The 57,261-nt window shown below is 69.7% G+C and carries 49 protein-coding genes; 36 read left to right on the top strand and 13 right to left on the bottom strand.

The features are described from left to right. The first annotated feature begins 354 nt into the window (after positions 1-354). The 13 genes from tolQ to V5F61_RS16975 all read left to right on the top strand — a co-directional run bounded on the left by tolQ (position 355) and on the right by V5F61_RS16975 (position 14,924). Positions 355-1,038, top strand: a complete 684-nt coding sequence (gene tolQ, locus V5F61_RS17035; RefSeq protein WP_393989098.1) for a protein TolQ — start codon at positions 355-357, stop codon at positions 1,036-1,038. Positions 1,039-1,042: 4 nt separating this feature from the next. Further along, positions 1,043-1,501 carry a protein TolR gene (gene tolR, locus V5F61_RS17030; RefSeq protein ID WP_393988988.1) on the top strand — a complete coding sequence of 153 codons (459 nt, stop codon included), beginning with the start codon at positions 1,043-1,045 and terminating at the stop codon, positions 1,499-1,501. 10 nt (positions 1,502-1,511) lie between these two features. Then, entirely contained in the window at positions 1,512-2,498 is a 987-nt protein-coding gene (locus V5F61_RS17025; RefSeq protein ID WP_393988989.1) for a cell envelope biogenesis protein TolA, read from the top strand. A gap of 117 nt (positions 2,499-2,615) precedes the next feature. Continuing rightward, on the top strand, positions 2,616-3,953 hold the full coding sequence (gene tolB / locus V5F61_RS17020; protein WP_393988990.1) for a Tol-Pal system beta propeller repeat protein TolB: 1,338 nt from the start codon (positions 2,616-2,618) through the stop codon (positions 3,951-3,953). A gap of 419 nt (positions 3,954-4,372) precedes the next feature. After that, positions 4,373-4,864 carry a peptidoglycan-associated lipoprotein Pal gene (pal, locus tag V5F61_RS17015; RefSeq protein ID WP_393988991.1) on the top strand — a complete coding sequence of 164 codons (492 nt, stop codon included), beginning with the start codon at positions 4,373-4,375 and terminating at the stop codon, positions 4,862-4,864. Between the two features lie 293 nt (positions 4,865-5,157). Further along, entirely contained in the window at positions 5,158-6,108 is a 951-nt protein-coding gene (gene ybgF, locus V5F61_RS17010; RefSeq protein WP_393988992.1) for a tol-pal system protein YbgF, read from the top strand. Continuing rightward, positions 6,095-7,108, top strand: coding sequence for a tRNA lysidine(34) synthetase TilS (tilS, locus tag V5F61_RS17005; protein WP_393988993.1), 1,014 nt, complete (start codon positions 6,095-6,097; stop codon positions 7,106-7,108). Before ybgF ends, tilS begins: the two co-directional genes overlap by 14 nt. Before the next feature lie 170 nt (positions 7,109-7,278). Then, positions 7,279-9,201 carry an ATP-dependent zinc metalloprotease FtsH gene (ftsH, locus tag V5F61_RS17000; protein WP_393988994.1) on the top strand — a complete coding sequence of 641 codons (1,923 nt, stop codon included), beginning with the start codon at positions 7,279-7,281 and terminating at the stop codon, positions 9,199-9,201. Between the two features lie 375 nt (positions 9,202-9,576). Beyond that, a complete protein-coding gene (locus V5F61_RS16995; RefSeq protein ID WP_393988995.1) occupies positions 9,577-9,813 on the top strand; it encodes a YtcA family lipoprotein in 237 nt (78 codons plus the stop codon). A gap of 2 nt (positions 9,814-9,815) precedes the next feature. Further along, positions 9,816-10,865 (top strand): multidrug transporter subunit MdtN, encoded by a 1,050-nt coding sequence (gene mdtN, locus V5F61_RS16990; RefSeq protein WP_393988996.1) that lies wholly within the window; start codon positions 9,816-9,818, stop codon positions 10,863-10,865. Next, positions 10,849-12,744 carry an FUSC family protein gene (locus V5F61_RS16985; protein WP_393988997.1) on the top strand — a complete coding sequence of 632 codons (1,896 nt, stop codon included), beginning with the start codon at positions 10,849-10,851 and terminating at the stop codon, positions 12,742-12,744. The genes mdtN and V5F61_RS16985 overlap by 17 nt, the downstream gene beginning before the upstream one ends. Before the next feature lie 5 nt (positions 12,745-12,749). Further along, the gene (locus V5F61_RS16980; RefSeq protein ID WP_393988998.1) at positions 12,750-14,381 is read left to right on the top strand and encodes a TolC family protein; all 1,632 of its coding nucleotides are present in this window, start codon (positions 12,750-12,752) and stop codon (positions 14,379-14,381) included. Positions 14,382-14,384: 3 nt separating this feature from the next. Then, the gene (locus V5F61_RS16975) at positions 14,385-14,924 is read left to right on the top strand and encodes a hypothetical protein (RefSeq protein ID WP_393988999.1); all 540 of its coding nucleotides are present in this window, start codon (positions 14,385-14,387) and stop codon (positions 14,922-14,924) included. A gap of 73 nt (positions 14,925-14,997) precedes the next feature. On the opposite strand, the gene V5F61_RS16970 is transcribed toward V5F61_RS16975, so the two are convergent. Then, positions 14,998-15,759, bottom strand: coding sequence for a DUF1796 family putative cysteine peptidase (locus V5F61_RS16970; protein WP_393989000.1), 762 nt, complete (start codon positions 15,757-15,759; stop codon positions 14,998-15,000). A gap of 426 nt (positions 15,760-16,185) precedes the next feature. On the opposite strand from V5F61_RS16970, the gene V5F61_RS16965 reads away from it, so the two are divergent. From V5F61_RS16965 to V5F61_RS16920, 10 genes are all read left to right on the top strand, one after another. Beyond that, positions 16,186-17,463 (top strand): amidohydrolase/deacetylase family metallohydrolase, encoded by a 1,278-nt coding sequence (locus V5F61_RS16965; protein WP_393989001.1) that lies wholly within the window; start codon positions 16,186-16,188, stop codon positions 17,461-17,463. Next, positions 17,460-18,314: an alpha/beta hydrolase gene (locus V5F61_RS16960; protein WP_393989002.1), complete on the top strand. Its 855-nt coding sequence runs from the start codon at positions 17,460-17,462 to the stop codon at positions 18,312-18,314. The genes V5F61_RS16965 and V5F61_RS16960 overlap by 4 nt, the downstream gene beginning before the upstream one ends. Next, on the top strand, positions 18,314-20,704 hold the full coding sequence (locus V5F61_RS16955) for a xanthine dehydrogenase family protein molybdopterin-binding subunit (RefSeq protein WP_393989003.1): 2,391 nt from the start codon (positions 18,314-18,316) through the stop codon (positions 20,702-20,704). The genes V5F61_RS16960 and V5F61_RS16955 overlap by 1 nt, the downstream gene beginning before the upstream one ends. Next, complete coding sequence (locus V5F61_RS16950; protein ID WP_393989004.1) at positions 20,701-21,567, top strand: FAD binding domain-containing protein; 867 nt, start codon at positions 20,701-20,703, stop codon at positions 21,565-21,567. The genes V5F61_RS16955 and V5F61_RS16950 overlap by 4 nt, the downstream gene beginning before the upstream one ends. Next, complete coding sequence (locus V5F61_RS16945) at positions 21,564-22,757, top strand: xanthine dehydrogenase family Fe-S subunit (protein WP_393989005.1); 1,194 nt, start codon at positions 21,564-21,566, stop codon at positions 22,755-22,757. Before V5F61_RS16950 ends, V5F61_RS16945 begins: the two co-directional genes overlap by 4 nt. 101 nt (positions 22,758-22,858) lie before the next feature. Continuing rightward, positions 22,859-23,968: an ABC transporter substrate-binding protein gene (locus V5F61_RS16940; RefSeq protein ID WP_393989099.1), complete on the top strand. Its 1,110-nt coding sequence runs from the start codon at positions 22,859-22,861 to the stop codon at positions 23,966-23,968. Positions 23,969-24,124: 156 nt separating this feature from the next. Continuing rightward, the gene (locus V5F61_RS16935) at positions 24,125-24,997 is read left to right on the top strand and encodes a branched-chain amino acid ABC transporter permease (RefSeq protein WP_393989006.1); all 873 of its coding nucleotides are present in this window, start codon (positions 24,125-24,127) and stop codon (positions 24,995-24,997) included. After that, positions 24,994-26,025 (top strand): branched-chain amino acid ABC transporter permease, encoded by a 1,032-nt coding sequence (locus tag V5F61_RS16930; RefSeq protein WP_393989007.1) that lies wholly within the window; start codon positions 24,994-24,996, stop codon positions 26,023-26,025. Before V5F61_RS16935 ends, V5F61_RS16930 begins: the two co-directional genes overlap by 4 nt. Continuing rightward, positions 26,022-26,819: an ABC transporter ATP-binding protein gene (locus tag V5F61_RS16925; protein ID WP_393989008.1), complete on the top strand. Its 798-nt coding sequence runs from the start codon at positions 26,022-26,024 to the stop codon at positions 26,817-26,819. The genes V5F61_RS16930 and V5F61_RS16925 overlap by 4 nt, the downstream gene beginning before the upstream one ends. Next, positions 26,812-27,516, top strand: coding sequence for an ABC transporter ATP-binding protein (locus tag V5F61_RS16920; RefSeq protein WP_393989009.1), 705 nt, complete (start codon positions 26,812-26,814; stop codon positions 27,514-27,516). The genes V5F61_RS16925 and V5F61_RS16920 overlap by 8 nt, the downstream gene beginning before the upstream one ends. Positions 27,517-27,661: 145 nt before the next feature. Here V5F61_RS16920 and V5F61_RS16915 read toward each other — a convergent pair whose 3' ends face one another. The 8 genes from V5F61_RS16915 to V5F61_RS16880 form a co-directional block, all read right to left on the bottom strand. Then, the gene (locus V5F61_RS16915; RefSeq protein ID WP_393989010.1) at positions 27,662-28,492 is read right to left on the bottom strand and encodes an ABC transporter ATP-binding protein; all 831 of its coding nucleotides are present in this window, start codon (positions 28,490-28,492) and stop codon (positions 27,662-27,664) included. Next, on the bottom strand, positions 28,489-29,337 hold the full coding sequence (locus V5F61_RS16910) for an ABC transporter permease (protein ID WP_393989011.1): 849 nt from the start codon (positions 29,335-29,337) through the stop codon (positions 28,489-28,491). Before V5F61_RS16910 ends, V5F61_RS16915 begins: the two co-directional genes overlap by 4 nt. A 62-nt stretch (positions 29,338-29,399) precedes the next feature. Beyond that, positions 29,400-30,392 (bottom strand): ABC transporter substrate-binding protein, encoded by a 993-nt coding sequence (locus V5F61_RS16905; RefSeq protein ID WP_393989100.1) that lies wholly within the window; start codon positions 30,390-30,392, stop codon positions 29,400-29,402. Between the two features lie 61 nt (positions 30,393-30,453). Continuing rightward, complete coding sequence (locus tag V5F61_RS16900) at positions 30,454-31,929, bottom strand: aldehyde dehydrogenase family protein (protein ID WP_393989012.1); 1,476 nt, start codon at positions 31,927-31,929, stop codon at positions 30,454-30,456. Beyond that, a complete protein-coding gene (locus tag V5F61_RS16895; protein ID WP_393989013.1) occupies positions 31,926-33,539 on the bottom strand; it encodes a GMC family oxidoreductase in 1,614 nt (537 codons plus the stop codon). The genes V5F61_RS16900 and V5F61_RS16895 overlap by 4 nt, the downstream gene beginning before the upstream one ends. A 306-nt stretch (positions 33,540-33,845) precedes the next feature. Beyond that, positions 33,846-34,451, bottom strand: a complete 606-nt coding sequence (locus V5F61_RS16890; protein ID WP_393989014.1) for a MarR family winged helix-turn-helix transcriptional regulator — start codon at positions 34,449-34,451, stop codon at positions 33,846-33,848. 87 nt (positions 34,452-34,538) lie between these two features. Further along, on the bottom strand, positions 34,539-35,912 hold the full coding sequence (locus V5F61_RS16885) for a GGDEF domain-containing protein (protein ID WP_393989015.1): 1,374 nt from the start codon (positions 35,910-35,912) through the stop codon (positions 34,539-34,541). Positions 35,913-36,448: 536 nt separating this feature from the next. After that, a complete protein-coding gene (locus V5F61_RS16880; RefSeq protein WP_393989016.1) occupies positions 36,449-37,348 on the bottom strand; it encodes a LysR substrate-binding domain-containing protein in 900 nt (299 codons plus the stop codon). Between the two features lie 148 nt (positions 37,349-37,496). Here V5F61_RS16880 and V5F61_RS16875 point away from each other — a divergent pair, with 148 nt between their 5' ends. The 5 genes from V5F61_RS16875 to V5F61_RS16855 all read left to right on the top strand — a co-directional run bounded on the left by V5F61_RS16875 (position 37,497) and on the right by V5F61_RS16855 (position 41,745). Further along, positions 37,497-38,291, top strand: a complete 795-nt coding sequence (locus tag V5F61_RS16875) for a transporter substrate-binding domain-containing protein (protein ID WP_393989017.1) — start codon at positions 37,497-37,499, stop codon at positions 38,289-38,291. Between the two features lie 28 nt (positions 38,292-38,319). Beyond that, entirely contained in the window at positions 38,320-38,982 is a 663-nt protein-coding gene (locus tag V5F61_RS16870; protein WP_393989018.1) for an amino acid ABC transporter permease, read from the top strand. 5 nt (positions 38,983-38,987) lie between these two features. Continuing rightward, positions 38,988-39,638, top strand: coding sequence for an amino acid ABC transporter permease (locus V5F61_RS16865; RefSeq protein ID WP_393989019.1), 651 nt, complete (start codon positions 38,988-38,990; stop codon positions 39,636-39,638). Further along, a complete protein-coding gene (locus V5F61_RS16860) occupies positions 39,625-40,353 on the top strand; it encodes an amino acid ABC transporter ATP-binding protein (protein ID WP_393989020.1) in 729 nt (242 codons plus the stop codon). The genes V5F61_RS16865 and V5F61_RS16860 overlap by 14 nt, the downstream gene beginning before the upstream one ends. 117 nt (positions 40,354-40,470) lie before the next feature. Then, the gene (locus V5F61_RS16855) at positions 40,471-41,745 is read left to right on the top strand and encodes an allantoate amidohydrolase (protein WP_393989021.1); all 1,275 of its coding nucleotides are present in this window, start codon (positions 40,471-40,473) and stop codon (positions 41,743-41,745) included. 144 nt (positions 41,746-41,889) lie between these two features. Here the strand turns inward: V5F61_RS16855 and aptA are convergent, their stop codons facing one another. Continuing rightward, the gene (gene aptA / locus V5F61_RS16850; protein ID WP_393989022.1) at positions 41,890-43,221 is read right to left on the bottom strand and encodes an omega-aminotransferase AptA; all 1,332 of its coding nucleotides are present in this window, start codon (positions 43,219-43,221) and stop codon (positions 41,890-41,892) included. Between the two features lie 154 nt (positions 43,222-43,375). Between aptA and V5F61_RS16845 the strand changes: the two genes are divergently transcribed. The 7 genes from V5F61_RS16845 (at position 43,376) to V5F61_RS16815 (ending at position 52,579) form a co-directional block, all read left to right on the top strand. Next, entirely contained in the window at positions 43,376-43,924 is a 549-nt protein-coding gene (locus tag V5F61_RS16845; RefSeq protein ID WP_393989023.1) for a cupin domain-containing protein, read from the top strand. A gap of 362 nt (positions 43,925-44,286) precedes the next feature. Continuing rightward, positions 44,287-45,849: a cytochrome ubiquinol oxidase subunit I gene (locus V5F61_RS16840; RefSeq protein ID WP_393989024.1), complete on the top strand. Its 1,563-nt coding sequence runs from the start codon at positions 44,287-44,289 to the stop codon at positions 45,847-45,849. Beyond that, a complete protein-coding gene (gene cydB, locus V5F61_RS16835; protein ID WP_393989025.1) occupies positions 45,815-46,999 on the top strand; it encodes a cytochrome d ubiquinol oxidase subunit II in 1,185 nt (394 codons plus the stop codon). The genes V5F61_RS16840 and cydB overlap by 35 nt, the downstream gene beginning before the upstream one ends. Before the next feature lie 11 nt (positions 47,000-47,010). After that, positions 47,011-47,268 carry a hypothetical protein gene (locus tag V5F61_RS16830; protein ID WP_393989026.1) on the top strand — a complete coding sequence of 86 codons (258 nt, stop codon included), beginning with the start codon at positions 47,011-47,013 and terminating at the stop codon, positions 47,266-47,268. Positions 47,269-47,378: 110 nt separating this feature from the next. Then, positions 47,379-49,100 (top strand): thiol reductant ABC exporter subunit CydD, encoded by a 1,722-nt coding sequence (gene cydD, locus V5F61_RS16825; RefSeq protein ID WP_393989027.1) that lies wholly within the window; start codon positions 47,379-47,381, stop codon positions 49,098-49,100. Positions 49,101-49,129: 29 nt separating this feature from the next. Then, positions 49,130-50,785 carry a thiol reductant ABC exporter subunit CydC gene (gene cydC, locus V5F61_RS16820; RefSeq protein ID WP_393989028.1) on the top strand — a complete coding sequence of 552 codons (1,656 nt, stop codon included), beginning with the start codon at positions 49,130-49,132 and terminating at the stop codon, positions 50,783-50,785. 171 nt (positions 50,786-50,956) lie between these two features. Next, positions 50,957-52,579: an ABC-F family ATP-binding cassette domain-containing protein gene (locus tag V5F61_RS16815; protein ID WP_393989029.1), complete on the top strand. Its 1,623-nt coding sequence runs from the start codon at positions 50,957-50,959 to the stop codon at positions 52,577-52,579. A 16-nt stretch (positions 52,580-52,595) separates the two neighbouring features. On the opposite strand, the gene V5F61_RS16810 is transcribed toward V5F61_RS16815, so the two are convergent. After that, on the bottom strand, positions 52,596-53,828 hold the full coding sequence (locus tag V5F61_RS16810) for an alpha/beta hydrolase family protein (RefSeq protein ID WP_393989030.1): 1,233 nt from the start codon (positions 53,826-53,828) through the stop codon (positions 52,596-52,598). A gap of 777 nt (positions 53,829-54,605) precedes the next feature. Here V5F61_RS16810 and V5F61_RS16805 point away from each other — a divergent pair. Next, complete coding sequence (locus V5F61_RS16805; RefSeq protein WP_393989031.1) at positions 54,606-54,728, top strand: hypothetical protein; 123 nt, start codon at positions 54,606-54,608, stop codon at positions 54,726-54,728. A gap of 33 nt (positions 54,729-54,761) precedes the next feature. On the opposite strand, the gene V5F61_RS16800 is transcribed toward V5F61_RS16805, so the two are convergent. Together V5F61_RS16800 and V5F61_RS16795 are read right to left on the bottom strand one after the other, a co-directional pair. Then, entirely contained in the window at positions 54,762-56,876 is a 2,115-nt protein-coding gene (locus tag V5F61_RS16800) for an ATP-binding protein (protein WP_393989032.1), read from the bottom strand. Continuing rightward, on the bottom strand, positions 56,863-57,261 hold a 399-nt coding region (locus tag V5F61_RS16795; protein ID WP_394104058.1), incomplete at its 5' end, for a response regulator. The genes V5F61_RS16800 and V5F61_RS16795, both read right to left, overlap by 14 nt.

Here is a 57,261-nt window from a genome sequence, read left to right as displayed (position 1 = left end):
GCGGCGATTTCTTCGCGCTGCAGCACGAAAGAGCGCTCCCGTCAAAGTTTGGACAGAGTCCCCCGGTCAAACACCGGGACACTTTGGACAGATGGGCGGAGTTGTCCCGCGTGGCGGTCGTCGCCGCGCGCAGCGGAGCCGAGAATGAACGATCAGATGAGCAGGAGCCCCGCCGCACCTGCGATTGCGTCGCCTCTTCCTGCCCGGGGTCCGGCCGCGGCGGGTCGCGCCTTGCGCCCGCTGGCGGTGGTGTTTCTCCTCGCGCTCGGTCTGCTGGCGGCGACCATCGCGCCGGGAGTGGCGCAGGACATGGGCGCCGTGCCCCCGCCGGGCGGGGCCATCGGCGCCGCGCCCATGGCGGCGCCGGCGGGCGATATCTCCTTCCTCGGCCTCTTCCTGCAAGCCCATTTCGTGGTGAAGCTGGTGATGCTGGGCCTCATCGCCGCCTCCATCTGGGTGTGGGCCATCATCATCGACAAGATCATCCTCTACGGCCGCAACAAGCGGGAGATGGATCAGTTCGAGCAGGTGTTCTGGTCAGGCCAGAGCCTCGAGGACCTCTACCGCACCCTTTCCGGGCGCACGAACCACGGCATGGCCGCCATTTTCGTGGCCGCCATGCGGGAGTGGAAGCGCACCTACGAGGGCGGCGCGCGCTCCTTCACCGGCCTCACCCAGCGGCTCGACAAGGTGATGAACGTGACCATCGCCCGCGAGATGGAACGGCTCGAAGGGCGGCTCCTGGTGCTGGCGACGGTGGGTTCTGCGGGCCCCTTCATCGGCCTGTTCGGCACGGTGTGGGGCATCATGACCTCGTTCCAGTCCATCGCCGCCTCGAAGAACACCTCGCTCGCGGTGGTGGCGCCGGGTATCGCGGAGGCGTTGTTCGCCACCGCCATGGGTCTCATCGCGGCCATTCCCGCGACCATCTTCTACAACAAGTTCATCTCCCAGGCCGGTCGCCAGGGGCAGCGCCTCGAAGGGTTCGCGGACGAGTTCTCCGCCATCCTCTCGCGGCAGATCGACGAGCGGAGCTGACGCCATGGGCATGGGTGGAGCAGGGGCTTCAGGGTGGCAGAGCCGGCGCTCGCGGCGCCGCGCGAGCCATGTGATGGCCGAGATCAACGTGACGCCCATGGTGGACGTCATGCTGGTGCTGCTCATCATCTTCATGGTGGCGGCGCCGATGCTCACGGCGGGCGTGCCCATCGACCTGCCGCAGACCCAGGCGAGCGCCGTGAACCAGGACAACAAGGAGCCCATCACCCTCTCGGTGAACGACAAGGGCCAGGTGTTCCTGGGCGAGAGCGAGATCAAGTCCGAGGACCTCGTGACCAAGCTGCAGGCCGTGACACAGGCGCGCGGCGGCATGGAGGAGCGCATCTTCGTGCGCGCCGACAAGAAGGTGGATTACGGCAGCGTCATGAAGGTGATGGGCCGCCTTTCCGGCGCCGGCTTCAAGAAGGTGGCGCTGGTCACCGAAGTGGATCAGGGGAGCTGAGGTCAAGGCCATGAAACCCGGCCTCGCGGCATCGACGGTCGCCCACGCGGCGATCATCATCCTCACCCTGGTGTCGTTCACCGGGGCGAAGCCGTTCGAGCCGATGCCGGAATCCATGCCGGTGGACGTCATTTCCGCCAGCGACTTCACCAAGCTCACCAAGGGCGCCAAGACCGCGCCGAAGATGGAGAAGCCGCTGCAGGTGGCGGAAAAGGTGGCCGAGCCGACCCCGGTGGAGGACCCCCGCCTGAAGGTGAGCAAGGACGCTCCGGTGGAGGCCACCACCCCGCCGCCGCCCGCGCCCGCTCCCGCGCCCAAGGTGGACACGCCGCCCGAGCCTCCGAAGCCCGTGGAGGCGCCGCCGAAGCCGCCCGCGCCGCAGAAATCGGTCGAGGCGCCGCCCAAGGCCGAGCCAAAGGCGGACGAGGCGCTGAAGAACGAGCCCAAGAAGGAAGAGAAGCCGAAGGAAGAGCAGCCCAAGGAAGAGGCCAAGGTGGCCCCGACCCCGCTGCCGCCCAAGAAGCCGGCTCCTCCGCCGCCGAAGCCCGTGCAGGCGCAGCAGACGCCCTCGCGTGAGTTCAACAGCGACCAGATCAAGGAGCTGCTCGACAAGCGCACGCCCACCCGCCAGGTGGCGAGCGCGAGCCAGACCTCCACTACCTCCTCGCTCGGGGCGCCCTCCGGCCAGGCGGCGACCTTGAGCATGAGCGAGATCGACGCCTTCCGCGCCCGCATGCGGCAGTGCTGGAACACCACCGGCATTCCGCCAGAGCAGCGGGTGTTTGTGGACCTGCGCGTAGATCTCAAGCCGGACGGCATGCTCCAGTCTGAGCCGGTGGTGATGCAGGGCAGCCCGCCGCCCTATGGCCCGGTGGTGGCGCGCACCGCCATCGCCGCCCTGGTGCGCTGCCAGCCCTTCACCATGTTCCGCAAGGAGACCTATGCCCAGTGGAAGAGCATGGATCTCACCTTCCGGCCGCAGGAGTTTGATCGGTAGGCGCGTAATCCGTCATGGCGCGGTCGCGCGTCATCTTCTATGTCCCCCTCATGATGGCCGCCGCGCGGCTTGTCCCGCAGCGGAGCGGCCGAACCCACCAGAGGCCCCGATACCGTGATGTCCCCCTTCGAACGCTTCGGACCCGCGCTGAGCCGCCGCCGCTTCGTCGCCGGTGCCGGCGGCCTCCTTGCCGCCGGTGCCGCCTTCCGCGCCCTGCCGGCGGCTGCCGCCACGAAGGTCGACATTACCTCCGGCACGCCGCAGCCGATCCCCATCGCCGTCACGGACATGCTGGGCGAGACCGAGCAGGGGCGGGCCATCTCCGGCGTCATCGCCTCGGACCTGAAGCGCTGCGGCCTGTTCGCGCCCATCGATCCCAAGGCGTTCGTGGAGCAGATCACCAATCCCGACACGCCGCGTTTCCAGGACTGGCGGGTCATCAACGCGCAGGCGTTGGTGACCGGCCGCGTCTCGCGCCAGTCCGACGGCCGCTTCCAGGTGATGTTCCGCCTGTGGGACGTGGTGGCGGGCCAGCAGCTCGCCGGCCAGCAGTTCGTGGCGCAGCCGGAGAACTGGCGCCGCATCGCCCACATCATCGCCGACGTGATCTATGAGAAGCTGACCGGCGAGAAGGGTTATTTCGACACCCGAATCGCGTTCGTGGACGAGAGCGGGCCGAAGGAGCGCCGCATCAAGCGCCTCGCCATCATGGACTGGGACGGCGCCAACGTGAGCTATCTCACCCGCGGTGATTCGCTGGTGCTGACGCCGCGCTTCTCACCCACCAGCCAGGAGCTCACCTACATGTCCTACGCCCAGGGCGAGCCCCGGGTGTATCTGCTCAACATCGAGACGGGACAGCGCGAGGTGGTGGGCAACTTTCCGGGCATGAGCTTCGCGCCGCGCTTCGCGCCCGATGGCCAGCGCGTCATCCTGAGCCTGCAGCAGGGCGGCAACGCCAACATCTTCGTGATGGACCTGCGTTCCAAGGCCACCACCCGCCTCACCGACACGCCGGCCATCGACACCGCGCCCTGCTACGCGCCGGACGGCCGGCAGATCTGCTTCGAAAGCGACCGCGGCGGCACCTCGCAGATTTATGTGATGAATGCGGACGGCTCCAACCAGCACCGCATCTCCTTTGGAAACGCGCGATATTCCACGCCGGTGTGGTCGCCCCGCGGCGACTGGATCGCCTTCACCCGCCAGGCGGAAGGGCGATTCGCCATCGGCGTGATGCGTCCCGACGGATCGGGCGAGCGCGTGCTCACCGAGGGCTACCACAACGAGGGCCCGACCTTCTGCCCCAACGGCCGGGTCATCATGTTCTTCCGCGATCCGGGCGGCGCCTCGGGTCCCTCGCTCTACATGGTGGACGTCACCGGCTACAACGAGCAGCGCGTGCCGACCCCGAGCTACGCCTCCGACCCCGCGTGGTCGCCGCTGCGGTCCTGATTCGAGGCGCCGCGCCTTCATGCCGGCCGCTCGGCGACTGTGGCCGCGCGGCCACAGTCGCCGAGCGGCATCGGCTTCGCCCCCTCCTGTGCACAAGCTTGCCATGATGCCGCCACGGGGCGGCATCACTGAAGGGGATGTCCAAGGTCCGCGCCGTGATGCGGCGGGCCTTTTGTTATCAAGGCGATGGAAGCGGTCCCGCAGGTGGGGCCAGCCGGCGGCAGGGCATGCCGCCGGGCGGCATGCCGTTGCCTGGAGACGGACGCGCCTGGGCGTCAACGGCTTGGAAACCATAGCGCTCAGTATTCGTCCGGGTTTCATCTTGAGTGCGCGCGACGGTGGGCGTGCGGAACATTCGCTTAACCGGGGGGCGGCTAGATCATCCCATCCGGTCTGCGTGAAGATAAGGAGACACCGGAATGCGTTTTCTTGAGGTTGTTCGCGGCTTCCGGTTCGCGGCTCTGTTCGGTTTCGCGCTGGCGCTTGCCGCGTGCGCCAACAATCAGAATCAGGGTGCGGGCTATGGCGGCGCCGGTGGCCCTCCCGGCTCGCCGCAGGAGTTCGTTGTGGCGGTGGGTGACCGCGTGTTCTTCGAGAGCGATCAGACCGATCTGACCCCCCAGGCCCGTGCCACCCTCGACCGCCAGGCCCAGTGGCTCCAGCAGTGGAACCGCTACACCTTCACCATCGAAGGTCATGCCGACGAGCGCGGCACCCGCGAATACAATATCGCCCTCGGCGCGCGCCGCGCCCAGTCGGTGCGTGACTATCTGGCGGCCCGCGGCATCGACCCGGCCCGCATGCGCACCATCTCCTATGGCAAGGAGCGCCCGGTGGCCATCTGCAACGACATCTCGTGCTGGTCGCAGAACCGTCGCGCCGTCACCGTGCTGAACGCCGGCGGCGCCTGAGCTGCCGACGCCGAAGACCGGATGCGACCGAAGCCGGCGCCGCAACAGCGCCGGCTTCCGCATTTCAGCGGTGCGTCGCGCGCCCGCCCCGGCCGGCGGGTCACACTTTGGACGCGATCGCCCCCCTATGCTGCAAAGCACGCGTGGATGCGTCTTTGTGTTTCGGGCCAAGCCGTTGGGCCGCTCGCGGGTTTCGCCGGCCTTATGGCCGAGGGGGGAATCGCGGCGTGTCCCGACGAATCGCGCCTGGACGCCGGATGCGATCGGCGGTGCCATCAGCCCTTGCGAGCCCCATGCCTTCGATTTCGCCCTTCTTCCGCAAGCTCCGCGCGGTGGCGCCCGCGGCGGTCCTCGTGCTCGCCTTCGCGGGTCCGGCCGCGGCGCAGCAGGACAACAACATCTTCGGCAACCTCTTCAAGCCGCCGGCTCCGGTGCAGGACCCGAGCCACGGCGCCGAGGCGTCGGAGTCGGCCATGCGGCTCGACCGCATGGAGAGCGCCCTGCGCAACCTGACCGGCCAGGTCGAGCAGCTCCAGTTCCGCAACCAGCAGCTTGAAGCCCAGGTGAAACGCCTGCAGGACGATGCCGATGCCCGCGCGGGCGGCCATGCCGGCCCGCCTGCCGCGGTGCCGCAGCCTGCCGCCGCCGCGGCGGGCCGCCCGGCGGTCGCGCCCGCTGCGCCCCTGGCGCCGGCGGTGGGCGGCAAACGCTCGGATGCGTTCGATCCCGGCATCGACCCGGCTGCGCCCGGCGTGCCCCAGCCCCTCGGCTCGCCTGCAAGCGCCTCGGCCGCCGCCGCCCGCCCGGTTCCGGGTGCCGCGGTCGCCGGCGGTGCCCAGGTGGCCGCGCTGCCAGCCGGCGGCTCCCCGCGCGAGCTCTACGACCAGGGGCAGGCGCAGCTCCAGCGCCAGGAATACGGCGCGGCGGAGCAGACCTTCCGTCAGGTCATCCAGGCCAATGCGGGCGATCGCATCATCCCCGATGCCACCTTCATGCTTGGGGAGAGCCTGTTCCTGCGGCAGAGCTATGGCGATGCCGCAGCCTCCTTCCTGGAGGTGTCGACCAAATATCCCAATTCCGTTCGCGCGCCCGAGGCGCTGCTGCGGCTCGGCCAGTCGCTGGCCGGCCTCGGCGAGAAGGAGACCGCCTGCGCCACCTTCCTGGAGGTGGACCGCAAGTATCCGCGCGCGCCATCTGCCATTCGCCAGGCGGTGGAGCGCGAGCAGAAGCGTGTCGGCTGCTGAGGCCCATGCGCTCGGCGATGACGAGCGCGACCGCCTGCTCGCGGGCTTCTCGTCCCATTCCCATATCCTGATCGCGGTTTCGGGCGGCCCTGATTCGACGGCTCTGCTGTGGCTCGCCGCCCGCTGGCGCGCGGCTTGCGCGGCGGGCCCGCGCCTGAGTGCCGCCACCGTGGACCATGGCCTGCGCCCCGAGGCCGCCGCCGAGGCGGAGGCGGTGGCGCGGCTCTGTGCGGGGCTGGGCCTTTCCCACCATACCCTCGCCTGGGAGGGGCCGAAGCCCGCCCATGGTATCCAGGCCGCGGCGCGGGAGGCGCGCTATGGCCTGCTGCTCACGGCCGCGCGGGAGGCCGGCGCCGGCGCGCTCGCTCTTGCCCACACGGCCGATGACCAGGCGGAGACGGTGCTGTTCCGCCTCGCTCGCGGGTCGGGCCTCTCCGGCCTCGCCGCCATGCGGGAGGTGTCGCAGCGCGAGGGCGTCGCGCTGCTGCGCCCGCTGCTGGCGGTGCCGAAGGCGCGGCTGGTGGCGACCCTGGAGGCCGCCGGCGTGCCGTTCGCGCGCGATCCGGCGAACGGCGACCCCCGTTATGCGCGGGCTCGCCTTCGGCGCCTTGCCCCCGCCCTGGCCGAAGAAGGGCTCGACGCTCGCCGCCTCGGCACCTTCGCCCGTCGGGTGGCGCGGCTCGACGCGGCCGCCGAAGCCGCGACCGAGGAAGCGGCCACCCGCCACCTGACCGAGGTGCCCGGCGCGCGGCGCATGGCCGCGGACGCCTTCGCGGGACTTCCGGAGGAAATCGCGCTGCGCCTGCTCGGACGATGCGTCGCGGCCGTGGGGTGCGAGGGGCCGGTGGAACTCGGCAAGCTGGAGGCGCTGGCCGACGCACTGCGCGCGCATCTGGCGGGGCAGGGGGGGCCATTTCGGCGCACCCTGGCCGGCGCCCTGGTGGCGGTCCGGCGCGGCGAGGTAATCGTGACCGCCGCACCGCCGCGCCGCGGCGCGTGAGCTCCGGCGGCGATTTCACGCCCCTTTGCCTTGGCAACGCCAGAGTGCGCACCTAGATTATGCGGGAGACGGTGCGTGAGGTGTGGCCGCAGGCGGCGCCCTATGGGGTATCCATTCCCCAAGGGCAGCTTGAGCGAAGCAGCGCTTTCGACTGTCCCCACGAGGGTTCAATGAACGCCAACCTACGAAATTTCGCCCTTTGGGTGATCATCGTTCTGCTGCTGCTCGCTCTGTTCTCCCTGTTCCAGAGCCCGGGCCAGCGCACCAGCTCGAACGACATCTCCTTCTCGCAGCTGCTGTCGGACGTGGATCTCGGCCGCGTGCGCGACGTCGTGATCGAGGGGCCGAACATCTCCGGCACCTTCACCGACGGCCGCCAGTTCCAGACCTACGCGCCGAGCGACCCCTCGCTGGTGCAGCGGCTGTACGGCAAGGGCGTGCAGATCACGGCCCGTCCGCCTTCGGACAACGTGCCGTGGTTCGTGAGCCTGCTGGTCTCCTGGCTGCCCTTCATCGCGCTGATCGGCGTGTGGATCTTCCTCTCCCGGCAGATGCAGGGCGCGGGCGGCAAGGCCATGGGCTTCGGCAAGAGCCGCGCCAAGCTGCTGACCGAGGCGCATGGCCGCGTCACCTTCGAGGACGTGGCCGGCATCGACGAGGCCAAGAGCGACCTGACCGAGATCGTGGAATTCCTGCGTGACCCGCAGAAGTTCCAGCGCCTGGGTGGACGCATTCCCCGCGGCGTGCTGCTGGTGGGCCCGCCCGGCACCGGCAAGACGCTGCTCGCCCGCGCGATCGCCGGTGAGGCCAACGTGCCGTTCTTCACCATCTCCGGCTCGGACTTCGTGGAGATGTTCGTGGGCGTGGGCGCGAGCCGCGTGCGCGACATGTTCGAGCAGGCCAAGAAGAACGCCCCCTGCATCATCTTCATCGACGAGATCGACGCGGTGGGCCGTCACCGCGGCGCCGGTCTCGGCGGCGGCAATGACGAGCGCGAGCAGACCCTCAACCAGCTCCTGGTGGAGATGGACGGCTTCGAGGCGAACGAGGGCATCATCCTCATCGCCGCCACCAACCGCCCGGACGTGCTCGACCCCGCGCTGCTGCGTCCCGGCCGCTTCGACCGACAGGTCATCGTCCCGAACCCGGACGTGGTGGGCCGCGAGCAGATCCTGAAGGTGCACGCCCGCAAGATCCCGGTCGCGCCCGACGTGAACCTGAAAACCATCGCCCGCGGCACGCCCGGCTTCTCGGGCGCCGACCTCGCCAACCTCTGCAACGAGGCGGCGCTCATGGCGGCCCGGCGCAACAAGCGCATGGTCACCATGCAGGAGTTCGAGGACGCCAAGGACAAGGTGATGATGGGCGCCGAGCGCCGCTCCCTCGTGATGACCGAGGAAGAGAAGATGCTCACCGCCTACCACGAGGGCGGGCACGCCATCGTGGCGCTGAACGTGCCGGCCACCGACCCGGTGCACAAGGCCACCATCATCCCGCGCGGCCGCGCTCTGGGCATGGTGATGCAGCTGCCGGAGCGCGACAAGCTCTCCATGAGCTACGAGCAGATGACCTCGCGCCTCGCCATCATGATGGGCGGGCGCGTGGCGGAAGAGCTGATCTTCGGCCATGACAAGGTCACCTCCGGCGCGGCCTCCGACATCGAGCAGGCCACCCGCCTCGCCCGTATGATGGTGACCCGCTGGGGCTTCTCCGCGGAGCTCGGCACCGTGGCCTATGGCGACAACCAGGACGAGGTGTTCCTGGGCATGTCGGTGTCGCGCCAGCAGAACGTGTCCGAGGCCACGGCCCAGACCATCGACCGCGAGGTGCGGCGCCTGGTGGACGAGGGCTATGCGGAGGCCAACCGCATCCTGACCGAGAAGGGCATCGATCTCGAGACCCTGGCCAAGGGCCTGCTTGAGTACGAGACCCTCTCGGGCGACGAGATCGTGGACCTCCTGAACGGCAAGGAGCCGAACCGCGAGAGCGTGACCGAGCCGTCCAATCCGCGCGGCTCGGCCATCCCGACCCCGAAGAACCGGCCGAGCCCGGGTGGCGCCGGCGGCTCCATCGAGCCCCAGCCGCAGGCCTGACGCGGCACTCCGCGGACGGACGGAAGACACAAGGGCCGGCGGGTTCATCCCGCCGGCCCTTTCTTTTGCCGGTCCGCGCGACGATGCCGGCCGCCTGCGCGAGGCGGGGTTGTGCACCGCCGACGAGGCAGCGGGCCGGGCGGCTTGTTCCTGCCGGCGGCTTCCGCTACCAATTCGTTAACTTCTTTAGCGTCGCCGTTCGCCGGTCCGTGCCGAGGGTTGCCGTCGTTGACTGATCTCCTGCGTCACGGAAGGCGCCGCACCGCGGCAGTCCGGTTCGCGCCCGTGGCGGTCCGCCGAAGCGGGTTTCGCGGCCGGAGTTCCGGCGGCTTCGGCCGCGGCGCTTCGGGCCTGCGCGGCGGGTCGGTTTGCGCCGTGGCGGGGCTCCTTGCCGGCTGCGCGCCGCTCGGGGCACCGACCCTTCCCTTCTTCGGGGCCTATTTCCCCTCCTGGCTCGCCTGCACGCTTGCGGGCATCCTGGGCGCGGTGGTGGTGCGGGTCGCGTTCATACGCATGGGGGTGGATGACGTGCTGCCTTTCCGCCTGCCGGTGTATGCCAGCATCGCCGCCGGCCTCGGCTTCCTCGTGTCGCTGCTGAGCTTCGGGCGCTAGCCGTGGAGGAAGCGAACAAGCCCCAACCGGGCCGGCGCGTGGGCATCATCATCGCGGTGGCGGCGGTGGCGGCTTCGGCGGTCTTCGGCTGGCGCTATTTCCGCAATGCCGAGCTCAATCCACTGTCGCAGGATGCCGTGCTCACCGCCGATTCGGCCAGCATCGCCGCCGCGGTGCCGGGCCGCGTTGTTTCCTTTGGGGTGAAGGAGAACGGCGCCGTGCGCAAGGGCGAGCTGCTGTTCGCGCTCGATCCCGCCACCTACCGCCTGCAGGTGGAACAGGCGACGGCCGACCTGCGCATGGCCGAGGCCGCGCTGGCGGATCGCGAGCGCGCGGTCTCGGCCGAGCGCTCCAACGCCGTGATCGCCCGCGAGCAGGTGACGCGGGCGCGCTCCAATCTCGATCTCGCGACCCAGACCCTCGCCCGGCTGGAGGCGCTGCGGCCCAAGGGCTACGTGAGCGCCCAGCAGGTGGACGACGCCGCCACTGCCAAGCGCGATGCCGAGGTCAGCCTCAAGCAGGCCCTGCAGCAGCAGGCGGCGGCGGATGCGCTGGTGAGCGACGTTGCGGCGGCGACCGCCCTGGTGGCGGCGCGGCGCGCGGCCCTGGGGCTGGCGGAGCGCGCGCTCGCCGATACCGAGGTGCGCGCGCCCTTCGACGGCAAGGTAGTGGGCCTCACGGCGGCGGCGGGCGAGTTCGTGCTGCCCGGCCAGTCCGTGTTCTCGCTCATCGACACCGGCGCATGGTTCGCCTCGGCGGCCTACCTGGAAACGGAGCTTTCCGGCATCGCGGTGGGCAATTGCGCCACCGTCTATGCCCTTGCCGACCGCACGCGCGCCATTCGCGGGCGGGTGGACAGCATCGGCTGGGGCGTCTCTTCGGAGGAGCTCATCAACCTGCCGCGCAAGCTGCCCATCGTGCCCAAGACCCTGGATTGGGTGCGGGTGGGGCAGCGCTTCCCGGTGCGGGTCCGCCTCATGGAGCCGCCGGACGAGCTGATGCGTGTCGGCGCCTCGGCCACCGTGACCGTGCATCATGGAACAGGCTGCTGAATTCCCCTGGCGGGGCATCGCCCGCCAGGCCTGGCGCGATCTCCAGCCCTTTCCCGGCCGCTTCGGCCTCACCTGGCGGGTGGCGCTGCTGTGCGCCATCGTGGCCGGGGTCGCTATGGTGTTCAAGGTGCCGGAAGCCGCCATCGGCTGCTATCTGGTGATCTTCCTGGCGCGGCCCAGCGGGGCGGAATGCGTGGGGCAAGCGCTCGGCCTCATCATGCTCGTGAGTGTGGTGGTGCTCCTCATGGCACCGCTGATCCAGGCGACGGCGGATTTTCCGCTGCTGCGCATCGCGGTCATCGCCCTCACATCCTTCGCCTTCGTGTACCTGGGCGCGGCGTCCCAGCTCGGGGAGACGGGCTCGATCATCGCCCTCGTCATCGGCTTCGTCCTGACGCTGGTGGACCAGCTTCCGGTGGGTGAGATCGCCACCCGCGGCCTGCTTTATGCGTGGCAGATGGCTGTCATGCCCATGGTGGCGATGATCGTCTTCAACATGGTGCTGGGCGCCTCGCCTCATCGCCTGCTGCGCGAGAGCGTGGCGCGCCGCCTCTCCATTGCCGCGGCCGCGCTGGAGGGGCCCGCTGGCCGCGCGCGGCTCGAAGGAGAGCTGGGCGAGGGCCTTGCCGACGGCGACCAGCAGGTGATGCTCGCCCGCCTGTTCCATACCGCGCCCGCCGCGCACGTGGCGTGGCTGGCGGGAGCGGCGACGGCCAGCTACCGCCTGCTGCTGGCTGTCGCTGCGCTGCCGGCAGAGCTTTCGGCCGAGGCCAGGGCCGCGCTCGCCGCCCGCTGCCGCACCGCCGCCGCGACCGTTGCCGCCGGGGTGTGCCCCAAGGCCGGGGACGAGGCGCCGCCGGCCGCCGACGCCACCTCGGCGGAGGGCATGGCGCGCACGGTGCTCGACGGGCTCGCCCGGCCGAACGGCGGCACCGACGCCGTGGCGCGCAAGCCGCCCTTCCTAGCGCCGGACGCCTTCACCAACCCCGATTACCAGCGCTATGCGCTGAAGACGACGGCGTCCGCCATTTCCTGCTACATCATCTATTCGCTGATCGACTGGCAGGGGATCCATACGGCCATGATCACCTGCTACGTGGCCGCCCTCGGCACCACGGGGGAGACGGTGCACAAGCTGGCGCTGCGCATCTGCGGCTGCCTCGTGGGGGCGGCGCTGGGGTTCGGCGCCATCCTGTTCGTCATTCCGCATCTCACCTCGGTGGGCGGGCTCATGGCGCTGGTGTTCGCCGGCGTGCTGGTGGGGGCCTGGGTCTCCACCGGCAACGAGCGCATCTCCTATGCCGGGGTGCAGGTGGGGCTCGCTTTCCTGCTCACCATTCTCAACGGCTTCGCGCCCAGCCTGGACATGGATTCGGGGCGGGACCGCATCGTGGGCATCCTCCTGGGCAATGTGGTGGTCTATGTGATCTTCACCAGCATCTGGCCCAAGAGCGCCATGGTGGACGTGCGCGAGCGGCTGGCGCGGGCGCTCACGGCGCTGGCGCGCCTCGCGGCGCTGGCGCCGGCCGCACGCATCGAAGCCACCGCCGATGCGGCCGAGGTCGCCGTCGAGATGGAGAAGGCCGAGGGCCAGTTCTTGCTGCTGCCGTTCGAGCCTGCCTCCGAGCGCCCTTCGCCCGCGAGCGTGGCGCGGATGCAGGATCTCGTGGACGAGACCCGCGCCTTGCTCCCGGCCCTGGTTTTCTCACAGGAGACGGAAGAGGAGCTGTCACGCCGGCTTGCCCGCGCGGCGGCGCAGGTGGCCCCGCGTCCCGGCGCAGGCCGGGGCGGCGAGACGGTCGAGGCGGCGGATGTGGGTCTTGCCGCCGGCGGCCTCGCGCCGCATCTCGGCCGCATCGAGCGGCTGGTGGCAGGGTGATGGTCATGGCGCATCATCCGCAGCGCTGGCGGGCGTCGGCGCGTGCATCCATCGCTCGCCTCGCGCGGGCCTTTCCGGCGGTGCTCGCCGGGCTTTGCTGCCTGGCGCTCGGCGCCTGCGCGCTGAGCGCCCTCGATACCGCGCCGAGCGCGCCGTCCGAGCCCTGGACGCCGCCGGCCCCGGCAGCTTCGGCTGAGGCGGTTTCACGTCAGGAGACCCCGGCTCAAGGTCGCGGCGGGCCGCAGGAGCAGGCGGGCGCAGGCGCGGCCGTGGCGCCGGTGCGCGACTTCAGCGTGGCGCCCGAGCCGGCGGTGGCAGAGCTGAAGGCCACCCCCGACATCGCCCGTGACCGCCCCTACGGCCTGTCCGAGCTGATCGACATCGCCCAGAACCAGAATCCCCAGACGCGCGTCGCCTGGCAGCAGGCGCGGCAGGCGGCGCTCGCCACCGGCATGGTGGAGGCGACCTTCCTGCCCTACATCTCCGCCAACGTCATCGGCGGCTACCAGAAGCTCTCGGCGCCGCTGCCGGTGCAGGTGGGCAGCGACAAGAACCTGACCACCTCCGTCGACGGCCTCTCCCCGCAGATCGCGCTGCAATGGCTGGTGTTCGACTTCGGCCAGCGCAACGCCCTGGCCGAAGCCGCCCGCCACAATGCCAACGCCGCCAACGTGCTGTTCAACGGCCTGCACCAGAACATCATCTTCGACGTGACGCGGGCCTATTTCCTTTATGGCGCCGCGCGCAGCCGCGTCGGCCTCGCCGAGCAGAACCTCGCTAACAGCCGCAAGATCGAGGACGCCGCGCAGGAGCGCATGCAGAAGGGGCTCGGCACCACGGTGGAGGTGGCCCAGGCCCGCCAGCAGGTGGCGCAGGCGCGCTTCGGCCTGGTGCAGGCGGAGGGTGGCGAGCGCGACGCCTACCAGGGGCTGCTCGCGGCCATGGGTGTCTCCCCCATGACCGCCCTGAGGGTGAAAGTGGCGAACGGGCGGCGCCTGCCGGAAAGCGTGGACGCACCCACCGAGAAGATGATCTCCGCAGCCCTCGCCCGGCGGCCGGACGTGCTCGCGGCCTATTCGGCGGTGAACGCCACCCGCTCCGGCATCACGGCGGCGGAGGCGGCCTTCATGCCCAAGGTGTTCCTGGGGGCGGTGGCGGCCACGGGCAACACCTCCCTCAGCGCCACCGGCCTGCCCACCATCGGCCAGCAGTCCTCCGCCTCGGGGGTCATGGTGGGCGCCACCATGCCCATCTACGACGGCGGCCTGCGCGCGGCGCAGCTCAAGAATGCGGAATCCCTCGCCGACGCCACCGAGGCCACCTACCAGAAGGCCAAGGACGCCGCGGCGCGCGAGATCGTGGTGAGCGCGCACACCCTGCGCTCCGCGCTCGCCTCCTATCGCGCGGCGACCGCACTTGCCGAGGCTGCGGCCGTGACCTACGACGCTGCGCTCGACGCATATCGCTCGGGCGTGGGCAACATCACCGTCGCCACCGCCGCCGACAGCGGCCTTCTCACCGCGCGGCAGGCGCAGGCGGATGCCCACGCCGCCTCTCTGGTGGCCGCCGCCAACCTTGCCTTCGTGCTCGGCGCCATGACCTCACGCGAGGTGCCCGCAGCCCTGGTGGACCGCTGACCCATGCCCTTCGATGCGCGCCCGGGACCGCCGGTCGATCTCCCGCCCCGTCGCCGCGCCCGGCGCAACCCCTTCTTCGGGGCGATGCGGCTGGCATTCCGCGTGGTGATCGGCATCATCATCGTGGCGGATGAGCTGGTCCGCCCGCTCTATGAGCCGCTGGTGCGGTGGGTGGAGGCGCTGGCGCTGGTGCAGCGCTTCGAGCGCTGGGTGGCGGGGTTGCCGCCCTATGCCATCCTGGCGTTCATCGGCGTGCCCTATGCGGTGGTGGAGCCGGTGAAGTTCCTGGCCCTGGTGCACATCGCCAACGGCCATGTGCGGACGGGCACCATCGTGCTGGTGCTCGCCTATCTGGTGAGCTTCGTGCTGATCGAGCGTGTCTACACCGCCGGTCGCTCGCAATTGATGCAGGTGCCCTGGGTGGCGTGGGTGATCGTGACGTCGGGGCTGGTGCGGGACCGGCTCTATGCGTGGCTGCGGCTGCCGGAGCTGAAGGCGCGTGCGCGGGTGGTCTGGCGCTGGGTGCGGCTGCGCCTGCGCTGATCTTTCGAGCCCCGCGCCTTCGGCTCCGGTCTTCCACCCGGCCGGTTGAGTGCGCGCCGGCGGCGCTCGGGCCTCAGCCGGGCGGGTGGCGGCGCAGCAGCCGGCGAAGGGCCTGGAACCGGCCGGCGGCGGGGGTGAATGTGACGGCGAGGTCGTCGTGGCCCGCCTCGCCCCGGCGTGCGGCACGCACGCCGAGCCGCCACAGCATGAGCGTCCAGCCGAGTCTCGAGCCGAGCCCGCGGTGTCCCGGCAGGCGCGGGACCGGCGCCTGCAGCAGGGCCGGATGCTCCGCCACCGGGGGATGGCCCACCAGCAGCAGGCGGTAGCTGGGCGAGAGGCGGGAGAGGCGCGCGTGCAGCGCCTCCAGCACGGGCGCGAGGGCCTCCGGGGTGCCGGGGTCCGTGCCCGGCAGGTGGTTGCGCACGAACAGGGTGTGCCCCCGCGCGCAATCCGCCCTGAGCCGCTGGTGCAGGGCCGCGTATTTCTCCCGCAGGGCCGCCGAGATCGCCTCCAGCGGCTGGGCGAGGCCGGCCTCGTCGTGGCGGAACTCATGCAGATGCACGGTGCCGCCAAGGCTCGAATAGAGGGCGGGCACGCCATCATACTCGTCCACGCGGCTCAGGCGCTTGATATCGAAGGCCGCATCGACGCCCGCGTCGAGCAGGGCCGGCAGGCCGCCGAGCGGCAGCACCCACCAGTCGAAGGGATAGGCGCGGTCCGATCCGCTGAAGCAGCGGAGCTGGTAGGCCACCTCGCAATTGCCGCCGAGGCTCACCATGCGGTCGAAGCGCGGCAGGCGTCCAGCGGGCGGGCGCGACGCGCCCCGTTTGTCCATTCCGTCCGCTCCCCGTCTCGCCGGCCGGCGGCCGTTTCCGCTTTGGTCCGGGCGGAAGGTGGCAGACCGCGCGGTTGCTGTCACGCCTGGCGCATCGCGGCGGCGCCATGGCCACGCAAGGCATGCAATCTGCCCATGGAGGCATCGGTATGCCGAAAAAATACGCATAGTACGTCGTAATGCCACGAGCTTCCGCCCCGGTTGAATTTCTGCTGGGCATCCGGAGCCACCTGCATGCGCGATGGTCGCATCTCGGCGGAGCGTGTTGCCGGCTGCCTTTTCCCGCCGCCCGGCCCCCGGGAGGGGGCGCCCGCCGCCACCTCTGTTGACTTAGATCAATTCTTGGCACGGCCCCTGCATAATGTGATGCGAAGCATACTTCGCAATCTGACGGCCGCGGGCCGCGTGTCCAGGACGGAGATCTTGATGGGTGAGGCAGTGGGTTACGACACGGTTCTGAAGGGCGGGCGCGTGATCTGCCCGGCTTCCGGGCGCGACGGCGTGTTCGACGTGGCGGTGCGCGACGGGCGCATCGCCGCCATCGAGGAAACCATCCTTCCGGCGAGCGCCGCCACCGTGGTGGATGTCTCCGGCAAGCTGGTGCTGCCGGGCATGATCGACACCCACGGCCACTGCTACCAGTATGTAAGTGGCCGCTTCGGGCTCGATCCGGACATGGTGGGCGTGCATTCCGCCGTCACCACGGTGGTGGACCAGGGCGGCGCCTCCTGCATGACCCTGCCGGGCTTCCGCAAGTTCATGGTGGAGCCCAAGAAGACGCGGGTACTGTCCTTCCTGTCCGCCTATCTGGTGGGCGGCCTGGAGGGGCATTACTACCCCAACCTCTACAGCCCCGACTGCGTGGACGTGGACGCCACCGTGCGCGCCGCGCTCGCCAACCGCGACCTCGTGCGCGGCATCAAGGGCCATGCGGAGATCGGCGGCTTCGCCCGCTGGGGCATCACCGTGATGGTGATGGCGGCCGAGATCGCCCGCCGCGCGGAAATCCCGCTCTACGTGCACTTCGGCGCCCTGTGGGGCCTGCCCGAGAGCGGCACCAACGGCGAGGACGCCGACACCATTCTTGACCGCGTCATTCCGCTGCTGAAGGAGGGCGACATCCTCGCCCATCCGTTCACGCGCAATCCCGGCGGCTTCGTGAACCGCGACGGCAAGGTGCACGACGTCATCAAGGCCGCCCTCGACCGGGGCCTGAAGATCGATGTCGGCCACGGCAGCCACTTTTCCTATCGCATCGCCGCCAAGGCCATCGCGGCGGGCGTGGTGCCCCACACGCTGGGCGCCGACATGCACGGCTATAACACCCATGTGCCCGCGCCCGCAGGCACCCCGGCCGAGCACCCGGACGACGAGAACCATCCGTTCCGGGGGCAGGCGCGCTTCAGCCTCACCCAGGCCATGAGCTCCATGATGGCGCTGGGCCTGCCGCTGGAGCAGGTGGTGCCCATGGTCACCGCCAATCCCGCGCGCATGGTCGGCATGTCCGACAGCCTCGGCGCGCTGGAGGTGGGGCGCCTCGCCGACATCTCCGTGCTCGATGACAATCGCGGCCGCTTCCTGCTGCGCGACAACGAGGACACGAAGGTGGTCACCGACCGCCTGCTGACGCCGGCCTTCTGCCTGCGCGCGGGCGTGCGCTTCGATGCCGATGCGCCCATCCTGCCGGAAGCGGTGGCGGCGTGAGCGCGCCCGCCCTCGGCAAGGCCCCGCAGGAGGCCTGGGACACCCTGTCCCAGGCCGAGCGGGACGCCGCCTACAACAACAACGCCGCCGTGCCGGACAGCGCCGCCTGGGTGGTCGCGCGTGACGTGGCGGCCGCCGCCTACCGGGCCGCGCACCCCGCGCGGCTCGACATCCCCTACGGCGCAGGCGCGCGGCAGAAGCTGGACCTGTTTCCCGGCGCGGCGGGCGCGCCGACCCTGGTGTTCATCCACGGCGGCTACTGGCAGCGCAATTCGCGCGAGGTGTTCGCGCACTATGCCGAGGGGCTCGCCGCCCACGGCTGGTCGGTGGCGCTGCCGAGCTATTCGCTGGCGCCCGAGGCGCGCCTCGTCGACATCGTGGCCGAGATCGGCAATGCGCTGGATCTCCTGGCGCGTGACGGCGTGGCGCTGGGCGCGGGCGGGCCGCTCATTCTCGCCGGCTGGTCGGCCGGCGCGCAGCTCGCGGTGATGCATCTCGGCCATTCCGCCGTGGCGGCGGGCCTCGCCATTTCCGGCGTGTACGAGCTGGCGCCGATCCGCGACACGTTCCTGAATGCCGCGCTCCGGCTATCGGATGCGGAGATCGAGGCCCTCTCGCCGCTGCGCCTCGCGCCCGCGGCCAAGCCGCTGGTGATCGCCTACGGCACTGCCGAGGTGCCGGCGCTGGTGCACGATTCCCAGGCGCTGGCGGCGCATCGCGCGGCGGCGGGCGCACCCACGGCGCTGCTGCCGCTCGCGGGGGCCAACCATTTCTCCATCCTCGAGGAATTGCGCGATCCCGCCGGCCTGCTGGTGCGCGCGGCCCTGGATCTCGCCGGCGGAGGACACTGATGAGCGATCCCGTCACCCAGCCGGGCGAGGGCGTCGGCGCCCGCCTGCCCCGCAAGGAAGACGACCGGCTGATGCGCGGGCGCGGCCAGTACATCGCCGACATCCGCCTGCCCGGCATGCAGGATGTCGCCTTCGTCCGCAGCCCGCTCGCCCATGCGCGCATCCGCGCCATCCGCGTGCCGGAGGACCTGAAGGGCCGCGTCTTCACAGCCGCCGACCTCGACGGGGTGAAGCCCATCCGCGCGGTCTCGGGCCTGCCGGGCTTCAAGGTGTCGGAGCAGCCGGTGCTCGCCACCGGCAAGGTGCGGCAGGTGGGCGAGCTCATCGCCATGTGCCTCGCCCCCACCCGCGCCGAGGCGGAGGACATGGCGGCCCGCGTGGAGCTGGACCTGGAGGAGCTGCCCGCCCTCCACGACATGCTGGAGGCGAAGAAGCCTGGCGCCGCGCTGGTGCACGAGCACTGGGGCGACAACGTCTTCCTCGAAAGCCTCGTGAACGTGAACATCGAGGCCGCCTTCGACGCCCCGGTGAAGGTGCGGCGCACCATCTCCACCGCGCGCCAGTGCATGGCGCCCATCGAGGGCCGCGGCACCATCGTCCATCTCGATCACCGCATGGACCAGCTCGTGGTCTACACGGCGAGCCAGATGCCCCACATCGTCCGCTCCGGCCTCTCCGAGTGCCTGGGGCTGGAGGAGGGGCAGATCCGCATCATCTCTCCGGATGTGGGCGGCGGCTTCGGCTACAAGGCGATCCTGCTGGCGGAGGAGGTGTGCCTGGGCTGGCTGGCGCGCCGGCTGGGCACGCCGGTGCGATGGCTGGAGGACCGGCGCGAGCACCTCACCGCCAACGCCAATTGCCGCGAGCACCATTACGACATCACCCTCTATGCCGAGCGCGACGGCACCCTGCGCGGCATCGATTGCGAGGCCACCGTCGATAGCGGCGCCTATTCGGCCTATCCCTTCTCCGCGTGCCTCGAAGCCGCGCAGGTGGCCTCCATCCTGCCGGGGCCCTACGACTTTCCCGCCTATCGCTGCCGCACCTGGTCGGTGGCCACCAACAAGTGCCCGATCCTGCCCTATCGCGGGGTGGCGCGCACCGGCGTGTGCTTCGCGCTGGAAGTGGCGCTCGACGCCCTGGCCGCGGAGCTGGGCCTGCCGCCGGAACAGGTGCGCTTCAGGAACCTCGTGCGTCCGGACCAGATGCCCTTCGACAACATCACGAAGAAGCACTTCGACAGCGGCGATTATCCGGAAGCCCTCACCCGCGCGCTGAAGGCCATCGACCCCGCCAAGGTGCGCGCCCGGCAGGCGGGGGGAGAGGCGGATGGCCGCCGCATCGGCCTTGGGCTCTCCATCTATTGCGAGCAGGGGGCGCACGGCACCTCGGTCTATTCCGGCTGGGGCATTCCCATGGTGCCCGGCCACGAGCAGGCGGGCGCGCGCCTCACCCCCGACGGCGGGCTGGAGCTGCGAGTGGGCGTGCATTCCCACGGCCAGAGCCTGGAGACCACCCTGGCCCAGGTGGCGCACGAGATCCTGGGCATTCCCGTGGCCCGCACCCGCGTCTTCTATGGCGACACGGCCATGACCCCCTATTCCACCGGAAGCTGGGGCTCGCGCGTGATGGTGATGGCGGGCGGGGCGGTGGCCACCGCCTGCTCCGAGCTTTCCGAGCGCATCCGCCGCATCGGCGCCCACATGCTGCAGGCGGACCTCGCGGATGTGCGCTTCGAGGCCGGCCGCGTCATCGGGCCGAACGGCGACGTGGGCGTGAACGCCATCGCCCACACCTGGTACCGCCGGCCGCAGGACCTGCCGGCAGATGTGGACGGTGGCGGCCTGGAGGTGACGGCCGGCTACAAGCCGCTGCGCGACAGCGGCACCTTCAGCTACGCCGCCCACGCGGTGGTGGTGGCGGTGGACCCCGAGATCGGGGACGTGGAGCTGCTCGACTACGTCATCGTGGAAGACGGCGGCGTGCTCGTGAACCCCATGGTGGTGGACGGGCAGATCTACGGCGGCCTCGCCCAGGGCATCGGCACCGCGCTCTACGAGGAAATGCGGTTCGATGCCTCCGGCCAGCCGCTCGCCTCGACGCTGGCGGACTACCTGCTGCCCGGCGCGCCGGAAGTGCCCACGCCCTTCATCGGCCACATGGAGACGCCCTCCCCCTACACGCGCTTCGGCGTGAAGGGCATCGGGGAGGGCGGCGCCATCGCGCCCCCCGCCGCCATCGCCAACGCCGTGAACGACGCGCTGCGCCCGCTGGGCGTGGAGATGCTGCATTCGCCCGTCACGCCCCGGCGCATCGTGGAAAAGGTGCTCGCTGCCCGCGTGGCCGGCGGCGCCGGCAAGGGCGACGCCGGCAAGAGGAGCGCCGCATGAAGCCCGCCCCGTTCCAGCTCGTCCGCCCGCGCACGGTGGAGGCCGCCGTGGCGCTCCTCGCCGAGGGCGGGGAGGGCGCCAAGGTGATGGCCGGCGGCCAGTCCCTCGGCCCCATGCTGAACCTGCGCCTCGCCCAGCCCGCGCTGGTGGTGGACATCTCCGGCATCGCGGAACTGAAGGCCGCGCGGGAAGAGGAGGGCGCGGTGGTCTACGGCGCTCTCGTCACCCATGCCGACGTGGAGGACGGCCGCGTGCCCGACGTGGGCGCGCATGTGCTACGGCGGGTGGCCTCGGGCATCGCCTATCGCGCGGTGCGCAACAGGGGCACCATGGGCGGCAGCCTCGCCCACGCCGACCCCGCGGCCGACTGGGTGAACGCCCTTTCGACGCTGGGCGCCGAGGTGGAAATCGCGGGGCCCTCCGGCCGGCGCCGGCTGGCGCTGGGGGCGTTCCTTACCGGCGCCCTCTCCACCGCGCTGGAGGATGGCGAGCTTCTGGCCGCCGTGCGCGTGCCCAGGGTGCCGGCGAGCGCCCGTTTCGGCTACGCCAAGCATTGCCGCAAGGTGGGCGAGTTCGCCCATGCGGTGGGGGCGCTGCTGGTGGACCCCGCCGCCGGCACCGCGCGCGCCCTGATGGGCGCCATCGACGCCCCGCCGCTGGTGATGGCCGATGCGCGCGCTTGGTTCGGCGGCCGCATCGATACCGGTTTCGCCGGCCGCTTCGACGCCACCGCGGCCGCTGCTGCGCTCCATGAGGCCGGCATCGCCGATGCGGTGGACCGCCATGTCCATGTGGAGGTGCTGCGCCGCGCGGTGCGGCAGGCGGAGGGCCTTTTCACCCCCGACAGCAGGAGCGCCGCATGAACGCCCAGATCCGCGTTTCCGGCGCGATGGAGACCGTCGCCCTCACCCTCAACGGCCGCGCGGTGGCGGTCGAGGTGGAGCCACGCACCAACCTCGCCGATTTCGTGCGCGACGGTTGCGATGCCACCGGCACCCACATCGGCTGCGAGCACGGCGTGTGCGGCGCCTGCACCATATTGGTGGACGGCGAGCCCGCCCGCGCCTGCCTCTCCTTCGCCGCCGCCTGCGCAGGCGCGGAGGTGACCACCATCGAGGGCCTGGACGACGACGAGGTGACGGCCGAGCTGCGCGCCGCCTTCAACCGCGAGCACGCCTTGCAGTGCGGCTTCTGCACGCCGGGCATGCTGGTCTCCTCCCGCGACCTGGTGCTGCGCCTTCCCGAGCCGGACGAGGCGCGCATCCGCCTCGGGCTCGCCGGCAACCTCTGCCGCTGCACCGGCTATGCGGGCATCGTGAAGGCGGTGGCTTCCGTCATCGCCGATCGCCGGGCGCGGGGCATCGTGCCCGGTGCCGCGCCGCGCCCCCTCGGGCCCGTGGGGGCACGGGCGGGGGCTGGTGGCGCTCCGGCGAAGATGGCGGAGGCCGCACCGGTTGCCGCGGCGCCGGCCGCCGCCGCGCCGCGCGATCTCGCGGAAGGCTTCAAGCCCGCCCATGTCTTCGAGCAGAGCTTCGAGGTGGCCTTCCCGCCCACACAGGTGTTCGCCTTCTTCGCCGACATCCGGGAGGTGGCGGCGTGCCTGCCGGGGGCGGTGGTGGACCGCATGCCCGAGCCCGAGCGTGTCGAGGGCGGCATGAAGGTGAAGCTCGGCCCCATCTCCACCACCTTCCGCGGCACCGCCCGCGTCACCCGCGACGATGCCGCCATGGGCGGCGTCATCCTGGGCGCGGGGGGCGACGGGCGCTCCTCCACCCAGGGCGAGATCCGCTACCGGGTGCTGGAGGGCGCCGCGCCCGGCACGGCGCGGGTGGAGCTGGCGGTGGGCTACACGCTGAAGGGCCCGCTCGCCCAGTTCGGCCGCCCCGGCCTCGTGCGCGAGGTGGCGGGCCGGCTCATCGCCGCCTTCTCCGCCAATCTGGACGCCCGCCTGAAAGGCGCCCCCGCGCCGGCCGCCGCCGAGGGCGGGCTCGATCCGGTGCGCCTTCTCCTCTCCCTCCTGGCCCGGCGCCTGAAGGCGCTGTTCGGCCGGTAGGCCCTTTTTGTGTGAACCAAGTCCCGAGTGCCCCGAACGACTGGAGCTTCAAGATGCAGTTGACCCGCAGGACCACGTTGGCCGCCATTGCCTTCTCGCTGATGTGCTCCACGGCCTTCGCCGCCGACGACACCATCAAGATCGGCGTGAACCAGCCGCTTACCGGCGCCTTCGCCGCCTCCGGCACCTATGTGACCAACGGCGCCAAGATCGCCGCCGACGAGATCAACGCCAAGGGCGGCGTGCTCGGCAAGAAGATCGAGCTCGTCATCGAGGACAACAAGAGCAACCCCACCGAGGCCGCAGCCGTGGCTGAGAAGCTCATCACCTCCGACAAGGTGCCGGTGATGATGGGCGCCTGGGGCTCCAGCCTGACGCTGGCCACCATGCCCAAGCTGGAGGAATATTCCGTGCCGATGCTGGTGGAGACCTCCTCCTCCGGCAAGATCACCGCCTCGGGTAATCCCTATGTCTTCCGCATCGCCCCGCCCTCGGCGGTGGAGGCGGAGGCGTTCGGGCCCATCGCCGGCAAGCTCGGCGTCAAGAAGGTGGACTTCCTCGTCATCAACAACGACTGGGGCCGGGGCGCCGCCGCCGACTTCTCCAAGATGCTGAAGTCCAAGGGCATCGACGTGGGCCTGGTGGAGACCATGGACGCCTCCTCCCAGGACATGAGCGCCCAGCTCGCCAAGCTGAAGGCCTCCGACGCCGACACCATCATGATCACCGCGGCGGTGGACCAGCTCACCCTCGTGTTCAAGCAGATGGCGGCTCTGGGCCTGAAGAAGCGCGTCATCACCACCGGCGGCTCGCAAAACCCGGACCAGATCGTCGCCCAGGCTGGGCCGGCGGCCAGCGGCACCATGCATCTCGTGACCTTCGCGCCCTGGTGGCCGGAGAAGAGCCCGAACCCGCAGGCCGCCGAATACTTCATCGGCGAGTGGAAGAAGCGCGGCTACGACTTCGCCGGCACCACCGAGAGCTTCCGCGGCTATGACGGCATCCGCACCATCGCGGCCGCCATCCAGGCCGGCGGCGCCGCCGACCCCGCCTCCATCAAGAAGGGCTTCTGGATGGTGGACCTGAAGGGCCTCAACGGCCCGATCAAGTTCCAGAAGGCTGGGCCCGAGGGCAAGGAGAGCGGGCAGAGCAAGCCCGAGGTGTACCTGATCGAGATCGCCGACGGGAAGATCTCGCCCGTCAAGCTCTGAGCCGGAGCTTCCGCCCGGTTCCTTCCCTTCCGGGGAGGGCCGGGCGGGGCGGGACGCCCATCCGCCCCGACCGGGCGTTCCCGTCCCCACGCTTTCCCGCCGGCGCGGCACCGCCGCCGCGCCGCGCAGCCCCGAACGACCACACGGACAGGCCGGATGGACCAATTCCTGCAACACCTCGTCAACGCGTCGGTGCTCGGCGGCACCTACGCGCTCCTCGGCATCGGCCTCACCTTGATCTTCGGCATCATGAACGTGGTGAACTTCACCCACGGGGCCGTCTATACTTTCGGCGCCTATGCCATGTACCTGGCCGCGGTGGCGCTGGGGCTGAACTTCTTCGTCGCCCTTCCGGTGGCGGTGGTGGCGGGCCTGCTGCTGGGCGCCCTCATCGAGTTCGCCCTGCTGCGCCCGCTGCGCCGCTCCGACATCGACACCACCATGCTGGTGATGATCGGCGCCGGCATCATCCTGCAATCGGGCACCTTGTGGATCTTCGGGGGGGTGGCGAAGGCGGTGCCGACGCCGTTTCCGGCCGAGCCGCTGGTGATCGGGCCGGTCTCGCTCTCCTATGTGCGGCTGTTCGTGTTCCTGGCGGCGCTGGCGCTGATCGCGCTCACCTATTTCACCATCAACGGCACCAAGCTCGGCCGCGCCATGCGCGCCACCTTCCAGGACCACGACACGGCGGCGCTGATGGGCGTGAATGTCTCGCTCATCTACACCGCCACCTTCGCCATCGGCTCGGCGCTGGCGTCGGCGGCCGGGGCGCTGCTCGGGCCGGTCTATGTGGTGTTCCCGCAGATGGGCGACCTCGCGGCGGTGAAGGCGTTCGCCATCGTCATCCTGGGCGGCCTCGGCTCCATCTCCGGGGCCGCCATCGGCGGCTTCATCCTGGCGTTCGCGGAGGAGATCGGCGCCGGCTACATCTCCTCGGGCTATCGCGACGCCATGGGCTTCCTCATCATCATCGCGGTGCTGCTGGTGAAGCCCACCGGCCTGTTCGCCCGCGCGGAGCGGATCGGATGACGCGCCTCATCGCCCCCACCTTCCTCGTGGTCCTGGCGGTTCTGCCGCTGGTGCTGAACGACCCCTATCTGCTCAACGCCCTGGTCATCACCGGCATCTTCACCATCTGCGCCATGAGCCTGAACCTGCTGCTGGGCTTCACCGGGCAGCTCAGCCTCGGCCACGTGGCCTTCTTCGGCATCGGCGCCTATGTGAGCGCGCTCACCGCTCTGGGCTTCGATGTCGGCCTGCCGTTCGGCTTCCAGGTGACCTACGGCGGGGGCGACCCCATCGTCGGCTTCGTGCTCGCCATCCTGGTCACGGGGCTCGCGGGCTATCTCATCGGGCGGCTGTCGTTCCGGGTGCGGGGCGCCTATTTCGTCATCGTCACCATCTCCTTCGCCGAGGTGGTGCGGCTGGTGGCGCTGAACTGGGTGGAGCTGACGCAGGGCCCGCTGGCCCTCACCTCCATCCCCAACATGACCCTGCCGCTGCCCGGCCTCGGCGAGGTGGCGCTGCGCACCAAGGTGCAGAACTACTATCTGGTGCTGGCGGTGGGCGTGGCGAGCTATCTCGTCATCGCCCGGCTGGTGGGCTCGCGCTTCGGGCGGGCCATGCGCGGCCTGAAGGAGAACGAATCCCTCGCGCTCTCCCTCGGCATCAACGCCACCCGCACGCTCACCGTCGCCGCCACCGTCTCGGCCGCCATGGCGGGGGCGGCGGGCAGCCTCTACGCCCACTACATCCGCATCATCGATCCCGACGTGTTCCTGTTTTCCTACACGGTCACCATGGTCATCATGGTGGTGGCGGGCGGCAAGGGCACGCTCGCGGGGCCGCTGGTGGGCGGGCTCATCTTCGGTCTGCTGCCGGTGGCGCTGAGGCCGGTGATGGCGCCGGAGGCGCAGTGGATCGTCTACGGCGCCATCCTCATCGCCATCCTGTTCGTGATGCCCAGGGGTATCGTCCCCGCGCTGGAGGCGCTCGGCCGGCGGCGGGCGCCGAAGGCGGCGCCGGCAAAGCCCATCGAGGCGGGAGCGAGGCCATGACCACCATCCTCAACGTGGAGCACGTGGGCATGCGCTTCGGCGGGCTCACGGCCATCTCCGACCTGCATTTCGACGTGCACGAAGGCGAAATCCTGAGCCTGATCGGCCCCAACGGCGCGGGCAAGACCACCGCCTTCAACATCATGACCGGCTTCCTGAGGCCCACCCAGGGCCGGGTGGTGTTCCGCGGCCGCGACCTCGCGCAGACGCGGCCCAACGAGATCACGCGCCTCGGCCTCGCCCGCACCTTCCAGCGCACCAGCGTGTTCGCGGACGACACGGTGGCGGACAACGTGCTCATCGGCCTCCACCGCTTCGGCGCGCCGCGCCTCATAGACCGCTTCCTGCCCACCCCCGGCGCACGGGCGGCGGAGAAGGCGGCGCGCGCACGGGCCGAGGAGATCATCGACCTCGTCGGCCTCACCCACCGGGCGCAGGAGAAGGCCGGCTCGCTCTCCTACGGCGAGCAGCGCCTCGTGGGGTTTGCCCTGGCGCTCGCCACCGAGCCGCGGATGCTGCTGCTGGACGAGCCCGTCTCGGGCATGAACGCCTCGGAGACACAGGGCTTCGTACGCCTCATCCGCAAGGTGCGGGCGGAGGGCGTCACCATCCTGCTGGTGGAGCACGACATGCCCATGGTGATGGAGGTCTCAGACCGCATCGTGTGCCTCAACTACGGCCGGCTGATCGCGGAAGGCGCGCCGGCGGAGATCCGCAACGACCCCGCCGTCATCGAGGCCTATCTGGGCAAGAGCGCGGCGCGGCTGGAGGAGAAGGAGCCGGCCCATGCTTGAGATCAGGGATCTCGTCTGCGGCTACGGACAGGTGATGGCCCTGAGGGGTATTTCGCTCACCGTGGAGCGCGGCCAGCTGGTGGCGCTGGTGGGGGCCAACGGCGCCGGCAAGTCCACCACGCTGCGCGCCATCTCCGGCCTGGTGCCGGCCCGCGCCGGCGCGATCCTCCTCGACGGCGAGGACGTGACCCGCGCCGGGCCGCAGAAGATGCTGCGTCTCGGCGTCGCCCACTGCCCGGAGGGCCGGCGCGTGTTCCCGCACATGAGCGTCGCCGACAACCTCGCCATGGGCGCCTATCTGCGCGGCGGCGACGCCAGCCTGCGCGAGGATTATGCGCGCATCTACGAGAGCTTCCCGCGCCTCGCCGAGCGCCGCCACCAGATGGCGGGCACCCTCTCCGGCGGCGAGCAGCAGATGCTGGCCATCGGCCGGGCGCTCATGTCGCGCCCGCGCCTGGTGCTGTTCGACGAGCCCTCGCTCGGCCTCGCGCCCAACATCGTGGAGCAGATGTTCACCATCATCGGTGGCATCCGCGATGCCGGCACCACGGTGCTGCTGGTGGAGCAGAACGCCTTCGCGGCGCTGGAATTGTGCGACCACGCCTATCTCATCGAGGCGGGACGCATCGTCATGGCGGGCGCGGGGGCGGAGCTGATCGGCGATCCCCACGTGCGCGCGGCCTACCTTGGCGGCTGACGCCCGCGCGGCATTCGCGCGAAACCTGATTGGCGCCGGTGGCATGAGGCGGGGCGGGAGCGATCCCGCCCCGCCTTTTCGTTCGCGGGCGAAAAAAAGCCGGCGCCAAGGCGCCGGCGGTTCGTTCAACCCCCAGGGGAGGGGATCAGGAGGGCAGGCGCTGGGCCGCCTCGCGGATGGCTTTGAGCACCTTGTGCTGGAGCGCGATGAAGTCCTCGCTTTCCACGATGTCCGGCGTGCGCGGGCGCGGCAGGCCCACATGGAAGGTCTCGCGCACGCGGCCGGGGCCGATGCCCATCACCACGATGCGGTCGGAAAGGTAGACCGCCTCCTCCACGTCGTGGGTCACGAACAGCACGGTCAGTTTGTGCTTCTCCCACACCTCGATCAGCAGCGCCTGCATCTGTTGGCGGGTGAGGGCGTCGAGGGCGCCGAAGGGCTCGTCCATCAGCAGCATCTTGGGGCGATAGGAGAGGGCGCGGGCGATGGCCACGCGCTGCTTCATGCCGCCGGAGAGCTCGCTGGGATAGGCATCGGCGAAATGCTCCAGCTTCACGAGGGCGATGTGCTCCTCCGCCACGCGGCGGCGCTCGGCGGCCTCCATGCCGGCGGCCTGGAGGGCGAACTCCACGTTCTGCCGGGCGGTGAGCCAGGGCAGGAGCGTATAGGACTGGAACACCACGCCCCGGTCGAGCCCGGCCTCGAACACCGGCGCCCCGTCGATGCGCACGGGCGAATAGTCCCCCGCGCCGGCGGTGGGGTCGTCGAAGGTCTCCAGCCCGGCGACGATGGAGAGCAGGGTGCTCTTGCCGCAGCCCGAGGTGCCCACCAGCGACACGAACTCGTTGGTGGCGAGGTCGAGATTGATGTCGCGCAGGATCTCCTTCTGCTGCGCGCCGGCGCCGAAGCTCTTGTTGAGATGGCGGATCTCCAGCTTCGGCGCGGAATCGGAAATGGCGAGCGCGGGCGCGGTCATCGTCCCCTCGTGGTGTAGCGGAAGAGGTGGGTGGCGGCCGCCTTCATGAGCTGGTCGGTGACGAGGCCGAGCAGGCCCAGCAGCAGGATGTAGCCGAAGATGGTGTTGGTCTGGAAAAACCGCTGCGCCACCACGATGCGGTAGCCCAGGCCCGAGGTCGCGGCCACCAGCTCCGCCACCACCAGCCAGGTCCACGCCCAGCCGAGGCTGATGCGCAGGGTGTCCCAGATGCCGGGCATGGCGCTGGGCAGCACGATGCGGCGGATGATCCTGGCATCCGAGAGGCCGAGCGTGCGCCCGAGGCCGATGAAATCCTTCGGCACGCGCTTCACCACGTCCATCACCAGCAGCACCTGCTGGAAGAAGGTGCCGATGAAGATGATGAGGAATTTCTGCGCGTCTCCCGTGCCCACCCACAGGATGGAGAGCGGCACGAAGGCCACCACCGGCATGTAGCGCACGAAGTCCACCAGCGGCTCGACGGCGGCTTCCCAGGTGAAATAGCTGCCCACCAGCAGGCCCAGCGGAATGGCCAGGGCCGAGGCGATGAGGAAGCCCACCGCGATGCGGTAGATGGAGACGCCCATGTCGGTCCAGAGCGTGCCGTCCGCCGCGAGCTTGCCGAGCTGGGCGATGACGCTCGCGGGCGAGGGCAGGAAGATGGGCCGCACCACGCCCGCCGCCGCCGCGGTGACCCAGGCGAGGGCGATGACCGCGAACACCGCGAAGGCGATGCCCACGAAGCGGCTGCGGCTGATGGGGGCGCGCAGGCCTCCGCGCCGCCTTGCGCGGCGGCGCGGACCGTTGCCGGTGGACGGCGGGGCGGCGTTTGGGGTCGGGGTCATGGCGGATGGAGCCATTTGCGCTTCGCCGAAATCGGGGCCGCTGAGGCCGCCGTCCAGGGCCGTCACGGGACGGCCTTCACGAAATCGACGATGACGACGTCGCCCGCCGCCACCGGCTTCTCCAGCAGGCCCGCCTTCTGCGAGGCATCGGCCACGTCGCCGAGGGTCTTGGTGGAGAAGGTGCCCGGCAGGGCGTCCTTGTTCTGGCCCATGGAGTAGAACACCACGCCGTCGAAGGCGGTCTTCAGCTCGTCCACGCTCGCGCCCACCGCCTTGGCGATGATGGCGCGGCCGCCGGCCACATCGGCGTTGTAGTCCTTGAGGGCGGCGTCCCACGCCTTCATGAGGGCGAGCACCTGGCCGGGCTTCTTCTTCAGCACGTCTTCACGCACCACCAGCACGTCGGAGATGAGGCCGGGGTTGACGCCGGCGCTGTAGAGCAGCTTCAGCTTGGAATCCTGCTGCTTGGCGGTGGAAAGGTAGGGCTCGTAGGTGACGGCCACCGGAACCTGACCGGCGATAAGCGCGCCGCCGGCGTTGGCGGCGGGCATGGGCACCTGCTCGATATCCTTGATGGACATGCCGTTGGCGGCCAGCGCGTACTGCAGCAGCACGTCGGAGGTGGCGCCCTGCTCGTAGGCCACCTTCTTGCCCTTCAGGTCCTTGATGGAGCCGATCTCGGGGGTGGAGAGGATGGCGTCGGCGGTGGTGGAGAAGTCGAGCAGGGCGACGATCTTGATGGGCAGGCCCGCCGCCTTCATGCTCAGCGCCGCATTGGTGGGCACCGCCGCCACGTCGAGCGCGCCGCTCGCCACGGCGGCGTTGATGTCCTTCTGCTCGACGAAATTCTCGATTCTGACGTCGGAGAGGCCCTCCTTCTTGTAAAGGCCCTTCTCGGCCGCGATGTGCAGCGGGCCGTAGCCGAGCCAGGGCTGCACGCCCACGGTGAGGGCGCCGGCCTCGGGCTTCGTCGGGATCTCGGCGGCACGCGCCGGCACGGCGGCGAAGGCGACGAACGCCGCGAACATGGCGCTCTTCATGATCTGGGCAGACATCATGCGAAACGGTCCTGTGTTGGGCTGCGCTTTGGCAGCGTTGAAAGGGCCTTGAAGGACTTCAGAAGGAAAACTCGCGCCGACCCATCTGGATGGTGATCCACTTCTGCTCGGTCAGCTCTTCCCAGGAGGAGCGCCCGCCCTCGCGGCCGAAGCCGGAGTTCTTCACGCCGCCGAACGGCACGTGGGGCTCATCCGAGATGGTGCAGTCGTTCACGTGCACCATGCCGGATTCCAGCCGCAGCGAGAGGTCGAACGCCTTCTGCAGGTCGTTGGTGATGACCGCGGCGGAGAGGCCGTAGGCGGTGTCGTTGGCCACCTTCAGCGCCTCCTCGGAATCCGCCACGCGGATGAGCGAGACCACGGGGCCGAAGCTCTCCTCGTGGTAGATGCGCATCTCCTCGGTCACGCCGGTGAGCACGGTGGGCTGGAAGTAGCGGCCCTCGTGGGTGCCGCCGGTGAGCACCTTCGCGCCTTTGGCGGTGGCGTCGGCGAGCTGGTCGTTGATGAAGGCGCACTGGCTCTCGCGGATCAGCGGGCCGATGACGGAGGTGGCCTCGCGCGGGTGGCCTACCGGCACGCCCTTGGCCTTGGCCACGAAGCGCTCCACGAAGGCGTCGAAGATGGGCGCCTCCACGATCACCTTGGAATTGGCCATGCACACCTGGCCCTGGTGCAGGAACACGCCGAAGGCGGCGGCATTCACGGCATAGTCGAGCTCGGCGTCCTTCAGCACGATCAGCGGGCTCTTGCCGCCCATCTCCAGGCAGAACTTCTTGAGGTTCCTGGCCGCCTCCACCGCCAGATGGCGGCCGGTGCGGGTGGAGCCGGTGAAGGTGACGACCTTCACGCGCGGGTCGGCCATCATGATGTCGCCCACCTCGGCGGGCACGCCCGGCACCACGTTCAGCACCCCCGCCGGCAGCCCCGCCTCCTCGAACACGTCGGCGATGAGAGCGCCGGAGATGGGCGTCTCCTCCGAGGGCTTGAGCACGAAGGTGTTGCCCGCCGCCAGCGCGAACGCGATCTTCTTCATGGACAGCAGGAAGGGCGAGTTGAAGGGCGCGATGCCCGCCACCACGCCCAGCGGCCGGCGCACGGACATGGAGATCTGCCCCGGCTGGGTCACGGGCATGGTCTCGCCCATCACGTGGCGCACGTCGCCGGCCGCACTGCGCAGGCAGTCGGTGACGTAGTCGATTTCCCACAGGGCCTTGTTGAACACCGAGCCGCACTCGTCGATCAGCATGTCGCGGATCTCCGGGGTGCGCCGCTCGATCACCTCGGCGACCTTGAGGAGCATCTTCTCGCGGGTGCTGGCGAGGCTCGATCCCCACTGCGCGAATGCCGCGTGGGCGGCATCGATGGCGCGCTTCACCTCCTCGGCGCCCGCCTGCTGGGTGCGGGCGAACAGGCTGCCGTCGGCCGGGTTGATGCTGTCGGCGGTAATGTTGCGGCTGGAGGCCACCCACGCGCCGTCGATGAACAGCTTGTAGGTGCGCACGCCGTCGATGACGTCGTAGGAAGCGGGATTCATGCCGGGGCTCCGTCGCGTTCCGGGGCTTTCAGGGAGAGGGAGGAGGAGAGATCGCGGGCGATCAGGTCCGCCGCGCGCTCGCCGATGAGCACGCAGGGCGCCAGCGTGTTGCCGCCGGAGATGGCGGGCATGATGGAGCCATCCGCCACCCTGAGGCCGGCGATGCCGTGGACCTTCAGCGCGCCATCCACCACCGCCATGGCGTCGCGGCCCATTTTGGCGGTGCAGGTGGCGTGGAAATAGGTGCCGGCGGCGTTGCGCAGGAAGGCCACCATCTCCGCTGGCGCCAGCGGGCCCGGCATCAGCTCGCGCTTCACGAAGGGCCGCAGGGCTTCCGAATGGCCCATGGCGCGGCAGATCTCGATGCAGCGGATGAGGGCCTTCACATCTTCCTCCGCGCTCAGGAAATTGGCCTCGATGCGCAGGGGGTCGTCGGGGCCGGCGCCGGTCAGCAGCACCTGGCCGCGGCTCTTGGGGCGCAGCAGTCCGGGGGCGAGGGTGAAGGCGCGGGCGGGATCCACCGGCAGGTCATAGGCGGGCCGGGTGATCTCGGAGCCGAAGGCGCATTCCTCCAGCATGGGCTGGAGGTCCGGGGCGGGGAGCGCGGGGTCGCTCTTGCAGAAGAAAGTGAATTCGGCCGAGTTGTTGCGGGGCGGCTCGGGCGTGCGATACTCGAACACGCAGCCGGCGACCAGGATGTGATCCTGCAAATTCTGCCCCACGCCGGGCAGGTGCTGGGCGAGCGGGATGCCGAATGCCGCGAGATGCGCCGCGTCGCCCACGCCGGACTGCATGAGCACCTTGGCGGTATTGATGGCGCCGAGGGAGAGCACCACCTCGTGCCGGGCGCGGACCGTGTGGCCGGCGCCGGCATGGTCGAACGCCACCGCCGTGGCGCGCCCGTTCTCGATCACCACGCGCCGCACGCGGGCGCCGGTGACCACCGTCAGGTTCCCCTGGTGGCGGCGCGGCGCCACGTATGCCGAGGCGGTGGTGATGCGCGAGCCGTCGCGGGCGATGTTCACGTTGGCGATGGCGGCGCAGCCGTCGCCGGCCACGGCGTCGGCATTGTGGTCGGCCACCTTGGGGATGCCCTGCTCGCTGGCCGCCTCCAAGAGGCCGTGCACCACCGGCACCGGGTCTTCCGGCAGGGTGATGCGCATGGGGCCGCCGGCACCGCGCAGGGGCGAGGCCGGGCCGTGCCAGTCCTCGATGCGCTTGTAGATGGCGACGGCGGAGTCATAGCTCCAGCCGTCGTCGCCGCTCTCGGCGGCCCACAGGTCGAAGTCGCTCTTGTGGCCGCGGGCCCAGACGAGGCCGTTGATGGCCGAGCCGCCGCCCATCACCCGCCCCATGGGCAGCGGCGCGCGGCGCCCGTTGAGCCCGGCGCAGGGCTCGGAGCGGAAGTCCCAGTCCCGCTCGGAGGCGATGTTGCGCATCCAGATCCTGGGGTTGCGCACCTCCTCCACCTCGCCTTCGCCGCCGGCTTCCAGCAGCAGCACCTTCAGGTGCGGATCGGCCGCCAGCCGGCCGGCCACCACGCAGCCGGCGGCGCCACCGCCGCAGACCACAACATCAAAGCCTTCGCGAAAGGCCGTCGCATCAACCATCGGCAGTTCCCAGAGCCTCGTCCGCGGCGCGGAAGATCGTCAGTATACCGCCGAGTTTTGCATGCACCGTGCCATCTCCGGTGCCGGGGCCATTAAACAAGAAGTATCAAACGGTTATGGAAGCTGTGGGCTGGTCTCCCGGCGAGAGCGGCATGCCCGGTTGCAAGGCCGTGCCCAGCAGATGCGCATAATGCGTCGCTTTTGCGTGCACGCAGCACGGAGCTGGTCAAATTCCAATCAGTGCGACCGAGGTGGGCGGCTGCCCTATCTGCGGGCAGTGCTTTGCATGCAGCCATGCATGGCCGCTCACGCCTCGCTCAATCCTCCCACCGGCGAGCGGCTGACGTCATTGTTGGCGGCCACCAGCAGGCGCAGGGCCTGGAGAAAGCGAGCGCGCTCGCCCGGCGGCAGGGCCTCCACCGTGCGGGCATGGGCCCGCGCCGCGCCGTCCTGCACCCGCTCCAGCAGGGCGCGCCCCGCCTCGGTGAGATCCACCAGCTTCATCCGCCGGTCGCGGGGCGAGACCGTGCGTGTCAGCAGGCCGCGCGCTTCCAGGCGTGCCGCCACGTCGGCGATGTTGGTGCGGTCCAGGCCCACGGCCCGCGACAGGGCGATCTGCTCTGCCCCGCCGATCTGGTCGAGCGCGGTGAGCACCGAATACTGCACGGGGGTGATGCCCTCGGCGGCGCATTCCTCCGCGAACAGCGCCACATGGATCTGATGCAGGCGGCGGATGAGGAAGCCGGGGCGATCCTCCAGGTCGCGGATGCGCCAGTCCGCGGCCTCCTGCGCGCCTTGCCGGCCACTGCGGGGGGCACGGTCTCGAAGGTCCGAGGATTTCGCCATGGGGTTGCGCTCTCCCGCGTCGGTGGCCCGGGCGGGGACGTCGAGGCTTCCTCCGGTGTCGGGCATTGGCTCCGCCCCTGGGCGCGAGCCGCGCCAGGGGTACAATGAAACGCCGGGCAGGGCCATACCCCGGCGCGCGCCGGGGTGGGGGGCTCAGAGCGCGCCGGCGGGCGCCTCGCGCGAGATCACCGTGCGGTTCCGCCCGCCCTGTTTGGCGGCGTAGAGCGCGCGGTCGGCGGCATCCACGAGCTGGATGTAGTCGGGATGTCCGCTGTAGGTGGCGACCCCCACGGATGCCGTGACCTGGATGTGGCTGCCGTCGGAGAGGCGCAGCTTGCGCTCGGCGAGGCGCGTGCGCACCCGCTCGGCGATGTCGTAGCCGTCGTCGACGCCGGCTTCCACCAGCGCGATCAGGAATTCCTCGCCGCCGTAGCGGAACACGAAATCATTGAAGCGCACGGTGTCCATCACCACATCCGCCACCTGCTGCAGCACCAGGTCTCCGGTGGAATGGCCCCAGCGGTCGTTGATCTGCTTGAAATGGTCCACGTCGATCATGAGGATGGTGAACGGCGTGCCGTTGCTGCTGGCGATGGAAATCTCGCGCCCGAGGATGGTGGGCAGGAAGCGGCGGTTGAGCGCGCGCGTGAGCGGGTCGCGCCCGCCCTCGACGCCGGCGACGCTCTGGAACAGGTCCGCGAGCACGAACTTGATCTCGTCCACCAGCGTGCGCAGCCGCGCCAGCTGCTGCCGGAGTTCCTCGCCGCCCTTGCTGCGCGCCTCCTGAAGCTTGGGCAGCACGATGCTGTCGATCTGCTTGAGGTTCCCGTAGATGACGTCGAGGCCCGCCGCGCCCTGGAAAATGAGGCCCGCGCGGTGGTGAAACCACAGCCCGAAGGACGACTTGGCGAGGGGCGTCAGGTCGGCGTTGGAGCTGGGGTCGAGCAGGGGGAACAGGACCGATTGCAGCCACTCCATGAGGGCGGCATTCTGGGTCTCGCGCGTCACCGAGATGTCCTGCCCGACGGCGAACAGGCGGAATGCCTCGTCCACCTGCGCGCGGCGCATGGAGCCCTGCATGTAGGCCTCGCTCATGAGGCCCATGGCCCAGTCCATGCGGGAATCGAGGAAGATCAGGGCCGAGGCGAGCGCCGCCCGGTCGAGGCCGCTGGAAACCAGAAGCCCGGAAATCTCCGCTTTCAGCAGCGCCGCGCCCCGGATGACCAAGCCGAACGGCAGCTTCACCCGCGCGTGCACCTCACCGATCTTCCTCTGGGCGTCGGCATCCGCTTCCTTGAAGAGGTTTCCCAGCCAGTGGCGCAGGGAATGGACGAGCCGCGTCTCCACCATCTGGTGGCTCAGGAAGGCGGCGCCCTCCGGGTCCTCGAGGAAGGTGTCGTAGAAGACCTCGACGAGCTTGCCCGCATGGGTGGCGATGAGCTGCTCGATGACGGCGCGTGTGTCCTCGGAGGGCTCGGGAGGCGCATACCAGCTCGCGGCCGGACCGCCCGCATGTTGGCTCTGCATGGTGACCCTCGTCCTTCTGTGCGAAACGGCGGGCGGTGGAGCCGCCCCTTCCGGCTTCTGCCGCGCCTGTTTCGAATGGTGCCTGTTTCTCCTGCGACGATAGGTTTGCCTTTCGTCGAAGCGCAAGGCTCCGTCGAGGCGCCGGCCCGCGGGGGGCTATGGCCGGGGGAGGCGCCGGACGGCGGCCCGCATGGCAGCTGGCCCCGTTTCTGCCAGCTCGCGCAAGCGTGGCCGCATGGGGCAGCGTCCTTCGTCTTCCGTTGGGCTCGTCTTTTGGCCCGGCTAAGGAACCGCCGGCTGCCGGGGCTGCTTTCAAGATTTAGAGTGCAGAGGGCCGATCTTGTGCGCCGCCATGAGTGTGTCCGCTTTATGAATTCCATTATTTGGCGTGTTCTTGAAATTTGATCTAAAGCAAATATGTATATTTATACCTCAAATGAGGTGTCGCTCGTCTCTGCGATCTTGTGTCTCAGGTCGCAGCGTGGGGCATGGCTGTCCCCGCGCGCCACTGATGCCGCCGGACTGCTCGCCGCCTCTTACGCGCAGGCCGCGCGCCAGCGCAGGAATTCGTGCACGGCTGGGGATTGCTCGCGCAGGCGGTAGATCATGTGGACATCGGCCACCAGCTCCGGCGTGACCGGGCGGAAGATCACCTCGCCGCCGGTGAAGCGGGCGGTGGAGGCGGGCACCAGCGCCACCCCGAAGCCGGCGGCGATGAGGCTCGGGATCGACTGGGAATCCACCACCTGCTGCGACACGCGCGGCAAAAAGCCGGCCTCCACGCAGCGCCGCTGGATGTAGCGGGCGAATTCCGACGAGTCCGGGTGCAGCATCACGTGCTCGTCCACCGCGAGGTCCGCCAGCGCCACCACCGGGCGGGCGGCGAGGTGGTGGTCCGGTGGCAGGATCACGCAGATGGCTTCGCGCCACGCGAGGGTGCAGCCCAGCTCCGGGTGGCGCGCCACCGAGCGTTCGAGGCTCATGTCGGTGCGGTTGAAGGAGATGTCGGTGCGGTGCTCCAGCACGTCCTGCACCTGCAGGGCGGGCGCCTGCTCGTAGATCACCGTGCGCACCTCAGGCGCATGGCGCCGGTAGTCGGCGAGCCAGCGGGCGAGGCCGCCGCGCAGGATGGTGCCGGTGGCGCCGATCTCGATCTTGCCCGAACGCCCCGCGCCCACCGACATCACCTGCTGGCGGGCGCGCTCGGCCTGGGCGAGGAGGGCGCGGGCCTGCGCTTCCAGCTCCTGGCCAGCGGCGGTCATCTCCACCCGGCGGCTGGTGCGGGCGAACAGGCGCGTGCCCAGTGTCGCCTCCAGCTGCGCGATGGCCTGGGAGAGCGGCGGCTGGGACATGTTCAGCCGCCCCGCGGCGCGGGTGAAGGACAGCTCCTCCGCCACCGCGAGGAAATAGCGGAGCTGCCTAAGGTCGATATCCATCACATATCAATCTAGTTCAATCATATATTGGACATATCCATACCCGGAGCCGAGAGTGACAGCAACGGCCGGCGCACGGGCCTCCATCGGGCGCTTCGGGCAGCACGGCCGACCTTCCAGGCTCTTCCGGGGACAAGGAATCTTCCTCATGAACATGGTTATGCGCGTTGCCGCAAAGTGTGCGTCCGCCGCCCTCGCCGCCGCTCTCCTGGTGTCGGCGCCCGCCCGTGCCGATACTCTCGCAGAGATCGAGAAGGCCAAGGTGATCCGCATCGCCGTGCCGCAGGATTTCGCGCCCTTCGGCTCGGTGGGGCCGGATCTCCAGCCGCGCGGCTATGACATCGACATGGCCAACTACATCGCCAAGGCGCTGGGCGTGAAGGCGGAGCTGGTGCCCGTCACCAGCGCCAACCGCATCGCCTATCTGCAGACCCGCAAGGTGGACCTCGTCATCTCCAGCCTCGGCCGGAACCCGGAGCGGGAGAAGGTGATCGACTTCTCCGTGCCCTATGCCCCCTTCTTCTCCGGCGTGTATGGGCTGAAGGGCGACAATGTCACCGACGCCGCCAGCCTCGCCGGCAAGACCGTGGGCGCTACCCGCGGCGCCATCGAGGAGCAGGAGCTCACCAGGATCGCGCCCCAGGGCGCCACGGTGAAGCGGTACGAGGACAACAACGCCACCGTTTCCGCCTTCATCTCCGGCCAGGTGGACCTGATCGCCACCGGCAACACGGTGGCCGCCGCGGTGGCGGAGAAGAGCCCGAGCCGCAAGCCGGAGCTGAAGTTCGTCATCAAGGACAGCCCCTGCTACGTGGGCCTCAACAAGGACGAGCCGGCGCTGCTCGCCAAGGTGAACGCCATCATCGAACAGGCGAAGGCCGACGGCACGCTCGCCAAATTCTCCGAGACCTGGCTGAAGGCGCCGCTGCCGGCCAATTTCTGAGCGGGCGCCGCACGCCGGGGCCCGCGCCATGATCCTTGAGCTGAATTTCGGCGATCTCCTGCCCTATTGGGAGGTGTTCGCCCGGGGACTGCTGTTCACGGTCGTCCTCACCCTCACCTCCACCGTGGCGGGCCTCGGGCTCGGCGCGGCGGGGGCCTGGGCCCGCACCTTCGGGCCGAAATGGGCGGGCGCGCTGACGCGGGCCTATGTGGAGGTCATCCGCAACACGCCCTTCATCGTGCAGCTCTTCTTCATCTTCTTCGGGCTTCCGGCCCTGGGGGTGAAGCTCTCGGAGGACGTGGCGGCCTTCATCGCCATGGTCATCAATCTCGGCGCCTATTCCACCGAGATCATCCGCGCCGGCATCGAGGCCGTGCCGAAGGGACACCTGGAGGCGGGCGCCTCGCTCGCCATGAGCCGGTGGGAGATCTTCCGCTACATCGTGCTCAAGCCGGCGATCATGAAGGTCTATCCGGCGCTGTCCTCGCAGATCGTCATCGTGATGCTGGGCTCGGCGGTGGTCTCGCAGATCTCGGCGGAGGACCTCACCTACGCGGCCAACTATATCCAGTCGCGCAACTTCCGCGCCTTCGAGGTCTACATCGTCGCCGCTCTTCTCTACCTCCTGCTCGCCATCGGCCTGCGCGCGCTCCTGCGCGGTATCGGCCGGGCGATGTTTCCGAAAGGGTGAGGACCATGAGCGATTTCAGCTTCTGGATCATCCTGCAGAACCTGCTGCTCGCCACGCGCTGGACCATCCTGCTCTCGCTCATCGCCTTCGCCAGCGGGGGCATCGTGGGGCTCCTGGTGCTGCTGGCGCGGGTCTCGCACCGGCGGGCGCTCAGGGTTCTGTCCACCGGCTATATCGAGCTGTTCCAGGGCACACCGCTTCTGATGCAGCTGTTCCTGTTCTTCTTCGGCGTCGCCCTGTTCGGCATCGAGGTGAGCCCCTGGATCGCCGCCTGGCTGGCGCTCACCTTCTGGACCTCCGCTTTCCTCGCGGAGATCTGGCGCGGCTGCGTGGACTCCATCCCCAAGGGCCAGTGGGAGGCATCCGAGAGCCTCGCGCTCTCCTACTGGGAGCAGATGCGCTACGTCATCCTGCCCCAGGCGCTGAGGATCGCGGTGGCGCCCACCGTCGGCTTCTCCGTGCAGGTGGTGAAGGGCACGGCGCTCGCCTCCGTCATCGGCTTCGTGGAACTGACCAAGGCCGGCACCATGCTCAACAACGTCACCTTCCAGCCGTTCCTCGTCTACACGCTGGTGGCGCTCATCTACTTCGCGCTCTGCTTCCCCTTGTCCTGGTATTCCAAACGTCTGGAGGGCCGCCTCAATGTCGCTCGTTAGCATCAGGGACGTGCGCAAGAGCTATGGCGCGCAGGAAGTCCTCAAGGGCGTGTCGCTGGAGATCGGGCGCGGCGACGTGGTGGCCATCATCGGCCGCTCGGGTTCGGGCAAGTCGACGCTGCTGCGCTGCATCAACGGGTTGGAGACCTACCAGTCCGGCGCCATCACCGTCGACGGCATGACGGTCGGCGACGGCAAGACGGACCTGCGCACCCTGCGCCGGCACGTGGGCATGGTGTTCCAGCAGTTCAACCTCTTCCCCCACCTCACCGCGGGCGAGAACATCATGCTCGCGCCCACCGTGGTGGTGAAGGAGCAGAAGGGCGAGGCCCGCGCCATCGCCGAGAGCCTCCTGGAGAAGGTGGGCCTTTCCGGCAAGTTCGACGCCTATCCGAGCCAGCTCTCCGGCGGCCAGCAGCAGCGCGTCGCCATCGCGCGCTCGCTCGCCATGCGCCCCACGGTGCTGCTGTGCGACGAGATCACCTCCGCCCTCGACCCGGAACTGGTGAACGAGGTGCTGAAAGTGGTGGAGCGGCTCGCTGGCGAGGGCATGACGCTGATCCTGGTAACGCACGAGATGCGCTTCGCCCGCGAGGTGGGCACCAAGCTCGTCTTCATGCACCAGGGCCGCGTGCACGAGGAGGGGCCGCCCAGGGATCTGTTCGCCCGTCCCGGCACGCCCGAGCTCGCCCAGTTCGTCGGTAGCCAGGGCTGAGCGCCGGCGGGCTCCCGGCCCGCGGCCGGCGCGCTTCCGATCGAGGCTTTGAATCCGCTCCGTCGGCAAGGCGGAACGGCAACGGGCGCACGCGCCGAAAGACCGGGGAGGACAGCCATGACCAGGGGAGAGAACGTGACCGAGCATCGCCCCCACGCGGCATCGCCCGCCGACATGGCGGACCGCATCGTCTTGAGGATCGAGGAGCTGGCCGGCATCAGCGAGCGGGAGGGGGAGGTGACCCGCGTCGCCTTCTCGCCGGAGCATCGCCGCGCGGCCGATCTTATCCTGGGCTGGATGCGCGAGGCCGGCATGGCCGCGCGCCAGGACGAGATCGGCAACGTGGTGGGCCGCTACGAGGGCGCGGAGCCCGGCGCCCCGGCCCTGATGACGGGCTCCCACTACGACACCGTGCGCAACGCCGGAAAGTGGGATGGGCCGCTGGGCGTCGTCACCGCCATCGAATGCGTGGCGGCCCTGTCCGCGGCCGGCACGCGCCTGCCCCACGCCATCGAGGTGGTGGGCTTCTGCGACGAGGAGGGGGTGCGCTTTTCCTCCACTTTGCTGGGCAGCCGGGCGGTGGCGGGCACCTTCGACGAGGGCACGCTGGAGGCGAAGGATGCCCAGGGCGTCAGCGTGCGCGCGGCCATGACGGCGTTCGGGCTCGATCCCGCGCGCGTGGGCCGGGCGGCGCGCCGGCGCGCCGACGTGCTCGCCTACCTGGAACTGCACATCGAGCAGGGGCCGGTGCTGGAGGCGGAGAATTTGCCGGTGGGTGTGGTCACCGCCATCAGCGGCGCCAACCGCTTCCGGGTGGAACTGGAGGGCATGGCGGGCCACGCCGGCACCGTGCCCATGACCCTGCGCCGCGATGCGCTCGCCGGGGCCGCCGAGTGCGTGCTGGCGGTGGAGGCGCTGGCGCGGGAGGGCATCGGCGTGGTGGGCACCGTGGGCCAGATCGAGGCCCTGCCGGGGGCTACCAACGTCATTCCCGGCCGCGCCGTCTTCACCATCGACATCCGCGCGGCGGATGACGTTCAGCGCCGGGAAACGGTCTCGGACGTGGTGGATGCCATCGACGAGATCGCCGCGCGCCGGGGCCTCAAGGCGCGCATCATCAAGACCCATGAGAACGGCACGGCCCGGTGCGCGCCCTGGCTCCAGGCGCAGCTCGCCGCCGCCATCGCTGGCGCCGGCCACCGGGTGCTGGAGCTGCCGAGTGGGGCGGGGCACGACGGCATGGCCATGATCGACCTCACCGACATCGCCATGATCTTCGTGCGCTGCCGGGGCGGCATCAGCCACCACCCGGCGGAGCATGTGAGCGCCGAGGACGTGGCGGCGGGCGCCGCGGTGCTGCTTTCGGCGCTGGCGGGCTTCCGCGCGCGTTGATCGTTCCCGGCGGTGGTGCCGCCGGGTGGCATCCCGCTTCATGCCATCGGCTTCGGTCGTCGACCGGAGCCGGATGGGTTCCGCACACATGCTGCGCGGGCTGGGGCCGCGGCCCATGCGCCGGGGGCACATGGGCCTTCGGCGTCAGGCCACCCGGCGGAGCGCCTCGGCCACGCGGTCGGCGATCTCGGCGATCTGCGCCTTCTCGATGATGAGGGGCGGGGAGATGGCCAGCACGTCGCCGGTGGCGCGGATGAGCACGCCCTTCGCGAAGCAGTCGAGGAACACCTCGTAGGCGCGCGCGCCCGGCGCGCCGAGGCGCGGCTCCAGCTCGATGCCGGCCACCAGGCCGATATTGCGGATGTCGATGACGTGGGGCAGCCCCTTCAGGGCGTGCATGGTCTCCTGCCAGGTCTCGGCGAGCTCGCCGCCGCGGTTGAGCAGGTTCTCTTCCGCATACACCTCGAGCGTGGCGATGCCGGCCGCGCAGGCCACCGGATGGCCGGAATAGGTGTAGCCGTGGAACAGCTCGATGGCATTCTCCGGCCCGGTCATCAGCGCATCGTGCACGCCCCGCTTCACGAACACGGCGCCCATGGGGATGGTGCCGTTGGTGATGCCCTTGGCGGTGGTGACGATATCCGGTGTCACGCCGAAATAATCGGTGGCGAAGGGCGTGCCCACGCGGCCGAAGCCGGTGATGACCTCATCGAAGATGAGCAGGATGCCGTGGCGGGTGGCGATCTCCCGCAGCCGCTCCAGATAGCCCTTGGCCGGCAGGATCACGCCGGCGGAGCCGGACATGGGCTCCACGATGACGGCGGCGATGGTCTCCGCCCCGTGCAGCGCCACGAGCCGCTCCAGGTCGTCCGCGAGCTCGGCGCCGTGCTCCGGCAGGCCCTTGGTGAAGGCGTTGCGGGAGATGTCGAGGGTATGGCGCATGTGGTCCGCGGGGATCTGCGGGAACACGCGGCGGTTGTTCACGAGCCCGCCCACCGAGATGCCGCCGAAGCCGACGCCGTGATAGGCCTTCTCGCGCCCGATGATGCGGGTGCGGGTGCCCTGGCCGATGGCGCGCTGGTAGGCGATGGCGATCTTCAGCGCCGTCTCCACCGATTCCGAGCCGGAGCCGGTGAAGAACACCCGGTCCATCTGCGCCTGCGGCCCGCCGGGCGCGATGGCGGCGAGCTTCTCGGCGAATTCGAAGGCGATGGGGTGCCCCATGTTGAAGCAGGGCGCATAATCCATGGTGGAGAGCTGGCGCTCCACCGCCTGGGCGATGCGGCGGCGGCCGTGGCCGGCGTTCACGCACCACAGGCCGGCGGTACCGTCGAGCATGCGGCGACCGTCGTCGGTGGTGTAGTACATGCCCTCCGCCGAGGCGAGCAGGCGCGGCGCCGCCTTGAACTGCCGGTTGGCGGTGAACGGCATCCAGTAGTTTTCGAGGCTCGGCGTATTGGGCTTGGCCGCGGTCATGGTGATCCCCTTTTCAAGCTGGCTGAGCCAGAGCACGCGACGAAATGCGCAACAAGTCCTTTTCTGGACTTTCGCAAGCCATTGAAATCGCGCGCATCGAATGTAGATTGTTGCGCATGGCGCAACAACTGCAACAGGCGCCGGGGGAGGGGCCGTGGCGGAGGACCTGGGCGGGCGGCTGCGCTACGTGCGCGAGCTGCACAAGCTCTCGCAGCGCGAGCTCGCGAAACGGGTGGGGGTGGCCAATTCCACCATTTCCCTCATCGAAGCCAACAAGAGCAATCCCTCAGTCGGCGCCCTGAAGCGCATCCTTGACGGCATCCCCGTCAGCCTCGCGGATTTCTTCGCCATCGTGCCCGCCCCGCCGAGGAAGGCCTTCTACCGCGCCGATGAGCTGGTGGAGATCGGCAAGGGGCCCATCTCCTTCCGGCTGGTGGGGGAGAGCCTGTTCGGCCGCAGCCTGCAGATCCTGAAGGAGTGCTACCAGCCCGGCGCCGACACCGGCGTCATTCCCCTGGAACACGACGGGGAGGAGGGCGGCATCGTGCTCAGCGGGCGGCTGGAGGTGACGGTGGGCAGCGAGCGCTGCATCCTGGGGCCCGGAGACGGCTATTATTTCGAGAGCCGCCGGCCGCACCGCTTCCGCTGTGTCGGCCCGGTCCCGTGCGAGGTGGTGAGCGCCTGCACGCCGCCCACGTTCTGAGGCACCGGGGCGCTCCGCGCGTCTTCACCGGTGAGAGTGCTTTGCGTGCGCCCCGGCGAATGCAAACCCGCCTGCGACAGGCCGTCGGAGGTGCCATGGCCGGGCGAAACAAGAAAGGCGCACACCGCGTGCCGGCGCGCGAAATTGTGCCGGCGCAGAATTTTCCACAGTGGGCCAAAACCTTAGCTTTAACCACGGCGTGCAGGCAACCCGTCCCGATGCCGCAGGTTGGAATCGCCCCAGGCGGTTGACGAACACGAAAGACTTCACCCATTCTCCAGCTACGATCCTGGAGTCTGGAAAACCGCTGGTTGCACGTTTCGCAGCCGGGCGGCTACGCCGTCGCGCAAGGGGGGCTTGTGATGGTGAACGACCTAGTCGTGGATTTGTCGCGGGCGCAGTTCGCGGCCACGGCGCTTTACCACTTCCTCTTTGTGCCGCTGACCCTTGGCCTCACCGTCCTGCTGGCGGTGATGGAGACGATCTACGTGACCACCGGTCGCGAGATCTACAAGCAGATGGCCCAGTTCTGGACCAAGCTGCTGCTGATCAATTTTGCTCTGGGCGTGGCCACCGGCCTCACCATGGAGTTCCAGTTCGGTACCAACTGGTCCTTCTACTCCAGCTTCGTGGGCGACACCTTCGGCGCCCCGCTGGCCATCGAGGGCCTGATGGCCTTCTTCCTGGAATCCACCTTCATCGGCCTCATGGTCTTCGGGTGGGACCGGATGTCGAAGGCGCAGCACCTGTTCGTCACCTACCTGGTGGCGCTCGGCTCGAACCTCTCGGCGCTGTGGATCCTGGTGGCCAACAGCTTCATGCAGCATCCGGCCGGCGCCAGCTTCAATCCGGTGACCATGCGCATGGAGCTCGACAGCTTCGGTGCCCTCTTCTTCAACCCGGACGCCCAGGCCAAGTTCGTGCACACGGTGCTCGCCGGCTACATGACGGCGGCAGTGTTCGTGTGCGGCGTCAGCGCCTGGTACATGCTGCGCGGGCGGCACATGGAGTTCGCCAGGCGCTCGTTCCGCATCGGCGCCATCTTCGGCCTCCTGGGCTCTCCCGGCGTCATCACGCTGGGTGACGCGCTGGGCTATGTGGGCGCCCACGTGCAGCCCACCAAGCTTGCCGCCATGGAGGCGCTGTGGACGCCCCAGAAGGCGCCCATGTCGCTCACCCTCGTCGCCTTCCCCGACCAGGAGGAACGCCGCAACCTGTTCCCGGTGGAGATCCCGGCGATGCTCTCCCTGCTGGTCACCCACTCGCTGAGCGGCACGCTGCCGGCGGTGGACCAGCTGGAGGCACAGGCCGCCCAGCGCATCCGCAACGGCATTCCCGCCGTGCAGGCCATGGAGACGCTGAGCGCCAATCCCACCGATCCCGCCGCCCTGGCCCAGTTCCAGGCGCACAGCAAGGATGTGGGCTACGGCTTCCTGGTGCAGCGCTACGCCGCCGGCGGCGACGTTTCCAAGGCTACCGACGCCGACATCGCGAAGGCGGCATGGGACACCATCCCCGAGGTGTGGCTGGTGTTCTGGTCCTTCCGCGTGATGGTGGGCGTCGCCTTCCTGCTCCTCGCCTACATGGTGCTCGCGGCGCTGATGACCCTCACCAACAAGGTGCAGACCCAGCGCTGGTTCCTGTGGGGGGCGGTGCTGATGATCCCCATGCCCTACATCGCCTGCGAGGTGGGCTGGGTGGTGGCCGAGGTGGGGCGCCAGCCCTGGACCGTGTACGAGGTGCTGCCCACCTGGCTGTCCGCCTCCACCCATTCCGTGGGCTACATGATCTTCTCGCTCACGGGCTTCGTGCTGCTCTACACGATCTTCGCGATCATCGAGATCTTCCTGATGGTGCACTTCATCCGCAAGGGCCCCGAGGAGCCCCGGCATGAGGGTGCGGTTCGGCTGGCGGGGGCCTACTGAGATGGAAGGCTTTGCTTTCGAGGCGTATGCCATTCTGAAGGTGATCTGGTGGGTGCTGCTCGGCGTGCTGCTCACCGGCATCGGCGCCATGGTGGGCATGGACATGGGCGTGGGCACAATCCTGCGCTATGTCGGCCGCACCGATGCCGAACGGCGGGTGGCGCTCAACATCGTCGGCCCCCACTGGGACGGCAACCAGGTGTGGTTCATTCTGGGCGGCGGCGCCATCTTCGCTGCGTGGCCGCTGGTCTATGCCACCGCCTTCTCGGGCTTCTACATCGTCATGCTCGTGCTCCTGTGGAGCATGATCGTGCGGCCGCTCGGCTTCGAGTACCGCAGCAAGATGCCCACCGAGCGGTGGCGCGCGGCCTGGGATGCCACGCTCTTCATCAGCGGCTTCGTGCCCATGCTGGTGTTCGGCGCGGCAGTGGGCAATGTGCTGCAGGGCGTGCCCTTCCACTTCGACTGGCGGCTCACCTCCTACTACACGGGCAGCTTCATCTCGTTGTTCAATCCGTTCGCGATCCTGTGCGGACTGATGTCGGTGGCGCTGGCGGTCTACATGGGCGGGGCGTGCCTCGCGAGCGGCGCGACGGATCCGGTGTCCGCGCGCGCCCGCCGGGCGGCGCTCGCCTCCGGCATCGCGGCGATCGTGATCTTCACCATTGCAGGTGTCTGGTTCTCCGGCATGAGCGGCTACCAGCTCGTCTCCGGCCCCTCGCCGGAGGTGGCGCAGACGCCCCTGCACCAGCAGGTGGCCTATGTGCCCGGCACGGCGCTCGCCAATTATGCCCGGCACCCCATACTATGGGCGTTCCCGGCCCTCGCCTACGTGGGCATCGTCCTCGGCCTCCTCGCTCTGGCGGCGAAGCGGCCCCTGGTGGGCTGGTGGTTCGGCGTCGTGGCCTGGATCGGCGTCATGGGCACGGTCGGCGCGGCCATGTTCCCGTTCCTGATGCCCTCGATCACCAATCCCTCCCACAGCCTTTCCATCTGGAACTCGGGCTCCAGCCTCAGGACCCTGTCCTGGATGCTGGGCTTCACCCTGCTCTTCATGCCGCTCATCGTCTGGTATACCAGCTGGGCGTTCTGGATCATGCGGGGGAAGATCGATCCGAAGCAGATCGAGGCTTCGGAACACGCGCTCTGAGGAGGCCAGTCATGATCGTGCATTACATCATCGCCCTGGTGGTGGCCGGCCTCGCCGTTCTCCTGGGCATCATCATCGGGGATTACGGCCCCTGGTACATGTGCTGGTTCCTGGGGACCGGCCTCATGATCCTGGTCGCCGCCTCCTCGGGCGTGCTGTTCGAGGCGCAGGAGGATGCCGCGGTGGGTAGTGCCTCGACGGGCGCCGACGATGTCGCTCGCGTGGTGGCAGGCAACGGGAAGCCGGTTGCCGGCGGGCCCCGCGCCTGAGCGCGATCGAGCCCATCTTGGTCGCATCGAACGACGGAAGGCCGGTCGCGCCGTATAAAGCGGCGCAACCGTCCGGGGATGACACGCCGCCCAGCCGGCCGGGGCGGGCCGTGGAGCGCTGGCTGCGTGCGCAGGCCAAGGCCGCCGCCGGCCTCGCCATCCGCCGGGCCGCGGCGCTCGGCGCCCTTGGGGCGGCGCTGGTGGTGCCCCAGGCGTGGCTGCTCGCCCATGCCATCACGCCGGTGGTGATGGGCGGCGCGCCGCTGGCCGTGGCGCTGCCCTGGCTGCTTCCGGTTCTGCCCATCCTCGCACTGCGGTTCTGGCTCGCCTCCGCCGCCGATCGCGGCGCGCTCGCGGCTGCCGCGCGCCTGAAGGCCCAGGTGCGGGCGGATCTGATGCGGCACATCCAGGCGCTGGGCCCCGCCCGCCTCGCCGGGCGCGCCTCGGGCGAGAGCGCGACGCTGGTCGTCGAGGGCGTGGACGCGCTCGAGCCCTATGTGGCGCGTTTCATGGCCCATTCCGGCATCCTCGCCGCCCTGCCGCTGGTGATCCTCGCCGTGGTGTTGCCGAGCGACTGGATCTCCGGGTTGGTGCTGCTGGTGACGGCGCCGGTTATCCCGCTGTTCATGGTGCTGCTGGGCCTGGGAGCCGAGCAGGCGAACCGCAGGCAGTGGCGCCGCCTCACCCGCCTCTCCGCGCAACTGCTGGACGGCCTGCAGCGCCTCACCACCCTGAAAGCCCTCAATGCCACGGCGCGGGAGGCGGAGCGACTGGCCGAGGCTGCGGAGGACTACCGCGAAAGCACCATGGCGGTGCTGCGGGTGGCGTTCCTCTCCTCGCTCGCCCTCGAATTCTTCGCCACCGTCGCCATCGCCGTGGTGGCGGTGCTGATCGGCTTCCGCCTGCTCGACGGCGCCATGGGGTTCGAGGCCGGTTTCTTCGTGCTGCTGCTGGCGCCGGAATTCTACGCGCCCCTGCGCCAGCTCGGCGTCGACTATCACGCGCGCATGGAGGCCCTCGCCGCAGCCGAGCGCATCATCGACGTTCTGAACGAGACACCTGATGCGCCGGGCACCGCGCGGCCCGCTTTCCCCCGCCCACCGGCGGTGGAGGTGGAGACGGCCAGCTTCGCCTGGGAGCCGGGACGCCCGGCCGTGCGCGCGGTGTCCCTGCGGCTGGAGCCGGGGGAGATCACCGCCCTGGTGGGACCGAGCGGCGCCGGCAAGAGCACCCTGCTCGCTTTGCTCCTGGGCTTCATCCGCCCGCAGGAGGGGCGCATCCTTGCCGGCGGGGCGGACCTCGCGGCCGTGGACCCGGCCCACTGGATGCGGCAGGTGGCCCTGGTGCCCCAGCGCCCGCACATGTTCGCGGGCACCGTGCTCGACAACATCCGCCTCGGCGCGCCCGATGTCTCGCGGGAGGCGGCGCGGGAGGCCGCGCGCCTCGCAGCCGCCGACGGCTTCATCGCCGCCCTGCCGCAGGGCTATGACACCCCCCTCGGCGAGCACGGCCACACCCTTTCGGGCGGGCAGGTGCAGCGCCTTGCGCTGACGCGCGCCTTCCTCAAGGCGGAGGCGTCTGTGGCGGTGCTGGACGAGGGCACGGCGGGGCTCGATCGCGACACCGAGGCACTGGTGAGCGCCGCCATCCGCCGCCTTGCCCCGAACCGCACCACTCTCATCGTCGCCCACCGGCTGGCAACCGTGCGGCTCGCGGACCGGGTGATCTTCATGGAGGGTGGGCGGATCGTGGAGCAGGGGCGGCGGGAGGAGCTGGAGGCGGACGGCCGCCGCTATGCCGCGCTGCTGCGCGATGCGGGGCTCGCATCATGACGCCTGGCGCCGGGGATACGGATGCGGCGATGCTGCGTCGCCTCGCGGGCCTGTCGCGGCCCTATGCGGGCTGGATGCTGCTGACCGGCGTGGTCGCCTGCGTCACCGTGCTGGCCAGCATCGGCCTCATGACGGTGGCCGGCTGGTTCATCGCCGCCATGGCCATCGCCGGTGTTTCCACCGGCATGATGAATTATTTCATGCCCTCGGCCGCTATCCGCCTGTTCGCCATCCTGCGCACGGGCGGGCGTTATGGCGAGCGGCTGCTGAGCCACGAGGCGACCTTCCGCCTGCTCGCGGGCGTGCGCCTGTGGCTGTTCCGGCGGCTGGTGCCGCTGGCCCCCGCCGGCCTCACCGATCGGCGCGGCGCCGATCTCGCGGGCGGCCTCCAGGCGGATGTGGACACGCTGCAGCATGCCTATCTGCGCCTTGGCGCGCCGGTGGCGGTGGCGGTGGCATGCGCGGTGGTGGTGGTGGCCGTGCTGGCGGCCCTGCACCAGCCCACGGCACTGGTGGTCGGCGCGCTGCTGCTGTGCGCCGGCGGCGTCGGGCCGCTTCTTGCCCGCCGCGCCGCTGCCGCGCCCGGCGCGGATGCGGTGCGGCTGCGGGCCGAATTGCGGGTCGCCGTGGTGGATGCGCTGCAGGGCGCAACCGACCTGCGGGCGGCCGGGGCGGTGGAGCGGCAGCTCGAGTCCATCTCCGCGGCGAGCGCCGCGCTGGCGGAGGCGCAGCGGCGCGCCGCGGTTTCCGGCACTCTGGCGGAGGCGGGGGTGGGCCTGTGCGCGGGCCTCGCCCTGTGGGGTGCGGCGCTGCTCGCGGCCATGAGCGTCGCCGCGTCCAGCCTCGATCCCGCGCTGGTGCCGGCTCTGGCCCTCGCTGCCCTCGCCAGCTTTGAGGCGGTGGCCCCGCTGCCAGGCGCCATGCAGCGTTGGGGCGAGGTGATGGCGGCCGCCCGACGGCTGTTTGCGCTTGCGGACCGGGCGCCGGCCATCGTTGCCGGAGGCGATCCCTCGCCGGAGCCGCGCGACGGAAGCTTGGAATTCGCGGCGGTGCGCCTGCGCTACACGCCGGATGGCCCGCTCGCGCTCGACGGGCTCGACCTCGCCATCTCCGCCGGACGCCGCGTGGCGCTGCTGGGTCCGAGTGGGGCGGGCAAGAGCTCCATCGCCCGGCTGCTGCTGCGCTTCTGGGAATACGAGGGCGAGATCCGCTTGGGCGGGCACGACCTGCGGCGTTACCAGCCCGACGACCTGCGCCGGCTGGTGGGCGTCGCGGCCCAGGATGCCCAGCTCTTCAACGCCACCATCCGCGAGAACCTGCTGATGGCCGCCCCGGAGGCGGACGAGGCGGCCATGCGCCGCGCCCTGGAGACGGCGCAGCTCATGCCGTTTGTCGCGGAGCTGCCGGGCGGGCTCGACACCTGGATCGGCGAGGGCGGGGCGCGGCTCTCCGCCGGGCAGGCGCGCCGGCTGGTGCTGGCGCGCACGCTGCTGCGCGCGCCGCTGGTGCTGGTGCTCGACGAGCCCACGGAGAATCTCGACGCCACCACTTCGCGCCAGCTTCTGGCGGCACTGTCTGAGGCGACGGCGGGGCGCACGGTGATCCTCATCACCCACGATCCCGCCGCCGCGGAGATGTTCGCGGACGAGACCGTGCGCATGGAGGCGGGCCGGCGCGTGGCGTGACGCCAGGGGCCCGTGAGGCTGTCTCGTGGGCCGTTGGCCGGCGCGCGCGGCGGGCGGGCGAAACCGGTCTGGCACCTGCCAGGGACAGGGGCCGGGGGTGGGGCGCCCTTTGCGCGCGGGCGGCAGATGGCCTATGGCCGGGCGCAGACCCGTCCTCCGAGACCGCCATCCATGATTCGCCTCGACAATATCGGCAAGCAGAACGGCCGGCAGATCGTTTTCATCGAAGCCTCCGCGGCCCTGCTGAAGGGCGAGAAGGTGGGCCTCGTCGGGCCCAACGGCGCCGGCAAGACCACGCTGTTCCGCATGATGACCGGGCAGGAGCCGCCCGACGAGGGGCAGGTCTCGCTCGATCGCGGCGTCACCATCGGCTATTTCAGCCAGGATGTGGGCGAGATGAGCGGCCGCAGCGCCCTGGCGGAGGTGATGGACGGCGCGGGCCCGGTGAGCGTCGTCGCCGCCGAGCTGAAGGAGATCGAGGCGGCGCTGGGCGATCCCGACCGCGCCGACGAGATGGAACAGCTGGTGGAGCGCTACGGCGAGGTGCAGGGCCGCTTCGAGGAGCTGGGCGGCTATGCCCTGGAGGGCCGCGCGGCGGAGGTGCTCGCGGGCCTCGGCTTCAGCCAGGAGATGATGGACGGCGACGTGGGCCGGCTTTCCGGCGGCTGGAAGATGCGCGTCGCGCTCGCCCGCATCCTGCTCCTGCGGCCGGACGTGATGCTGCTGGACGAGCCCTCGAACCATCTGGACATCGAGAGCCTCATCTGGCTCGAAGCCTTCCTGAAGGGCTTCGACGGCGCGCTGATGATGACCTCCCATGACCGCGCCTTCATGAACCGCATCGTCAACAAGATCGTGGAGATCGACGCGGGCGCCCTCAACACCTATGCGGGCGACTACGAATTCTACGACCAGCAGCGCGCGCTCAACGAGAAGCAGCAGCAGGCGCAATATGAGCGCCAGCAAGCGATGCTGGCCAAGGAGATCCAGTTCATCGAGCGCTTCAAGGCGCGCGCCTCCCACGCCGCGCAGGTGCAGAGCCGGGTGAAGAAGCTGGAGAAGATCGACCGCGTGGAGCCACCCCGCCGGCGCGAGACCATCGCCTTCGAGTTCCCGAGCCCGCCGCGCTCGGGCGAGGACGTGGCGAGCCTGAAGGGCGTGCACAAGCGCTATGGCAGCCGCATCATCTACGAGGGGCTCGACTTTTCCATCCGCCGCCGGGACCGCTGGTGCGTGATGGGGGTGAACGGGGCGGGCAAGTCCACGCTGCTGAAGCTGGTGGCGGGCGCGTCCGAGCCGGACCAGGGCACGGTCGCCGTCGGCGGCAGCGTGAAGATGGGCTACTTCGCCCAGCACGCCATGGACCTGCTGGACGGCGAGCGCACCGTGTTCGAGACCCTGGAGGACGCCTTCCCCCAAGCGGGCCAGGGCTCCCTGCGCGCGCTCGCCGGCTGCTTCGGCTTCTCGGGCGACGACCAGGACAAGCGCTGCCGCGTGCTCTCCGGCGGCGAGAAGGCGCGGCTGGTGATGGCGAAGATGCTCTACGATCCGCCGAACTTCCTAGTGCTGGACGAGCCCACCAACCATCTCGACATGGCCACCAAGGAGATGCTCATCAAGGCGCTCGCCGAGTACGAGGGCACCATGCTGTTCGTCTCGCATGATCGCCACTTCCTGGCGGCGCTGTCGAACCGGCTGCTGGAGCTGACGCCCGAGGGCATCCACAACTACCCCGGCGGCTACACCGAATATGTGGCCCGCACCGGCCACGAGGCGCCCGGCCTGCGCAACTGAGGCAGCGCGGGCCGGCTCAAAGGCCGTCGAACCAGCTTTTCCAGAGGGGCAGCGCGGTGGCGAAAGTGCCGCGATGGCTGGTTTCTCCGGTCGAAATGGCGTCCACCTTCATGTTGCCGGTGCCCATGGCCCGCTGATAGGTCATCACCAGCCGGCCGAGGCCGGGGGTGATGATCTCGTCGGCCTCGCCATAATAATTGCGCACCGGGCTCTGGATGACCCAGCGATAGGCATTGGCCTTCTCCTTCAGCAATCGGCCGTAGGCGGAGGAGGCAAAGGTCTGGGGATTGAAATATTCGGCTCGGATCAGCTTACGCAGGTTAGTGGGCATCTGCGCCGTGTCGTAGGGCTCGCGCTCATAGATCCTGCGGGCGATATCGTAGGCATCGTCGTTGAACAGCGCGCGGGCAAGGCCGGGCAGGCCATAGTAGTTCTCGTAAGAAAAAGCGCTGAGGATGAAGAGGGTGGAAACCCAGTCGGCGTCGTTCTCGCGCGGGAAGTCGAGGAAGCCGCTCATGCCGAGGAAGATGTCGGTCGGGGCGCTGGCGGTGGCGGCGCCCGCCACCGGCACGCCGGAGTGCTCCAGCCGTTCCAGCATCGCCATGGTGACGAATCCGCCTTCCGACCAGCCGCCGAGCACCAGGCGGGAGGTGGAGAGCTTCATGTGGGCGAGCACCGCGCGGCTCGCGGTCAGCATGTCGTCTGTGGCCTGCTGCTGGCTCTCCTTCACGAGGTAGCCCTCGGGCGCCTTGGACGCTCCCATTCCGAAATAATCCGCGCCGATCACCACATAGCCCTGCCCTGCGAACTGGGCGAGCACCAGCTGGGTTTCGATGGACTGGTCGGGAAAGGACGGGACCTGCTCTTTTCCATAGACGGTGCCGTGCTGGTAGGAGAGCAGCGGCAGGGCGGCGGCGCCGGGGATCTCGGGAATTGCGAGCAGGCCGGTCGCGATAATGGGTGCGTTGCCGCGTTCCGGGATCACCGAGCCATAGGTGACGCGATAGAGGCGCACGGCGTTCGTCGCCGGCGTGAAGCTCACCTTCACGCCGAAATTCCGGGGCGCCTGGGTGTCGAGGATGTCGTTCAGCCTGTCGGCGTCCCAGCGGCCGATGTACTGGTAGCTGACGCCCGAGGCGACGGCTACGGCGGCCTGCGGTGTCTCTGCGCGGAGCGGCGGCGCGGGTGGCAGGATGGCGGCGCAGCAGGCCAATGCAACGACGGCGAGCGCGCGTGTGAACCAGGACATTTGAAACTCCCGCAGACGCCGGCCGGCGCGGTTGAGGACCGGAAGGGTGATGAGCGATGGTATCACGGCCCGCGAGGCGGGGCCGGCGGTGGGCCGCTGTGAACCTTGCCGGGCGCGGAGCTGCAGGTGCAGGCCGAACCTTCCTCCAACGGGGCATGCCTGCACGCGGGGGAATGGGGCAGGGCCTGGCCGCGCCGCTGCCGTCGTCCGTGATCGGCAGGCAGAGGGGGCGGGGGTGCCCATCCGGCGGCGAAAGGGCTGTGCCGGCGCCGTGTCCGCCATCAGACAGGCGCCGGCCAGAGCTAGGGATCTCAGCGCGGGGGTGCCTTTGCGAAGTGTCGCGCCCCGGCGCGGCGTGTTCCTCCGCGTGCAGGACGAGCGGGTGTGTGGGCTGTCCGTTCCCGGCTGCCGCGCCCGCGTCGATGGCCGAATATATCGCGACCCCGCAAAGGCAAAATCGGCATTATGCAAACAAATGCATCTGCTGTTTCCGAAGCTGACAGGGGCACGGGACGGCAAAGCGGAAGTGGCATGCTGTTCGTCTCGTGCGACCGCCACGTCCCGGCGGTCCCGTCGATCCGGCTCCGGAGGCGGTCGCGGGAGGGCCTTCGCGACGACACCAGCGGCCACACTGAATTCGCCGCAGATCCCCGCCGCGAGGCGCCCGGCGCCGTGGCGGCGGCGCGCCCGCTTCGACGAGGCTTATCTGGACGTGATGACGCGGTTCCTTGACGGGCAGGCGCTGCGACCGCCTTCCGTCCTGCCGGCGTACATGCCGTGGCCGATTCTGTGGCGGGGGCGGCACGCCTCGGCGTGCCCCTGGCCTCGCGCCTCACCGACAAGGAGACCTTCGGCGCAGAGCACGACCTTGGCGGGATCGTGCTGCGGTTCGACCCGTGACCGCGCGGGCTTGTGAACGCCGCCGCTGCGCCGTCAGCTCTCAGCGGCGGCCGCGGCGGCATCGGGGATGGCCGCAGCGGCGCCGGTGCCCTTGGCGGGCAGGGTGATGGCGAATATCGCGCCGTCCACGCCGTTGCGGACGGAGAGCGTGCCGCCATGGTTGCGGATGATGCCGAAGCTCACCGAAAGCCCGAGCCCGGTGCCTTTGCCCGGAGGCTTGGTGGTGAAGAAGGGCTGGAAGATCCGCTCCATGATGTCCTGCGGAATGCCGCCGGCATTGTCGGACACCTCGATACGGACCCCCCGCCCGCCTTCCGGTGTCTCCTCGCGCCGAACATCGATCCCGATGCGGCCCTGCGGGCTCTCGCCGCGCGCTGCCGCCGCATCGAGGATGGCGTCACGTGCGTTCTGCAGCAGGTTTATGAGCACCTGCTCAAGCTGGTCCTGGCGGCACAGCACCGGAGGAACATCGAGCGCGAAGCGGGTCTCCAGGCGGATGCCGTCGAGCCGGATCCGCTCTCCCAGCACCTGGAGGGCGCCGTGCACCGCATCCATGGCGCCGCAGGGCTGGAGCATGTCGTCGCTGTTGCGGCCGAAGATGCGCATGTGGTCGATGATGCGGCTCATCCGCTCGGTCTGCTGGATGATGCGGTCGAGCTTGGCTATGAGGTAGTCGCTCGCCGCGCCCTGCTTCATGGCCGTGAGGGCGTTGGTGGCGGCGAGGCGGATCACGCCGAGCGGCTGGTTGATCTCGTGGGCGAGGCCGGTGGCAACCTCTCCCAGCGAGGCGAGCTTGGACATCTGGTAGAGCTTGTTCTCCTCCATCCGGCGGGAGGTCTGGTCGAGGGCGAACACCACCACCTCCTTGCGGCCTGGGGAGGGGCGCTCCGTATCCAGGGATTTGATGGGGGCCACCACCATCTCCACCTCCCATTCCTCCCTTCCGTCCGAGAGGTGCTCGTTGCGCACCACGGGGGCCGCGAGGCCGGCGGAAAGGGCGCGGAAGCGTCCGCTCCTCGCATAATCGCGCACCGCCGAGCCCATGGGGCTCGCGGGAACCGTGCTCACCTCGCTCGGCCCGGTGTCTCCCACGTGCAGCACGCTGATTCCGGGCACGCGGCTGATGGCGCCGAGAACATCCGCCTCGCGCTGGCGGGCCTGGGTCTCCAGGTCCTGGGCGTTGAGGCGCTTCTGCATGCCGATATAGCGGTTCGCGAGCAGCACCAGGATGAGCAGCGCCACAGCGAGCGCCAATGCGGTGCCCCAGATGGCGGTGCGGAAGTTGCCGCTCTGCTGCTGCACGAAGTCCTTCGAATAGGCGACCATGACAGAGACGGGATAGTGTTTCGAGTGGATCATCTCCCCGATCCGCTCGACCCCGTCGAGGGTGCTCTTGAAGTCGTACGGGGCCTCCCGCGACTGCATGATTCGCTGAAATGCCGGGCTTGTGGACACGTCGTCGCCGAAGGATGTCTGCTTGGCGGCGCGCGCGCGGATGATGCCGTCGTCGCCCACCAGGGCGATGAGCATGTTGTCCTCGAGCCGCAGCTGCTTGAAGTATTCTATGAAGTCGGAAATCGCATAGGAGGCCACCACCACGCCGCCGAAATTCCCGTGCCCGTCGTCGAGCGGGCGGGTGAGCTGGACGGTCCAGATGTTGGAGACGCGGCCGAGCACCGGCTTGCTGATGAAGAGGTCGCCACGTGGCGAGTTCTTCTCCATGTGGACCCGGATATGCTCCCGGTCCGAGAGATCCACCGGCGTGCCCGTGGGTGCCGAAAGGTTGCTGGCGATCAGCTTTCCGGCTTTGTCGATGACCGCGAACTGGATGATGGAGGAGGGCAGCTTCACGTCCCTCAGCGCGTCGTACGCCTGCTCGCGGGTCCAGTTGGCGTCGAAGCTGCTCGCGAAGTTCTGCATGAGGGCGTCGATCGGCTCGATGGAGCGTTCGAAGCCGTGCAGAAGCAGGGTCGCGATCTTGGCGGCGCCGTCCCTGGCCCTGTGGAGTTCCGCCTTGCTGTGGAGGGTATAGAGGGTCACCGCCGCCGCGAACGGCAGGCAGCCCACCAGGATCAGCAGCGCCGCCAGCAGCAGGGTGACCGGGTTCACGAAACGGCGCAGGGCCGAGGTGTCGTCAGGCTTGTTCATGGCCGCGGTCCAAGGTCTCCAGCGCTTCGCAGAAGGCTGCGAACGCCAGGGGTTTCGGGAAGCAGGCGGTCGCGCCCGCCGCCTGCGCGCGGCGGATGTCGCTTTCGGCGGCATGGCCGGTCATCACGACGAAAGCCAGACGACGTTCGGGAAACGCGGATTTCAGCGCCTCGATCAGCACCACCCCGTCCATGTCCGGCATGCGGATGTCAGTGACGACGGTGCGGATCTGTGGATCCGCGCGGACCGCCTCAACTGCGCCGGCAGCGTGCCCCAGGCAGGTGGAGGACACGCCCCGGAATGCCAGCGCCTCGGCCAGCTCATCGAGAAAATCCGGCTCGTCGTCCACGATCAGAAGGTGGCTCATCGGCTTGGCAGCTTCCTG

The sequence above is a fragment of the Xanthobacter sediminis genome (assembly GCF_043195015.1).
Lineage (GTDB): Bacteria > Pseudomonadota > Alphaproteobacteria > Rhizobiales > Xanthobacteraceae > Xanthobacter.
This window is presented reverse-complemented; position numbering and strand designations above follow the sequence as displayed.

Bases quoted from the DNA above. Each gene is read 5' to 3' on its own strand.
- tolQ (WP_393989098.1), top strand. From the start codon at position 355: ATGGCGGCGCCGGCGGGCGATATCTCCTTCCTCGGCCTCTTCCTGCAA.
- tolR (WP_393988988.1), top strand. From the start codon at position 1,043: ATGGGCATGGGTGGAGCAGGGGCTTCAGGGTGGCAGAGCCGGCGCTCG.
- V5F61_RS17025 (WP_393988989.1), top strand. From the start codon at position 1,512: ATGAAACCCGGCCTCGCGGCATCGACGGTCGCCCACGCGGCGATCATC.
- tolB (WP_393988990.1), top strand. From the start codon at position 2,616: ATGTCCCCCTTCGAACGCTTCGGACCCGCGCTGAGCCGCCGCCGCTTC.
- pal (WP_393988991.1), top strand. From the start codon at position 4,373: ATGCGTTTTCTTGAGGTTGTTCGCGGCTTCCGGTTCGCGGCTCTGTTC.
- ybgF (WP_393988992.1), top strand. From the start codon at position 5,158: ATGCCTTCGATTTCGCCCTTCTTCCGCAAGCTCCGCGCGGTGGCGCCC.
- ftsH (WP_393988994.1), top strand. From the start codon at position 7,279: ATGAACGCCAACCTACGAAATTTCGCCCTTTGGGTGATCATCGTTCTG.
- V5F61_RS16985 (WP_393988997.1), top strand. From the start codon at position 10,849: ATGGAACAGGCTGCTGAATTCCCCTGGCGGGGCATCGCCCGCCAGGCC.
- V5F61_RS16980 (WP_393988998.1), top strand. From the start codon at position 12,750: ATGGCGCATCATCCGCAGCGCTGGCGGGCGTCGGCGCGTGCATCCATC.
- V5F61_RS16975 (WP_393988999.1), top strand. From the start codon at position 14,385: ATGCCCTTCGATGCGCGCCCGGGACCGCCGGTCGATCTCCCGCCCCGT.
- V5F61_RS16970 (WP_393989000.1), bottom strand. From the start codon at position 15,759: ATGGACAAACGGGGCGCGTCGCGCCCGCCCGCTGGACGCCTGCCGCGC.
- V5F61_RS16965 (WP_393989001.1), top strand. From the start codon at position 16,186: ATGGGTGAGGCAGTGGGTTACGACACGGTTCTGAAGGGCGGGCGCGTG.
- V5F61_RS16955 (WP_393989003.1), top strand. From the start codon at position 18,314: ATGAGCGATCCCGTCACCCAGCCGGGCGAGGGCGTCGGCGCCCGCCTG.
- V5F61_RS16950 (WP_393989004.1), top strand. From the start codon at position 20,701: ATGAAGCCCGCCCCGTTCCAGCTCGTCCGCCCGCGCACGGTGGAGGCC.
- V5F61_RS16945 (WP_393989005.1), top strand. From the start codon at position 21,564: ATGAACGCCCAGATCCGCGTTTCCGGCGCGATGGAGACCGTCGCCCTC.
- V5F61_RS16940 (WP_393989099.1), top strand. From the start codon at position 22,859: ATGTGCTCCACGGCCTTCGCCGCCGACGACACCATCAAGATCGGCGTG.
- V5F61_RS16935 (WP_393989006.1), top strand. From the start codon at position 24,125: ATGGACCAATTCCTGCAACACCTCGTCAACGCGTCGGTGCTCGGCGGC.
- V5F61_RS16930 (WP_393989007.1), top strand. From the start codon at position 24,994: ATGACGCGCCTCATCGCCCCCACCTTCCTCGTGGTCCTGGCGGTTCTG.
- V5F61_RS16925 (WP_393989008.1), top strand. From the start codon at position 26,022: ATGACCACCATCCTCAACGTGGAGCACGTGGGCATGCGCTTCGGCGGG.
- V5F61_RS16920 (WP_393989009.1), top strand. From the start codon at position 26,812: ATGCTTGAGATCAGGGATCTCGTCTGCGGCTACGGACAGGTGATGGCC.
- V5F61_RS16915 (WP_393989010.1), bottom strand. From the start codon at position 28,492: ATGACCGCGCCCGCGCTCGCCATTTCCGATTCCGCGCCGAAGCTGGAG.
- V5F61_RS16910 (WP_393989011.1), bottom strand. From the start codon at position 29,337: ATGACCCCGACCCCAAACGCCGCCCCGCCGTCCACCGGCAACGGTCCG.
- V5F61_RS16905 (WP_393989100.1), bottom strand. From the start codon at position 30,392: ATGTCTGCCCAGATCATGAAGAGCGCCATGTTCGCGGCGTTCGTCGCC.
- V5F61_RS16900 (WP_393989012.1), bottom strand. From the start codon at position 31,929: ATGAATCCCGCTTCCTACGACGTCATCGACGGCGTGCGCACCTACAAG.
- V5F61_RS16895 (WP_393989013.1), bottom strand. From the start codon at position 33,539: ATGGTTGATGCGACGGCCTTTCGCGAAGGCTTTGATGTTGTGGTCTGC.
- V5F61_RS16890 (WP_393989014.1), bottom strand. From the start codon at position 34,451: ATGCCCGACACCGGAGGAAGCCTCGACGTCCCCGCCCGGGCCACCGAC.
- V5F61_RS16885 (WP_393989015.1), bottom strand. From the start codon at position 35,912: ATGCAGAGCCAACATGCGGGCGGTCCGGCCGCGAGCTGGTATGCGCCT.
- V5F61_RS16880 (WP_393989016.1), bottom strand. From the start codon at position 37,348: ATGGATATCGACCTTAGGCAGCTCCGCTATTTCCTCGCGGTGGCGGAG.
- V5F61_RS16875 (WP_393989017.1), top strand. From the start codon at position 37,497: ATGAACATGGTTATGCGCGTTGCCGCAAAGTGTGCGTCCGCCGCCCTC.
- V5F61_RS16870 (WP_393989018.1), top strand. From the start codon at position 38,320: ATGATCCTTGAGCTGAATTTCGGCGATCTCCTGCCCTATTGGGAGGTG.
- V5F61_RS16865 (WP_393989019.1), top strand. From the start codon at position 38,988: ATGAGCGATTTCAGCTTCTGGATCATCCTGCAGAACCTGCTGCTCGCC.
- V5F61_RS16860 (WP_393989020.1), top strand. From the start codon at position 39,625: ATGTCGCTCGTTAGCATCAGGGACGTGCGCAAGAGCTATGGCGCGCAG.
- V5F61_RS16855 (WP_393989021.1), top strand. From the start codon at position 40,471: ATGACCAGGGGAGAGAACGTGACCGAGCATCGCCCCCACGCGGCATCG.
- aptA (WP_393989022.1), bottom strand. From the start codon at position 43,221: ATGACCGCGGCCAAGCCCAATACGCCGAGCCTCGAAAACTACTGGATG.
- V5F61_RS16840 (WP_393989024.1), top strand. From the start codon at position 44,287: ATGGTGAACGACCTAGTCGTGGATTTGTCGCGGGCGCAGTTCGCGGCC.
- cydB (WP_393989025.1), top strand. From the start codon at position 45,815: ATGAGGGTGCGGTTCGGCTGGCGGGGGCCTACTGAGATGGAAGGCTTT.
- V5F61_RS16830 (WP_393989026.1), top strand. From the start codon at position 47,011: ATGATCGTGCATTACATCATCGCCCTGGTGGTGGCCGGCCTCGCCGTT.
- cydC (WP_393989028.1), top strand. From the start codon at position 49,130: ATGCTGCGTCGCCTCGCGGGCCTGTCGCGGCCCTATGCGGGCTGGATG.
- V5F61_RS16815 (WP_393989029.1), top strand. From the start codon at position 50,957: ATGATTCGCCTCGACAATATCGGCAAGCAGAACGGCCGGCAGATCGTT.
- V5F61_RS16810 (WP_393989030.1), bottom strand. From the start codon at position 53,828: ATGTCCTGGTTCACACGCGCGCTCGCCGTCGTTGCATTGGCCTGCTGC.
- V5F61_RS16800 (WP_393989032.1), bottom strand. From the start codon at position 56,876: ATGAACAAGCCTGACGACACCTCGGCCCTGCGCCGTTTCGTGAACCCG.